Here is a 57,671-nt window from a genome sequence, read left to right on the forward strand (position 1 = left end):
ACCGATTAGTTCGGTTACTTATTTCACCACTGCCTCAAAAATAGGTATGGTTATTGTTTTATTAAATATTAGCAAATTAATTATAGGTAATTACTATCCTATTAATTATAATTTAATAAAAATAATTGCTATATTATCTATGCTGTTTGGAGCTTTTGGAGCCATTCGTCAAACTTCTCTAAAAAGATTAATGGCTTATAGTACTATTTTAAATATCGGTTATGTATTAATCGGCGTTCTTCTGCATAATCAAGAAGGGTATAAAGCAACTTTACTATATATTCTAATATATGCGGTAGGAAGTATAGGATTTTTTACTTGCTTAATCATGCTGCTCGGTAAAGACGCCGATAAAGCTAGTTTTAAAACTATACAAGGAATTGCAGAGAACCATAAAACTATAGCTGCCGTAATTAGCATAGTTATGTTCTCGATGATTGGAATTCCTCCTCTCACAGGATTTTTCGGTAAATATTACCTTTTTTACCAAGCAATTAATCGAGAAGAATTCGTATTAGCTTATTGTGGTATTTTTACCAGCGTAGTTGCGGCTTTTTATTACCTTAAAGTAGTAAAAGCCATGTATTTTTCTAAAAAGATTGAGATAATTAAGCTTCCTATGCAATATGGGCTTTTACTGATTAATTACTTAGTTGTAGGCTTCTTGTTGCTTGGTTCATTTATTATCTCGTTTTAGTCGGTGTAGACTTTTTATTAACAACACTAGCCGAAGTAATTTTTGTAGGCTTCATAACCTTTTCTTTTAGATTCTTTATATGTTTTAGATCTTCTTCATCTAATTTTAATAAATCTTGGTCTTTCTGTTTAGCTTTTCTACCTAAACCTAATTGACTTGGAGTAACACTAACAATATCATCCGTTCCGACTTCTTTCTTAAATTTTTCTAGAGCGTCTACATATTCTCTATTTGCATCTATATTTGTCTTTGCGGATTTTTGTTTTGGTTCTTTCTTTATTTTATCAGAAGAATCAGCTAAATTTCTTTCATCTTTAATATCTTCATTTAAACTTTTTATTGTCTTTATTAAATGTTTTTTCGCACTATCTCTAATACCAAGTATTTCTAAAATTCTTGCAAAACTAGTAGTAATTTTATTTCTTAATTTAAGTTTTTGTCCTCCTTTTTTTCTTTCTTCATAATTAAGAATTTTCTCAAAATAATCAGGATATTCTTTCATTAATGTTTTTAATCCTTGCTCTTTCACTTCGTAATAAGGAAAACTATATTTTTTAGAAATTAAACTATTTACTTTAATTTCTAAGCCGTATTCCTTTAAGGATTCTTGCCTTTTTTTCATCGTATCTATTAAACTAGCCTTAATTTCTTCAGGCGTTATTTCTTTAGATTTTTTATTATTAAATTTCTTTGGCATTGCTTGTTTTGCAAATTCTGCAATTGCTTCATTACTATAATATTTAGTTAATTCATCAAAACTTTTATCAATGGTTTTGCTTAAATCAATTTTAGAAACTGCAAGTAAGCTATCGGCAAAATTAGGATTTTTTGTTCTTAAATTAGAAGGAAATTCTCTAAAATGATTAGTAGGACCGAATCCAGGCAAATGTTTAGCTCTTGAATGCGGATATATATTATTTGTTAAATTATCAAAACTACCGGCAAAATCAATTCTTACTAATTTAGGTAAAGTTTTTGGATTTTTTTGATCTCTGATAACACCTATATTTCCAACATGTATATCAAAATCGCCGATCAATAAACTTGCCGGCATAATGTTTTCAAAGTTCTGATACTTAATTTCCTTAAAAGCATTTTCTAAGGTTCTAAATAATTTATTTCTAGCCCCCATAAAAAGCGGTCTACCGCCGTCCTTTCTAAACCAAGAACTCGGTTTAGTTTTAGCAGACATATGTTTATCCATGTCCACATACATATCACTACTATAATTCTCAAAAAATTCAGATTTGACATATATTTGTGAATCAACGGCTTTAGATTTATTAAAATCATCAGGAGCAATTAAATTAACCTTTACTCCATTTCCGGGACTTATAGCTTCAAAAATTTGAGATCCTAAAAACTCGGCTATATTTTTTGAGCTTGAAGCCTCTTTTTTTATCATCGCCGTAATTTTACCGTCTGAGCTTTGATATACGCCACTATGCTCTCCTGCTTCATTAGCTCCGCCTCCTTTAGGCTTTAAAAAATTCCAACCTTTAAATACTGATTTCTTATTTTGAGTCATCCTCGCCTCTTTATAATGATTTACATAAAATTGATAATTTTGATATAATTATAAAACATATTATTTATTTTATATCAAGGATTGAAGCCGTTTTCTACTTAATTTTATTGTTCTTTAATATTTCAGCTACTTCAAGAGCAGCATAGGTAAATATACCTGTTGCACCGGCACGTTTAAAACTAATTAATGACTCCATCAAAGCTTTCTCCCAATCAATTGCCCCTGCTTCTGCTGCAAATTTTAACATTGCATATTCTCCGCTAACCTGATATGCAAAAATTTTAGCATTAAAATTATTTGCCGCTTCACGGATAACATCTAAAAACATCATACCGGGCTTAACCATTACCATATCGGCTCCCTCTGCTATATCATGCTCAATCTCAAGCATTGCTTCCTTAACATTACGTACATCCATTTGATAGCTTGATTTATCTAAATAATTCTTTTTATTACTCTTAACAGCATCACGAAACGGACCGTAAAAGCTTGAAGCATATTTAGCGGCATAAGCAAGAATTCCAACATTTATAAATCCCTCTTTGTCAAGATATTCCCTTATAGCCCCGATTCTTCCATCCATCATATCGGAAGGTGCAACAATATCTACTCCGGCTTTTGCTAGCACTAATGCTTGATTACATAAAGCTCTTACCGATCTATCATTATCAACTTCCCCATGATGCACAATACCGTCATGACCGCTTGTAGTGTAAGGATCAAGTGCTACATCACATATTATACCGATATCAATATTAGCGTTTTTGATGCTTCTAATAGTTCTACATATTAAATTATCTAAATTATAAGCCTCATCGGCATTTTCACTTTTTAGACTTTGATCAATACCAGGAAATAATGCAATAGCATTAATACCAAGCTCTGCTGCTTCTTTTGCCGTTTCTACTATTTGATCGATCGATAAACGATATATACCGGACATAGTCTTAATTTCTTGTCTTTCATTATGTCCTTCAACAACAAATAAAGGCAACACTAAATCACTAATCGATAAATTACTTTCGGCTATTAACTCTCTAAGCCAAAAAGCTTTTCTATTTCTTCTAAGTCTAATATGGGAGTACATAAAATTCATATCTCATTTTAGTTAATAACTTGGATTCTAATATATAAAATATATAACTTAACTATCTTATAGTAAAAATATTGCATTACAAAAAGAAATTTTTCTTGCAATTTTTAAGCAAACTAACGAAAATAAAAATATGGTTTAATTATGTAAATAAATATAGGAGTTTAATATGGCACAAGATAATATTCCAAAATCAGTAAAAGATAGAATAAAAGAGTGGGAAAACAAAACAAATATGTCAGACACCCCATCAAAAAATACAAAACCGGCTGTTCCTCCAAAACCTACTCCTGAGAAAATAAAGGCATGGAACGAGGAACATAAAAAACAGACTGACTTAACTACACATTCCCAAGCACTTGATATATTTGTCGATACCCCATCTCCGCAAGTTGAAACCCAAAAGCCTATTATTTTTTCAAAACCGGATCAGGAACAAACAAAAGTACCGGAAGAAACACCTAAAAAACAATCCAATTTAACCGTACAAGAAAAAATAGAGAAATTTTTTAAAAATCATAATATTGATACCAAAGATGCTTTTATTCCAGAATTTAGCCGCTATATAGAATTAAGCAATTCTATGGCAGGAAAACGTCTTGACGTTACTGCTAAAGCTTATGAACAATCATTAGGACGACTAATAAATCAAGTAGGAGTACCTCAAAAAGAGTTTATTTCTTTTATAGAAGAGGATCTAATAAAGAATCATCCACACAAAGATAAATTTGAGAAAATCAATCAACATTATAAATTACCTGAGCCACCTAAATTACCTGATATAATTGATAATCTTAGAGAATTAGTAAACAATGATGATATAATAGCTCATTTGAAACAAAGTAGAAAACACATTGAATTTAAAGAAAAAGTAAACAACCTTATTCAAATTTATGATGATAATAAACATAATCCAGCTGCTATAACTAAAGTTGAAGCAAAACTGAAAGAGGTAGGTAAATGGTGTGAAGAAACTACAAAAATGGATAATAATCCTATTTGGAAAAATATTGGTAATTTTATAAAATATTCTTTTACCGGAGATAAAGCTAAAGCTGCTTTTTATAAAGATGCTATAAAAAATTCTACTCAAAATACTAAAAAAGCTATAGCAGAAATACAAAAATCTCTTACTAATCCTTCTCCTCATTCATCTAATGTTCCACTGTCAAAGAATAAAGGAGAAAGATATAGAAGCTAATAAAAACTTTTAGGATCGATATCTATTTTTAGATGGCAAAAAGAAGGAATTTTTATAAGGCTTAGCCAAAATTTTAAATATTTCTGCAAATTAAATTTCTTATCGGCTATAATGAGTATCCGGTAACGATATTTACCGGCGAGCTTTGACATTAATGAGCTTGCCGGTCCTAAAATTTTCACGTTTGCTTTTGGTGCAATTCGGACCATAGCTCTAGCAATCTCTAAAATTTTAGACTCATTGGAACCTGATAAAATTATCGATGCTGTTTTAGAAAAGGGCGGCATATCTGCTGATTTTCTTATTTTAAGTTCATTCGCAAAAAAACTATCTTCATCACCGGCTTTAACATAACTAAAAATTATATTATCAGGATAATAGCTTTGTAAATATACTACACCTTTACTATCTCCCCTACCCGCTCTACCGCCTACTTGATGTAGTAGCTGAAAAGTTCGCTCAGATGCTCTAAGATCGGCGTTATTGCTTCCAAGATCGGCATCTATTACTCCAACTAAAGTAAGATTTGGAAAATGATAGCCTTTTGTTATTATTTGTGTGCCTATTAAAATATCAATTTCTAAATTTTCCATTTGATGTAGAAGTTGTGCTATTTTTTCAGGGTTTTTAGCATGATCTTTACTTATCACCGCAATTTTACTCTCAGGAAAGAGTGCCTTTGCTTCTTCCTCTATTCTTTCTATTCCTGGACCACAGATAGTTAATGTTTCATCCTCTAGACATTCAGGACAAGAACTAAAAATTTTACTTTGATAACCGCAATGGTGACATTCAAGTTTTTTAGTTGCTTTATGTACTACCATCCAAGAAGAGCAGAATTTACAGGTAAATCTGTAACCGCAAGCTTTGCATAGCATGAGCGGAGCATAACCACGCCTATTAAGAAATAATAATACTTGCTTTTTATTATCTAAATTATCTTTGATAGCTTCTATAAGAAGCTTGGAGAAATAGGAATTCTTAGATAGCTTTTCTTTAGTCATATCGATTATTTCTATATTCGGCAAATCGACATTTTTGTATCTATTAACCAATGTAACCAATTGATATTTACCTATTTCTATATTATACATCGTTTCAATAGACGGTGTTGCCGAACACAAAATAATTTGTGCTTTATCAAATGTACCTCTTACGATAGCCGTATCCCGAGCATTATATAATATACCGTCATCTTGTTTATAGGAATCGTCATGCTCTTCATCTATAACCACCAAACCGAGATTTTTAAAAGGTAAAAACAAACTACTTCTAGCCCCAATTACTACTTTAACTTTATCGCTTAATATACCTCTTAAAATCATTTTCTTTTGAGCTTTCGTAACGCTAGAATTCCATATTATAGGCTCAAAACCAAATCGTTCTATAAATCGATTAATGATTTGTGTACTTAAAGCAATTTCAGGCAACATCACAAGCACTTGCTTCCCCTTTGCTAAGTAAGCTGCTATCAGATGGAAATATATTTCCGTTTTACCTGATCCTGTAACACCTTTAATAAGTGTTGGCTTATTACTTTCATTCAAAATTGTTACTGCTTGTTTCTGCTCTTCTGACAAATCAGGTAGCACAAAGTTATTATTTACTTTCTGCTCTTTAACTTTAATCGGTTTTTCAGCAATATCTATAGGTAATATTAACTTGGCTATGCTCCCAAGCTCTGACATATAGTAGCTACTCATCCATTTAATTAATTCTAAAACTTCTGAAGTAATATTTAAATTTAATGGTACTTTCGCTCTAACAGTTTTTATTTTTTTTGCCTCGGAATTTGAAGTAAGTTCCCATACTATGCCGGTTAATTCCTTATTTCTAAAAGGCACTACAACAAGATCGCCGATATTTAGCTCTAAATCTTCAGCTATTAAATAATCTAGCGGAAATAATTTTGCTACCGGTAATAATATTTTTGCTATTTTCATAATATAAATGAAGAATTTATATACGAAGATCAACTTCAAAAAGAGCAAGGAATCCACAAGACGAGGAACGGAGCGTATAATTAATACGTGAGTACCCTCGTCCTTGTAGGATGACGTAGCCAATTTTTGAAGTTCATCGAGTATATATTTGTTTTATAATTTTTTTTTTATTATATACTAAACTGATAAATTATAGAAACCTAGATGAATAAAGAAAAAAAAATTGTTATAGCAATTTCCGGAGCATCAGGAGCAATATACGGTATTCGTTTGCTTGAAGTACTAAAAGAACAAAATATCGAAACTCATTTAGTTATTTCAGAGGGAGCAGCTCTTACTATAAAGCTTGAAACTAAATATTCTATAGATGAAGTTAAGTTTCTCGCTAATTATTGTTATGACGATAAAGATTTAGGTGCTACTATTTCAAGCGGCTCTTTTAAAACTTTAGGGATGATAATAGCTCCTTGTAGTATGAAGACCTTAGCAAGTATCGCTCACTCGATGGAAGATAGTTTAATTAGTAGAGCGGCAGGTGTTGTACTTAAAGACAGACGAAAACTTATTTTAATGACCCGTGAAACACCTTTGCATATTGGACATTTAGAAAATATGTTAAAAGTAGCGAATTACGGCGGTATCATAGCACCGCCCGTGCCGGCTTTTTATAATAATCCTAAAGCAATAGATGATATAGTGAATCATTCTATTACTAGAGTTTTAGATTTTTTCGATATTGAAACTAATTTAATTAAACGCTGGGGGAGTGTTTAGACAGGAATATTATATCGTCATTGCGAGGAAAATTACGAAGTAATTGACGAAGCAATCCAGTAAAAAATTCTGATTTACAGAATTTTTTTATTATTTTTTCTGGATTGCCACGTCGCTTCGCTCCTCGCAATGACGATTAGATATCTACGCAACAACACCCCCTCACAATGACGCTCCAACAACAATAAACTTTAACAAACAAAATGGCACGTAATAAAATAAATAACGACACAAATATACTAACTGATGATGAAGATAATTTACCCGTACCAAGGGTTTTACCTTCAAATGTTCAAGCAGAGCAAATGCTACTTGGGGCGATTTTAACCAATAATGAATTACTAAATTACGTATCGGAATTTTTACGTGAGGAACATTTTTTTGAACCTATTCATCAAAAAATATATAACGCAATTGAAAAAATTACCGAAAAAGGTTTGATAGCTACACCTATTACTTTACGTAGTATGTTAACTCAAGATGAACTATTTCAAGAAATAGAAGGAGCGGAGTATTTAGCAAAATTGATAACTATGTCAATGATGGTAATAAATCCGGTTGATTACGGTAAAATAATATATGATTTAGCAATAAAGCGTAATTTAATAAATATCGGTGAAGAAGTAGTAAATAATGCCTATAATTCTTCATTAGAAGTTGAAGCAAAGGAACAGATTGAACATGCCGAAGCTAAACTTTACGATTTAGCTAGCGAAGGCTTGAATGAAAAAAGTTTTACCAAAATCGGTATATCTATTTCAGAATCCCTTGCTAGCATCAATAGAGCTATGAAAAATAACGATCACGTAATCGGTATATCTACCGGTTTGCTTGATTTAGATAATAAATTATTCGGCTTTCATAATTCCGATCTTTTAATTCTCGCAGGACGTCCATCGATGGGTAAAACAGCATTTGCTATAAATCTTGCACTTAACGCTTGTAATAATATGCGTCTTAAAAATATTAGGGATAATCAAGAAATTCAGTCGGTAGGTTTTTTCTCTTTAGAAATGTCCTCAGAACAGCTAACCACACGTCTACTTTCAATGTGTGCAGAAATTGATTCTACCTCTCTTCGTACGGGGATTCTAGGTGAAGAAAAATATAACCGTCTTCGCAAAGAAGCAAATACTTTATCGGAATTACAATTTTTTATCGATGATACCCCCGCTCTATCTATTTCCGCTATAAGAACAAGAGCTAGAAGAATGAAACGCAAGCATAATCTCGGTATATTATTTATCGATTATTTACAATTAATTAGAGGAGTAAGTAAATCTGAAAATAGAGTTAGCGAGATTTCAGAAATAACCCAAGGTTTAAAGGCAATAGCAAAAGAGTTAAATATTCCGGTTATTGCGTTATCTCAGCTTTCAAGAGCGGTAGAACTACGTGAGGATAAAAAACCTATGCTATCCGACCTTAGAGAATCAGGAACTATAGAACAGGATGCGGATATAGTAATGTTTATTTACCGTGAAGAATATTATTTAACTAGAAAAGAACCGGCAGCAGGCGACGCTAAACATGCTGAATGGTTAGATAAGCTCAATAAAGTATATAATATTGCCGATATAATTGTTGCAAAACATCGTAACGGACCGGTTGGAAATGTTCCACTTTATTATGATAGTCAATTTTCTAAATTTGGTAATTTGGAGAAAAGAACTTTTAATTCTGTTTAAATCAGAATTGCCTTAACGTCAGTGTGGATACCGAGTCGTCATTGCCTGCGTGGGCCGATTTTCCGTCATTGCGAGGAGCGAAGCGACGTGGCAATCTAGAAAAAGATTAAAAAAATTCTGTAAATCAGAATTTTTTAACTGGATTGCTTCGTCGAAACTTACAGTTTCTTCTCGCAATGACGATATTTATCTTTTATTTTTTTCTACCCATTCTATTGCTTTATCAAGCACCTCATTAATTATTGTTCTTATAAAGCCACATCTCATTATCAGGAATGAACTTACCGGGCTTTATTATTATTTAGTTACTATATTAACAAGTTCATAGCCCATTACAAGCATTCCGACAATTATGCATATAATAATTAGATATTGTTTTTGCAATTCAGGATAATAAAAATTCTTTATCTTTGCTTTATATAACAGATAAACCGGTAATAAAATTGCAATTATTACAAGAATCATACCGGCAAATCCTAAAATTGTAATAAAAGCATTAGGTACTACTACTGCTACAATATAAGCCGGTAATATAGTAACAATAGAAGCGGTCATATTACGAATTACTACATTCGGTATCGAATTCATAAACATAGTTTTAAGGGAATCACATAGCCCTACTCCTACTCCGAGTATTGACGTAGCGATAGCAAGAGTTAAAATTATCCAAACTAATAATTGTACGGACTGCCATTCTGCTATATTACTTAATTCCTTAATTAAATCTCCAACTTCTACATTACTTGTAATCATTTGTTGATAAAATGTTGGATTATTATGATGTACTACAATAAGAATACTACAAGTCCAAATTATATATACTATTGCAGGAATTAAGCTGCCAAATAAAAACGCCGTCTTTAGCATTTTAGCATTTTTGTTACAATAATTAGTTAAGGTATGGAAGATTACCTGGAAACCAAATGAAGTAAAAACTACCGGAGTTACTACCCCCATATATATATTTCTTTATAATTTGGTGAGAATAAAGGTAAATTATCCCACTGAATCATGGAAACAAGTCCAATAACTAAAATTGCAATTATTATAAGTAACCCGATAAATAGCACTCGATTTATATAATCTACTAACTTTAGAGGTAATAATATTAGAATGCTAATAATAACATACCATGCTCCTATATAAGTTATACTTGTATCTAAAGCTAATAACTTCTGTAATATTGAAGAACCTCCATATATAAATACTGCAAGTAAAGCATATGAAAGGAGCTTAAGGCTTACCGTACCGATGATTTGAGCAGTATGTCCTGAAAAATACTTTCCAAGCATCCCCAGTGTTAAGCCTTTACCCGCTTGAAGATTAAGCTCCAGGTTAATTAAAGAAGTATAATACATTATAAACCAAATTATAAACATCAATGTTATACTAGGTATTATACCTAATTTTGCTAATACCATAGGCAGTGCTATCATACCGCTTACCTATACAAGTACCTGAAATTAACAGGATCGAACCAATAAGTTTTTGCATAATTTAATGAAGTTTAGATTAAAGAAAAAAGTATGTAATTTTTGCTAAAAAGAAAATCAGCTAAAAAAAGAAGATAAGATTTTAAAGGAAAAAGTTTTGATAAGTAAAATTAACATTCGTGTAATTTTGTTAAAGCATATGTAACGATATAGTATAATTATATTAATTATTTATGTCAAATTATTAATATTGCTTTTTAAGGGTATTTTTGTATGTTTTTATTAGACATCTTTCTAAATCACCTCTAGAAGCCGGTTTAGAAAGATGTCTATGAAATTTACTATATTTAAAAATGCAGAGATTAGCCAAAGTAATTAGTAATGCAGGAGTTTGTTCTAGGCGTGATGCTGAAAAGCTGATAGTTGAAGGACAGGTAAAAGTAGACGGCATTACAATTTTATCACCGGCTACAAATGTTGATATTAGTAATCAAATTGAAGTATCAGGCATATTAATCAATCAATCGCAAAAACCAAGGCTTTGGATTTATTACAAGCCTGTCGGTTTAATTACCACTCATAAAGACCCTTTATCTCGTAAAACGGTATTTGAGCAGCTAACCGGTTTACCTCGTGTTATTTCAATAGGTAGGCTGGATTTAAATAGCGAAGGTTTGTTATTACTAACTAATAGCGGTGACTTAGCTCGTCAGTTTGAGCTACCTTCAAATAGGTTAAAGCGAGTATATCATGTTAGGGCATATGGGAAGTCTGATATTCTACTAAAAAGCGATTATAAAAATTTAGAAATTGACGGGATATTTTATAATCCTCATTCGATAAAGTTACTTAAGCAAAATAAGAGTAATTCTTGGTTTGAAGTAGTTTTATTTGAAGGAAAAAATCGTGAAATTAGAAGAATATTCGAGTATTTTGGACTAAAAGTTAACAAATTAATTAGGATTCAATATGGTAGTTTTACAATAGATAATCTAAAACCCAGAGCTTATAAAGAAATAAATAATAAAATACTGGAAAAATAATTAGTAATGTGTTATTTATTAACGCATTTTAACTAATCATATAGAAAACATATGACAAATCTTAATATATATAAATGTGAAGAAAAAGACTTAAACGATTATCTTGGTTATATAAAAGATAACCCTAATGTCTCATTAAATGATTTTATCAAAAATAAATATTTCGCTGAAGATAATGATAAAATTATCATTACTAGCTTAGAAAATATGGAAATTAACGCAGATTTAGTCAATGCTAATTTCCAAGGTACAATATTAACAGATGCCGTATTTAATAATTGTGACTTAACAAATACCATATTATGTGATTCAGATTTAACAAATGTAAAATTTAATGATTGTACATTTATCGGTACCGACTTTAGAGGAGCAAATCTTCATTACACAGACTTTAATTATAAAGATTATGATTATGATAACTATAAAATCCCCAATCTAAAAGATAAAATACGAGATATAAAACTATCTTTTTCAAATCTTGAAAGATTAAATAAATATATAGATAAGGATTTAGAAAAAGAACGTGTTAAAGAAATAGTTATAGATGAAGTTACGAATAAAAAGAAATATATTCTAGCTACGGAAGACGAAGAAACTTTACATACAGTTAAATCAAAAGAACTAAAGACTAAGCAAGAAGAGTTAGAAACTCTAAAGCAAAACCTAGATAATCCTGGGATTGCTACCAATCTTTTAAATACTTTTTGGAATAGTGCAGAAACTATTGCTCAAAACCGACAAAATGAACTAGGAAAAATCAATAAGTTACAGCATGAAGTAAATAAATTAGAAACTGAAGTATATGCTTTAGATAACCTTAGAATGTTCTGTGGTAACGGTCTTGCAGATATTTTTGAGCAGCTAAAAAATGAAGAAATACAAATAAAACTAGACCCATCATATATTATAGGTTCAACTGCCAAAGAGCGTGATATACCGAAAGAATATATAAAATTAACTTCTGCCGAATTTGATCTATATTTAGCTGAAGCAGCAAAACAATCTGACACAAAATTATCTCTTACCGATTTTGTTAGAAAACAAAAAAATCTTTCAAAAGATACACATATAATCCCTGATCTTTCAGAAATTAATTTATCAGGTAAAACCCTTACTAATCTTAACTTGAAGAATACATTATTTGCTTCAGCTAATTTAGAAAATATTAAAATTTCGGATTGTAATTTAGATTTTACTAATTTTGAAGGAGCTAATTTACAAAATGCCGTTTTTCAAAATGTTACGGCTCGTAACACAGGATTTCTTTTTGCTGATCTTAAAAATAGCAAAATTGAAAATAGTGATATGTCGAGAGCTTACATGCCTAAAGTAGATTTATCTGAAGCAGAGGTAACAAATAGCAAATTTAATGCTGTTATGATGGTTAATGCCGATGCTGAAAAGTTAATTATTAAAGATTCAGAATGGAAAAATTCTAATCTTACAGGTATATCACTTGCTTATGCAGATATGCAAAGAGTTCAAATGCAGGGAGTAGTTTTAAATAATGCACTTCTAGATCAAGCAAATATCGTTTCTACTGATCTTGAAAATGCTTTTATGAATAAAACACATGCATTAGAAACAAAATTTAAAGAGCAATGTAACATGCAAGGCATAACTGCAAGGAATGCCTATTTTAGCGATGCTGAATTTGAAAATATACTATCTTTAAAAGAAGCTGACTTAAGAGAAGCTATAATGCAGCGTGTTAAACTTAAGAATGCTGATTTAACAAAAGCAAAGCTTGATAAAGCAAATCTTGAATATGCCGATCTTATAAACGCTACGCTTACTAATGCAACTGCACAATTTGCTAAGTTAAGTAATGCTACTTTAGAAAAAGCAAAAGCTGAAGGATTAAATATTTCTGATGCTATTGCTAAAAATATTAATGCTAAGGAAGCTAACTTTAAAAATGCAATTATGCAGCGTGCCGATCTTACTAAAGCCGATTTCACTAAAGCGGTGCTTGAAAATGCCGATATGCAAGCAGTAGAAGCAGCCGAGGCTATATTTAAAGAAGCAAATCTAAAACAAGCAAATCTAAAAGCAGCAAATCTAGCTGGAATTAATAAAGAAGGAGCAGATTTTGATAAAGCAAAAATCAACGATGCTACAAAGATGCATGATACTAAAGGTGAGGCTAAAGGGAATTTAGATTATCAAGATAAAGACGGTAAAAAAACATCTATCAATGTTAACGAACATGCTAAATTACAAGATAAAATTCATGCAAGAGAAAAAAGCGGTTGGTTTCTGAAAACCAGAGTAGGACAGCTTTGTACAAAAATTGCTAAAACTACTACATCAGGAATTAGCAGCGTAACAAATTTTTTAGCAAGTAAGAAATTTTTAGTAGGGCTTGCCGTAGTAGCGGGTCTTGCAGTAGCAGCTGCACCTTTTGTAGCGATGCCTGTATTATTGGTCACCGGCACGGCCCTTACTACTAAAGCTGTTATTCTAGGAGCAGGTATTTTAGCCGGAGGTCTAGTCGCTACCGGAACTTATAAACTTACTCAAAAACCTTTACGCAATCTTCAGAAATCATTTGAAAATTTGACTAGCAGTATAGATAAATATATCTCACCGCTTCCTGAAAATATTGATGAATTAGCAACAGAAAAACAACAAGCAAGACAAAAAGCTGAGACAGAAAAATCTAAAGAAAGGGAAGAAAATTTAAATAATGTAAATAATAATATTGATAAAGCTAAAGAACAAGATATTTTAAAACAAGCACAAAATAATTTAAACCAAGAAACACCAAAAGTAGAAATAAAAGAAAAGAAAGATAAAACTGTAGAAAAACAACAAACAGAGCCTGGTAAATTTGCAGCAAAATTTAAGCCTAACACTAAAGGCAAAGGATTTGTCGAAAAAATAAAAGACGAAAAAAAAACAACAAATTCAACAAAAGAAGCATATAACTAAATAAGTGTTAAAAATAATATCCGGTAAATATAGAAACCAAATTATACCTACCGCTAAAAATATCAAATATCGACCTTCCACCGGTAAGCTCAAAGAGGCAATATTTAGTATATTAACCTCCGGTGAGTTTACCGGTAATAAATTATTTAACGAAAATACCCACATTCTCGATTTATTTGCCGGTAGCGGTAGCCTTGCTTTTGAAAGCCTATCAAGAGGAGCAGGTTTTGCTACCTTAATTGATATTGATACATCCTCATTAAAAATAGCAGAAGGATTTGCTAAATCTCTAAACATTGAAAATAATGTTAATTTCGTTAATATTAATGCTTTAAATCTACCGAAAGCAAATGAATCATTTGATCTTGTATTTATCGACCCTCCTTATCATAAGGATATAGTGCCTAAAGTAATGAAATTGCTGATAAAAAATAACTGGCTTAAAGACGGTACTATCATAGTTATTGAGATGGCTAAACTGGATGATTATGTTTTAGATGAAAATATTGAAATTTTACGTAAAAAACTATATGGTAAGAGTAAGCTATTGGTTTTGAGATATGGTTGTCATCCCGCGACTTGATCGACCTTGTTGCATGGTTCGAAAAACCTACTCGATGTCATTCCCGCGTAGGCGGGAATCCAGTAAAAAACAAACATGACCAAAGACAAGAAGCATTACATCTGTTCTAACTGTGGAAATATTAGTCCTAAATGGTCGGGGCAGTGCTTTGATTGCGGTGTATGGGGTACTATTGTTGAAGAGATAGTAAGTACGAATAAAGCAATTGCTAAAACAGGTAGTAGACAAGATTTCGAGAAACTTTCAGGGCACGTAACTGAGCAGTTACGCATTCCTACCCCTATAGGTGAATTAAATAGAGTACTAGGCGGCGGTTTGGTGCTTGGTTCTGCTATATTAATAGGAGGAGACCCTGGCATAGGCAAATCTACTTTGTTACTACAACTAGCAGCAAGTAACTTTGCATCAAAGATGAATTGCTTATATATAACGGACGAAGAATCATTAGACCAAATAAAATTAAGGGCCATAAGGTTAAATCTAACTAACTATAATACCGATATTTTAGCAGCCACTAATTTGGAAGATATTATTGCGAGTATAGAAGCTAATAAAAATAATATTGATTTAGTAGTGATTGATTCTATTCAAACAATTACCATAAAAGAATTATCATCGCCTCCAGGCACTGTTTCACAAATTCGTACATGTGCAAATGAACTTGTTAATTATGCTAAGCAAAACAATATAATTATTTTATTAAGCTGTCACGTAACTAAAGACGGTTAGCTAGCAGGTCCTAAGATACTTGAGCATTTAGTTGATACCGTGCTATATTTCGAGGGAGATCATAATAATCATTTCCGTATTTTACGTTCATATAAAAATCGTTTTGGCGGTGTTGGTGAAATAGGAGTATTTGAGATGAGCGGCAGCGGGCTTATTGAAGTAACAAATCCGTCTGAACTATTTTTGATGAAGCGAGAGCAGAACGTTATAGGTACGTCTATTTTTGCAGGAATTGAAGGTTCAAGACCATTACTTATGGAAGTACAAGCCCTCATAGTACCTTCAAATATGGTAACTCCTAGACGCTCGGCGGTTGGTTGGGATGCTAATAGGTTATCAAATGATACTTGCCGTACTTAGTAGTAGGATAGGACTTAATCTTGCTAATTATGAAGTATATTTAAGTATCGCTGGAGGGCTTAAAATTGCCGATCCTGCTTCTGATTTAGCAGTAGCAGCGAGCTTAATATCCGCTGCAACTGGCAAACCTGTACCCGAACATAGCGTATTTTTCGGCGAAATAAGCTTATCGGGTGAAATAAGAAAAACCGCAAAAGCAGAAACAAGAATAAAAGAAGCCGTAAAGCTTGGATTTAATAAGATTATCTGCTCTAAACTTGAAAATTTAACGTATGATTTTATATCTTCCGTCTCACATTTAAAGGATTTAAAAGAGCTAATTAGATGAAAACTTATGTTGTAGTAAATTTGGAAGAAGCACGTAATTTTTTACCTAGTATAGAAGAACAGCTGATATTAACAAATCATGCCTCTAGCGTAAAATATTATGGTATGCTAGTAATTGATTATATGTTTAAAACTTTAAGTAAAGAATTTCCGGAAAAAATTTTAGATTTTACCGTAAATGTAGGAGAGGATCACACTGCTTTATTTACTGCAATCAAACTAGGATACAAGAATATATTATATACAGGGGATTCTAAGGAAGCTAGGGGGATGTTGGGTAGATATCAAACCGTCATTGCGAGCGAACGCCAGTGAGCGTGGCAATCTCGGGAATTCTCACAAGATTGCTTCGGCAATTACTACGTAATTTTCCTCGCAATGACGAAAATTTAATATTAAAAAACTATGAATATCAAAGATGTAGGAGTAATAATTGCTAAAAAACCTTTGAAAGAAAATACATTTATTATTACGGTTTTTACTAAAAATCATGGTTTATATTCGGGAGTTGTAAAAGAATCTTCTAAAAAAAGCAAATTTATATATCAAGAAGGGAATATTGTAGATTTTCTTTGGCAGGCAAGACTACACGAACATATCGGCATGGCTAAATGTGAACTCATCAAATCTTACACCGGTTATTTTATCATAAATAAAGCTAAATTATATGCCTTTAATTCCGTTATATCTTTAATCAAAGAGTTATTTCATGAAAGAGAAGAACATTCTAATTTTTTTTCATTTCTAATTAACTATTTAGATAATTTATCAAAGAATTTTTGTTTTCGTGATTATATTAATTTTGAGCTGGCTTTACTTGCCAAGACGGGTTATAAGCTTGATCTTACCAAGTGCGGCGTGACTCATGTTACAACTGATTTAACCTATATATCACCTAAATCAGCTAGAGCATTATCATATGAAGTAGGGAAGCCTTACAAAGATAAATTATTAATTTTACCAAAATTTTTACTTTCAGATGATAGTGAGATTACATTAGAAGAAAAAAGACAAGCTTTAACCTTAACAAACTATTTTTTTAATAGATATTTATTTCATAATAATAGACAAGTTGAAGCACGCCAAGCTTTTATGGAGTATATACTTAATCTATATCATACCTAGCTAAAAGCGGTCTTGTTGTATGGTTCGGACCTTGTTGCGTGGACTGGTTTTTCGTCATTGCGAGGAAATTACGAAGTAATTGACGAAGTAATCCAGTTAAAAATGCTATTTTATAGCATTTTTTTATTATTTTTTCTGGATTGCCACGCAGCCTACGGCTGCTCGCAATGACAGGGTGGTATCCACGCAACAATACCTCACAGGAATGACACCTTGTAGCCACAAATAATATAATAATCTATGAAAATACTAGCATTTGACACGGCCAATAATACTGCATCGGTAGCAATATCTGAAAATGAAAATATTCTTGCGTATATAGAAGAATTACGCCCTTCTATGCAAGCAGAGAATCTCATACCGATGATAGAAGACGTGATGAAATCATCTAAATGTTCATATGATGATCTAGATTATTTAGCGGTAACTAACGGACCCGGTAGCTTTACCGGCATTAGAATAGGACTTGCTAGTGCTAAAGGTATATTATTTGCCAAGGAAAATATTAAAGCAGTAGCGGTTAGTAATTTTGAATATGCCTACTTTAGAGCCATAACTCAAGTTAAAGACTATGATAAAATATATGTCTTTTTAAACGCTTATCGCTCACAGCTTTATATGCAAATTTTTCATAAATCAGAGAAAATAGAAGAGCCGTTATTGATAGATTTCGAGTATGCTATAAAGCTGCTTGCAAATGAGAAAGGTAATATAGTGTGCTGCGGTAGCGGACTTGAATTTATATATCACCAAATTATGCATTTACCGAATATAATAACCTTGCCACGTTTTGCACGAGTTAAAGCACGGGTTATTTGTAGATATATTGCTAGTAGACTATCGAGCGGTATGAAGTTAAATAGCTCTATCGAACCGTTATATATACGCCCACCTGATGCTAAAATAGCAATAAATTACGTCATTCCTAGTTAAAAGCAACCTTGTTGCATGGTTTGTTTTATGTCATTCCCGCGTAGGCGGGAAGGTATTGTTGCGTGGATACCACCCCGTCATTGCGAGCAGTCGTAGTACTTGCGTGGCAATCCAGAAAAATAATAAAAAAATTCTGTAAATCAGAATTTTTTTTCTTCCTTGCTTCGTCAAAACTTACAGTTTTTCCTCGCAATGACGACCTTCAGTATCCACGCAACAATGCCATGCAGGAATAACATCAAGTAGGTTTTTTGATCCATGCAACAAAACTGCTAAAAGCAGGAACCTATTTTTTTGTCTATCATATGTGTGGAATAAGATAGGTTGACATAAGAGCTTTACTATAAGTATATTACATCATCACTTTCATAATCAAAGAATCCAAAATCATTACCTGATAACTTCGTAGTAAAATCACTATTAGAGAACCCTACTTGATTGTCTGATACTTCTATTTCATCTTCACAATCAGAGAACCCGGAATCACTATCAGATACTTCACCTGATTCCTGCTTTGCACACTTCTTGTTATATATAAGGGTTATTATTTGTTGAACTAATGATTTCGATAAATCATGATTATCCGAATCAATAATATCAATGATTCTTTCTAGACTTTCATCTGAGGCGTAAGAAATTATTGTTGCTAGCTTATCATTTGAAATATTACTTATGATTCTTACTAAATTTTTATTTGGAATAATATCAAAATTTTCTGCAAGCTTTTCTTCTCCAGCTAAAATAATTATATTTTTAAACCATTCATCAGAAATATCCTCATTTGATAATTTTTTTAGTTCCTGCTCGGTAAGTTCTTCTAAAGAAAGATTATTAGGATTTTCATTAAATAATTTATCCAACTTATCTTGTGTAATTAAATCTATTACTTTTTCAAAATGCCAAGGCAAAATATAATTAACTAATTTTTGTGCTTGCTCATCGGAAATATTATTAATTAATTCTGCCAATTTTTCATATGTCATCTTTTCAAAAACTTCATCTAATTCATTTTCAGGCATATTTAAAATCTCTTCTACTAACTCATTATCAGAAAGAGTTTCAAGTTGATCTAAGAGATTAAATGTTTCTTCAGCGTCATTATTTAAATAATAAAAAACTTTATTACTCACAAAATTAAAAGTTTCAGCAACTTTAGAAGAAAGAATACTAGATGTATTTTTTATAATATAAAAATTCTTTACTCCAAAATCATAAACTGTTTTTAATGATGAACTAAATGTACTGAAAAAGCCTTTACTTTCAGGTGTGTTAGTTACTTTTTCGCTACCATCAAGCTCATTCATAATATCAGTATATTTGAAGATGCCTAGAGTATCTGGCTGACCTTTTACTGCTTCTTGTGAGGTTGTTTTAGAATTTAAAAAAGTATTATATGGGATTAAATTTTGTAACTTATTAAAAATTGATGTTATTGCCATAATTCTTCCTCTTTTCTTATTATAATAATCAGCGTTGCATTATAATAGAAATTATGAGGAGGTCAAGATAAAGGCTAATAATTATTAACTTTTTATTATATTTTGCTTAAAATTGATTATTTACCAAAGAGGGATATTCTACTAAATGTTATTCCCGCGGAAACAGGGCGTTGCCTGCATGGCTTGTTTATGTCATTCCCGCAAAAGCGGGAATCCAAAAAAAATATAAATACAGCAAATTTTTTAAATTAAAAGCTCGATTTATGCTGGATTCCTGCTTTCGCAGGAATGACATTGAACACTTTTCTTGAACCGTGCAACAACGCTCGGAAGCAGGAATGACATAAACGAGCCATGGCGGGCGACGTCGCAACTGAAAAGAACGCAGCAATCTTAAAATTTTGGCACGAGATTGCTTCGTCAAAATTTTCAATTTTTCCTCGCAATGACGGAAAAACCAAGTCATGGTATTAACAATTCTACTATAATTGTCTCTGTTCTTGAACTAGCTCAAAAACTTCAACTGTGTCTCCTTCTCTAATATCTTCGTAATTTTCAAATGCTATACCACACTCATATCCTTCTCTAACTTCTTTAACTTCATCTTTAAAGCGTTTTAAAGTTTTGAGCTTTCCTTCATGAATGACTACATTATCACGTAATAAGCGTACGCCCGCTCCTTTCTTAATAATCCCTTTAGTTACATAGCTACCGGCAATTTTACCGACTTTGGTAATATTAAATATTTGTCTAATTTCTACGCTTCCGATATATTGCTCTCTAACGATCGGATCAAGCATACCGCTCATAATGGCTTTTACGTCATCAATTAAATTATATATTATACTATAATATCTAATATCGACTTTTTCTTTTTCTGCGGCAGTTAAAGCATTTGCCCCTGCTCTAACGTTAAAGCCGACAATAATAGCTGAAGAAGCATGTGCAAGAGATACATCGGATTCCGTTATCGGACCTACGCCGCTATGAAGTATACGAAGCTTTATTTCATCACTCGGTAATTTTAATAAGCTACCTGAAATAGCTTCAACCGACCCTTGGACATCACCTTTAATAATTAAAGGTAATTCCTTAATTTTACTATTACCGGAAGCTTTTAAAAACAAATCTTCTAAACTTGAACGCGGTGCAATAGATATTTTCTTTTCTTTAGCAAGACGCATTCTATATTCAGCTATATCTTTTGCTTGTTTCTCATTTTGTACTACGTTAAATTTATCACCGGCAAAAGGTACTTCGTTTAAGCCTTGAATTTCTACAGGAACAGACGGTGTTGCTTCCACTATTTCTAGTCCCTTATCATTAGTCATCTTTTTAACTTTACCGTAAGAAGTACCGGTTATTATAATATCACCGTTTCTTAAAGTACCTCGCTGAACTAATATAGTGGTTAGCGTTCCTCTTCCTTTTTCGATTTTTGACTCGATTACAACACCGGCAGCCGAACCGAAAGGACTCGCTTTTAAATCCTGCATTTCTGCAATTAATAAAATCGCTTCTTCAAGTTTATCTAAGTTAATTTTCTTTAATGCCGAGATAGGAATAACCATAACGTCACCACCTGCCTCTTCGCCTATAATTTCGTGGACATATAATTCGTTCTTTACACGCTCAATATCAATATCAGGCTTATCAATCTTATTAATAGCTACAATTATAGGAACGCCCGCTGCTTTCGCATGATTAATTGCCTCAACCGTTTGCGTTTTGATTCCATCATCTGCTGCGACCACTATAATAACTATATCCGTTACTTTAGCACCTCTTGACCGCATTTCCGAAAAAGCCTCGTGCCCCGGAGTATCAATAAAAGTAATCGCTCTACCGTCTGCAAGAGTTACTCTATAAGCCCCGATATGCTGGGTAATTCCTCCAGTTTCACTTGCAGCAATATCCGTAGATTTAAGAGCGTCAAGTAATGATGTTTTACCGTGATCTACATGCCCCATTACTGTAACAACCGGAGCACGCGTTCTCAAATTTTCAACCTTATCATCACTAATTAAAACATTTTCAACATCCGATTCTTGAACTCTTTTTACCGTATGCCCTAAATTTGTTGCAACTAGTTCCGCCGTATCGGCATCTATTGTTTGGCTGGCATTTGCAAGAATACCGAGCTTCATTAATTCTTTAATTACATCAGCCACTCTTTCAGACATAGCATTTGCAAGATCGCCGACTCCGATAACTTCCGGTATCGTCACTTCTCTATATACTTTCTCAGGTGCTTGTGATACTAATTTACGCTTTTCTTTTTCTCTAGCTCTTTTTATAGAAGCAAGACTTCTAGTTCTGCCGCTGCCGCTTTCGTCGTCGCCAAGCATATTGAAAAGATCGGCTTTTTTGAATTTTTTCGGTTCTTCTAGCTTAATTTTTGGTGCGACTACTTTATTATCTGCTGTTTTATCTAATTCTTTCTCTGATTCTATCCCGTAACGTGTTCGCATTCCTACTAAAGGAGATTTTACAAAAGATTCTTCTTTCTTTTTAGATATTTGTGACGGTATATCTTCATTATCTTGAACGATTTTAGCACTAACTTCTACTTTATTTTCTTCGGTATTTTGCTGTTTTTGTTCAACTTCTTTATCAGTTTCTAGCGGTTCTATTTTTGAGTTAGCAGACTGGTTAATACTTGCAAGTTTACTTAAAGTGCTTATTTGTGAAGGGTCATTTAATTTAGATTGCTCAGCAGCTTTTTTAAGAATAGATAAACGTCTGTTAAATTCTTCCTTATTAGCATCAATAACAGTTTGATCTAAGCTATTTCTTTCTTTATTTAATGAAAGGGTAGTAGTACTACCGGTAGAGCTTTTTCTAACTTCTACTAGCGTTTTAGATTTAGCATTAACAAAGCTTTGAGCTCCTGTAAGAGAGTCAAAAGACTTATTAAGCGATAATTTTGAATTGCCAAGTGTCAACTTTTTGGGTTTGATTTCCTGGTTATCCGTCATATTTAAAACCTTTGTGTTTCTGTTTTTTCCGTCTACTACTTATTATATTATGTCATTCCCGCAGAAATGTTGCCCGCATGGATCAGTTTTTTCTTGTCATTACGAGTAGCCGTAGGCTGCGTGGATATCGCCCCGTCATTGCGAGGAAATTGCATAGCAATTGACGAAGCAATCTCAGGAGTTTGTTATTATTTCATGAGATTGCCACGCAGTCTACGACTGCTCGCAATGACGGGGCGATATCCACGCAACAATGCTACGCAAGAACAATACCCCCATCCTCTAACTATCCTTTAATTCACCATGCTGTCTAGCAGTTTTAATCAGCAATTTAATATTTTCGTCCGTTATATTAGAATTTGGAGCTAAATTTTTAAATTCATTTACGCTCATCTCTCCTAAATCTTCTATGGTCTTTATACCATATTCGGCAAATTTTAATATTAATTCAAGCGGTAATTCTAATATATCTATTAATTCTTGCTCAACTCCCAGATCCTCTAGCTTTTTGATAATCTTTTCATTCTTAAGGTCGACGTAATTAATAGCTCGATTTTTGATCTCTACGGCAAGTTCTTCCTCAAAGCCTTCGATTCTTGTTAAAGTACTAACTTCACTAGTTGCGATTTGCTCTACCGAATTAAATCCCGTTACCGATAAAAGCTGACCTATAACTTCTTCAACATCTAAAGCTTCCATAAATAATTCCGTAGAAGTTAAGAATTCTTCGTTTCTTCTTTTTGATTCTTGCTCTTCGGTCATTATATCGATATTCCAACCTGTAAGCTTAGAAGCTAAACGAACATTCTGCCCTCTTCTACCTATTGCAATACTTTGATTTTCTTGCGAAACTACTACTTCTACCTTATGCCTATCCTCATCAATCAAAATTTTTGTAATTTCCCCGGGTGCAAGCGGTGCAAGAGCATTAACTATAAACTGTGCAAGGTCATTACTCCATAATACTATATCAATTTTCTCTCCGTTTAACTCATTTGTTATGACTTTTACTCTATTACCTCTAATACCTACGCATGAGCCTACGGGATCTATACTACTATCCGAAGCAAATACCGCTATTTTTGCTTTTGAACCGGGATCACGTGCTACTGATTTTATTTGAATAATATCTTCAAGAATTTCAGGTACTTCTAGCTTAAATAGTTTAACTAGCATCTGGTTATCTACTCTAGACAAGAAAATCTGCGGTCCTTTTGTTTCTTGCCTTACATCCTGTACATATGCTTTTATACGATCATTAGGTTTAAAATTCTCACCCTTAATTAATTGATCTTTTTTTATTATTGCTTCAGCATGACTCAATTCAACTATTATATCACCGTATTCTATTCTCTTAACTATACCGTTTATAATTTCGCCTTTTCTATCTTTAAAGTCATGATATTGTTTTTCACGTTCAGCTTCTATAACACGTTGAGTTATAACTTGTTTTGCAGCTTGAGCCGATACTCTAGCATGATCAATCGGCGGTAAATATTCATATATCTCATCACCGATTTTAGCTTCTGGATTCTTTATTAAAGCTTCTTCAAGTGAGATTTGCGTTAAGTAATCTTCTACATCTTCTACTATTTTTAAGATCCTTAAAAGATTTATCTCACCGGTTTTCCTATTTATCTGAGCTTTAATATTATATTCATTACCGTATTTTTTTTGTCCTGCTACTTGTACCGCTTGTTCAACCGTTGAAATCAAAATTTCTTTTGATATTCCCTTCTCACGAGCTACAGAATCTATAATTTGTAAAATTTCTACATTACCTATATTAGACATACATTATCTCTTATTGCTTTAGGTTCTTGCGTACAATTTCTAAAAAGATTTAATTTTGGTTATTTTTTAAAAATACCTCAAAATAGCCAATCAATTAGAAACCTTCACAGAACCTAGTAATTTTTTAAATACTTCTTCAGTTAAAACTAGATTAGCATTTTTAATTAAATCATAATCAATTAGTACTTCTTGTTCTTCACATTTTAAATATATTTTATTATTTTCGGCTTTAATTATTTTACCCTGATAACGAGTTTTGCCGTTCAATAATTCTTTAAGTTTGATTTTAACTTCTCTTCCTAAAAATCTATTATAATTTTCAAACTTTACTAACGGACGTTCAAGACCGCTTGATGCTACCTCTAAAGAATATGCATCTTCTATTAAATCTTCAACATCTAGAATAGCGGAGATAGTCCTACTTGCTTTAGTACAATCTTCCACAGATATTTTTTCACCGTTTAAGCTATCAATTAATATCTCGACTACTTTAGGGTTAACACCTTTAAACTTAACAAGAACTAACTCAAATCCCATATCAGTCAAGGATTCTTCTATTACGTTTGTTATTTGTTGTTCAATAATTTGCATATTTGATGTTTATAACAAAAAAGGTGGGATAAACCCACCTATCTATAATTTTTATAATGCTTATCCGTAACGAAAATACACTAATTAGAATATATAAGCAATATTTAACTTTATATTTTTGTAAAACTACATATTTATAAATGGGCAAATACTTGATAACCCATCTTGTCCGCTTAGAGATGGATCATAGTCTCCTCCTGATGAACAAAATTCTTCTATATGAATCTGAGTATACATAACCCCCATTTTCTCTTCTAATATATGTTGCACATGATTGTTAAAAGAATGAAGACCGCAAATTTCATAGGTTTTGCCTTTTAACATACCTAATAAAAATTCTTCAGCTATTCCACCGGTATGATAATGTATATTATCGTTCTCATTAATATTATTATAACTATCTTGAGTATAAAATTTATCATAGTGAATTTCAGTATCGCATATTGCTGCAATATCAGTTAATTTTTTTACAGCTGCATCTAATTGAAATGTGTCACTGTTTTTATTTTTAGTAGAGTGAATAACGGCAGGAAGCTTAACATTTTCTTCATTTGTTATACTATTAATTCTAGAAATAGAATGACTTTCTCCCGACCCGCCGCTGATCAGAACAAGATCTTTATATTTTTATGCAGTTAACAAGTTTTACTGACTACGGATTACGTAGCCTTATATATCTTGCTTCAAAACCGGAAAGAGTTTGTAGTGTAAAAGAGATATCAGAGTACTATAATATTTCCCTTAATCATTTGGTAAAAGTGATCCACAGATTAGCACAATTAGGATATATTAATAGTAGTAAAGGAAAAGGAGGAGGAATTAAGCTAGCATTTAGCCCTTCTTCCATGAAGTTGGGAGATATAATAGAAAAATTAGAACCTAATATGGATATAGTAGAATGTTTCAATAAAAATACTAATAGCTGTAGAATTACAAATTCATGCCAATTTAAACATTTTATTAAAAAGGCAAGTGAAGCATTTATAAAAACATTGAATAATTATACATTAGAAGATGCAATGATTACTAAAACAATTCAAATTGAGGATAAAAAATAACCATTTTTTCTTTTTCCGCATATTAAAAACTCCTTATTTCCCTTAGCTCCTAGTATTGGACTTTCTATAATACCAAATATTTTAAAATTATGCTCTTTTTCAAGCCAATCTTTGATTTTATCGCATACTTTTTGATGTAAGAGAGGATTTTTAATAATTCCTCCCTGCTCTACTTCATGCTTTTCGACCTCAAACTGCGGTTTTATTAAAGCAATAAGCATGCAATCTTCTTTAGCTAAATTTAGTGGAGTCGGTAATATAGTAGTTAAACTAATAAAGCTTGCATCGCAAACAATTAAATCAGGCTTCGTTGTTATTTGCTTATCGGTTAAATATCGTGCATTAGTCTTCTCAAGCACTTTAATTTGTGGATTGTCACGTAATTTAAGATGAAGTTCGCCATAACCGACATCTACGGCAAAAATTAATTTTGCTTTACGTTCAAGTAATACTTCGGTAAAACCGCCGGTGCTACTACCGATATCAATACAAACTAAATTTTCAGGATCAATTTTAAAATAATCCAAAGCAGCAATTAACTTTAATGCTCCTCTTGAAACATAATTATGCTGAGGTAGCTTTACCTTAATGTCGGTATCATTTATATTAACCTGTATTCCGGGCTTAATTAACTGCTCATGCTTATTATGTACTTTACCTTGGATAATCAAGCTTCGTGCTATAGTAATATCTGTTACAAAACCTTTTTGCAGCAAATATTCATCAAGCCTTATTTTAGTCATTACTTTTTAAATTTGAATTTAACTTATGTTATAGGGGTTCATTAGATAGAAAATATACAATTTGTCTAATTGAAAGTTGCAGTTTCAATTAGACGTAATATATTTGAGCCATACAATAATGTTGCAACTGAAGGGAGCATGGCAATCTAGAAAAATATTCAAACCTTAACTAATATATGTCTTTTTTTACCGGCAGAGAGCTTTATAACATTTTTATCGAGTAGGAAAGTAGTATTAATTATCATATTCTCATCTGCAACCACCTCATCATTTATTTTAGCACCTTTCCCTCTTATAAGTTTGCGTGCTTCTGACTTAGAACTAGCAAGACCTGCTTCATGAAATAACTCATACGCACTAATACCTGCTTGTAATACTTCCTGCTCTAAAACAACGGTAGGTAAATTCTCATCGATTTGCCCTTCTTCAAATATCTTTACCGCAGTTTCTAAAGCTGATTTTGCTGCCTGCTCCGAATGACAAAGCTTAGTTAGCTCATAAGCAAGCTGTTTTTTAGCTGCATTAATATCTTCAGCCGCTAAACTTTCAAACTTATTAAGCTCTTCTTGAGTTAACTCGCTATATAATTTGGCAAATCTAACTATGTCGGCATCCTCGCAGTTACGCCAATATTGGTAATAATCATATGGGCTTAGCAAATCTTCATTGAGCCACACTGCTCCCGCCGCAGTTTTACCCATTTTAGCACCGGAAGCGGTCGTAAGTAGCGGCGTCGTCATACCAAATACTTCTTTGCCGCTTATTTTACGGATTAAATCCGCTCCCATTACAATGTTACCCCACTGATCGCTACCGCCAAGCTGCAGGCTGCAATTATAATGCTTGCTTAAATAGTAAAAATCATATGCTTGCAACAACATATAGTTAAACTCTAAAAAGCTTAAATGCTGCTCACGCTCAAGCCTTAGCCTTACTGAATCCATAGTTAGCATACGGTTTACCGAGAAATAACTACCGAAATCCCGTAGGAAATCTAAATAATTAAGGGAATCTAACCACTCTGTGTTATCCAGCATTATAGCATCACTTTCACCTTCGCCGAACTTGATAAATTTCGATAAAGATTTTTTAATCCCTTCAGCATTCTTAGCGATGTCTTCTTTACTTAAGATTTTGCGAGCTTCGTCTTTCCAAGTAGGATCACCGATTTTACTCGTACCGCCGCCGATAATTACAATAGGCTTATGTCCATGCTGCTGAAGTAACCGTAATATCATTATCTGCATTAAACTACCAATATGTAGCGAGGTAGCAGTACAGTCAAAGCCTATATAAGCCGCTATTTTTGTTTCTTTCGTTATAGTAGTTAACCGATCCAAATCGGTACATTGATGGAAATATCCTTTATTTATAAATTCTTCTATAAAACTCATATATTATTTCTTATTTTTTAAAAAATTCCTTTTTTGCTTTTCCTATAGACATTTTACTTACATGTATTTTTGCAGCCTTTTGCAATAAAGCTATTTCATCTTTATCATCAATTGTTTGCTGTTTTTCAAAATTATCTTCAATATCTTGTTCATAAGAATCTAACTTATCACTCATATGCATCTTCTATTTCTACATTTGGTTTATTATAAAGTATGTAAAGACTTTGTCTACAATATAGAGTATCTTCAAAGTAACAGTTTAATATTTCTAACTAATATTTTAACTTAACTTAATTTTAATTAACTTGTTTGACTGAATAAATAATGGTGTAATAAAATAACAGACATTAAATATAGGGGATTTATGTCAATAGAAGATAAGACAAAATTTAATAAAGTTGGTAAACAAATAAGCGACAGCGAACATCAGGCAACACACAATGTTTTGAATACACCAAAAAGACAACAAGGTGAAGTAAATAAACCATACCAAGATTTTACACCTTTTTCAGAATCTAACCCAAAACAAGAGCTAAAAAGGACTCATCAAGGTTATGCAAGCTCTATTGAAACACCGGCTCCCCAAACAAAGCCTATTTCAAAATCCTCTACTCCTAACACTACTCTTACAAAAACAATCGTAACAAAAAACTTAAATGTTGCTAGCAAAAACCCCATTAACGCTATAGCAGAAAAATTAATAAACCAATTTAAAGGCAATAAACCGATTCATAAAACTAAACAACCTCCTACTCCATCGTCTAGCCCTACTAATAAATCAACTGGCAAAGGTCAGGGTAATAGTAGATAAAATTTTTATTTTCTTATTCAATGTCATACCGTGGCTTACTATCCCACGAGGCATTACCTGCGTGGATACCTAAATCGTCATTGTAAGCGAGCGTTGTTGCGTCGATTGGTTTTCCGTCATTGCGAGAAGAATTACGTAGTAATTCGACGAAGCAATCTAGTAAAAAATTCTGTAAATCAGAATTTTTTTAATTATTTTTGCTGGATTGCCATGTCGCTTCGCTCCTCGCAATGACGATTAGATATCCACTCAACAACACCTTCCCGCTTTTAGCTAGGAATGACATAGATCCGTGTAACACCAGGTCCCTCACAGAAAAATCATCAATGTATTTTTAACTAAATAATTATTAATTTTTTAATATTTCCTCTTGACATGTGTCAGGCTATTAGTGTATAATGCACCTAAGACAAAAAAGAAACTATCAATAACGCATTATAATATTTAGTCGGAATATATTATTACTTTCTTAACTAAGTATTAAATTTAATCAAAATTTTTAAAGGAGATAAATTATGTTTAAATTTTTTTCAAAAAATACAGATTCTAATAATATACCATCAGAAGTAGTAAACAAAGTAGTAAATAATTCGACTACATATGCAGGAATAAAAGTTTCTGACGCAACATTTAACTACTTTGCAAGTGCTACAAAACATTTTGCAGACGCAACAACGGCTGCTGCAAGCTGTGGAGCTTATGCTACTTTAACTGCTACTTATGCTGCTAAAACAGCTATTCAAGGTGTTCTTGGACTTTGTGCTTACAAAGAATTTGCCGCTGAAGCAATGACCGGACATGCCTTTGGTATAGTTATGCCTGAAGTTGTAAAAGCTGCAGTAGGTACAGCTGCAAGTGCTATTTATCACTATCCTACAGCAGTTATGGCAACCTTTGTCACAGCAGCAGTTGTAGCTTCACCGGAAAATGCAGCAGAAGCTGTGAAGAATGCAACTTGCACAGTGATTAAAGCAGCAGAGTGTGCATATCACGATGTAGCTGGTATAGTAAATGTAGCAGCAGGTGTTGGACATTTTGTTTATGATAACTTACTAAGCTACAGCGAAATGGATCTAGCCGGTAGCGATAGCATGGAAGCAGTAATTCCATGGATAGGAGCTGTCGCATAAATCTCTAAAATAGCTAATAACTAAAAAAGCTACTCGCGTCATACCGTGGCTTGTCCACGGTATCCAGTAAAATAACTAAAAATACCAACAACATTAGTATTTTTAACTAAACCCCGTGGTCAAGCCCATAGTACCAGACAATTTCTATTCTATGTCATTCCCGCGAAAGCGGGGATCCAAAAAAAAGCGACGTGGCAATCTTTCTTAAATTTCATGAGATTACTTCGTCGGCATAAATGCCTCCTCGCAATGACGGGGATAGGCAGTACTGGATCCCCGCTTTCGCGGGGATGACATCGAGGTCTTTTCAAAAACTGTCCGGTATTATAGGTCAAGTGAACTAGGTAACACAGTGGATTTTACCGATCCACACAACAGTACCTCCCTGCGAGGCGTTGTTGCATGGAACAGTTTTTCCGTTATTGCGAGGAAATTACGAAGTATTTGACGAAGCAATCTCAGGATATTTGATGAGATTGCCACGCTCCTTTCAGTCGCTCGCAATGACGATTCGGTATCAATGCAACAACGCCCAAAAACAGGAATGACATAGAATAAAAACGGTCCAGTTACCTTACTAATATCTGTTATATTTTATAATAATAAAATTTTATTTTGTTGTTTTTAAAGGCATCTTTTTTATTCCTAAAACCCTTTTTCAAAGAGCTACAGGAAAAATTAATATTACCGGCTTGAGCCGTGTCCGGTCCTTCATTCTTTATTTTCTCTATATCCTTACTACTTGGTACCACAACGGCAATATGCCCTGCTCTTTTTGGGTTAGCATTTTTATATACGGATACAACAAAATATCCTTGATTAGCAAATTTTTGTGCTTGAATAAAATTATCATCACGATTTCCTGCTTTAACAAAATTCCATCCGTTTTTTATTCCGTCTGTTTCAAGCCACTCAGCTTGCTTATTTGATAAAGTAGGTATAAATTCTTTATCGCTTTCAGGATGAGGAAGTAGAGACTTATTTGGAAGCCCCAAGGCTGCACTAGCAGCATAAGCAAAACAACTACAATGAGTCAAACGCTTTAACTTAGGAGAGTTATATTTTTCCGTTTCTTCTAATAAATTTTCTCCCGACTTACAATTTATTACATTACCTTTCTGCCATTTTTCCTCAACATTTAAAGAATTAATTACCTCTAAATTTTTTTTAGCAGTTTCTGATATATTATCTGCTCGTGCAGTTATATTAATACAAAGTAAGCAAATTATAATTAATTTTATTTTATTCATTTTTTTCTCATATTAATTTATGAACCTCTATATACAATATATAATATGATAATTCAACTATTAATTGTAATTTTTTATATTTTATTATTCAGAGAAACATAAGAACACTCTATGTTTCTTGACAAATGCTATGCTTTTATATATGCTTCTTCGTATGTTAGCAACAAGAAATAAGGCTTAGAAATAAGTACTTCAAGCTTAGCACCCGTAGCTCAATTGGATAGAGTATATGACTACGGATCATAAGGTTAGGGGTTCGACTCCTCTCGGGTGCGCCATTCTTCATTTTTCAGTATTACTACAAACTTATCAAACGACAGACTCAGCATAAAATCAAGCTTTTGACCGTTTAACTAAAATATTAATAATTTAATTAAGCAACAAGCCGCCTTAATTTCTTTTATCTTCAACTTTGGTAGCGGGAAGTTTCAAGCATCAACATTACGGCAAAAGTTAAACCGAGGCGAATACTTAAACGCTGCCAATGAATTACCACATTGGATTCACGTTAAAGGCGGTGTTAAGCTGCAAGGCTTGGTAAAACGTCGGCAAATAGAGCGGTCATTGTTCTTAAGCGAAGCAGATACAGCCTCAATAGTTAATGAGATTGCCGTTGCTTCAAATGCAGAAACTAATTATTTAAAATAATTAACTAATATATTAAATTAGTAATTGTAATTATTGCCATTTATTAAAATCTCTTATTATTTCCTCTAATTCTTTATACATTCATATATATCTTAAATCATCATCAATTTATTTATTCATACTTTTAGTTAAATTTCTATTGCTTTCTTAAAGTTCTCTATTATGATTCTGTCTATAAGCTCATTTTTAACAAAATATTAAAATTTATAGAATTTAATAAAGATATAATTATGTTCAAATGGAAAGTACCACAAGAAGTAGCAGCAATAAAAACGCCGCATGAGAGATTAATAGAATTTCTAGAAAAAAGAGGGTTACAGAAGCAAGCAGATAGTTTAAGAAAGGGTGGTACAACTCTTGATCTTAGATTTAACCAAATAGGAGCTGAAGGGGCAAAATTAATTGCTGACTCTCTTAAATCTAACTCTACTCTTACAAATATTTATCTTTCTAGTAAAAAAATAGGGGCTGAAGGCTTAGAAACAATAAAGAAATATTTACAAAGAAATAAAACTATAGCCAAAAAAGCAGAAAGCTTAAATGCAGAGGGTAATAATTTATGCAGTCAAGAAAAGTATAATGAAGCTATAGAAAAATATAAAGCAGCAATAAAAATTATGCAATCTTTATATAAGGAAAATAAATTATATGAAACAAATAAAACAAATGCAGAAAAGAAATATGAAGCACAGCAACAGCAAGAACTGGAAAAACGACGAGTAGAAGAAGAAAAAAGAAAACTATTGGAAGAACAAGAAAAAAAGAAACAAGAAGAACAACAGCAAAGCCTGAAATTGAAACAAGAAGCTTCCATAATAAATGAGAACAAACCAGCAGATATAAAAGATTTACCTGAAGAAAATATTAAAGAGAAATTGGCGACATTTCAAAACATAGTAGTGGAAGCGGTTTCTAAATTAGAGAATAGCACAACAATTAATGAACAAGACAAAGCGGTATTACAAGATAGAATAAATGAAATATCAAGAACGGTAAAGACTTTTATAAACAACGCTGATATAAATACCATGATTAAAGCCGTAGAAGAGCTTGCAAGAGGCAAAATTACTAAAGCAAGAATTGCGGTCGTAGAAGAGGATTTAAGCGAAATAATAGAACAACAAATTAAATTAGCTGAACAAATACGAACAGAAAAACTTACCATATTTCAGAATGTAGTAGAAAACATGACAACTAAAATAGAGAGTAGTACAACTATTAATGCAAGGGATAAAGATATAATGCAAAACAGTATAAAGGGGATAGTAATTAAGGTGCAGAGATTAGCCAATAAAACTGACATAGAAACAATAACGAAAAGTATAGAAGAGCTTATAAGCGGGAAGCTTACCAAAGCAAAGCTTGGAGTTGTAGAGGAGGATGTTGATCTGTTAATAGAACAACAAAACAAACCAAATCACGACGTTACTGTGAATAAAGTAGAAGAAATAATCTATGACAAACCGCTTTTGAATCATCCGAAATTGCTACAAACTACCTTAGATAGTAAAGTAAACTAAGCCCTGATTTAATCTATGATGCAATTAATAATAATGATGAGGAGCTTATTTTAGCCGGATTACTAAGCATGGGATATGATGCAACACAAATTAATTAAGTAAGGATAGAGGCAAGCAACTTGCCTCCACCCTTTAAATTTCTATGCTGCTTGTAAATTTTGTTGCATAAAAAAAGTATCACTTATGTACTGTCGTTTAGTAGAAATGGTTAGCAAATCGTACACTAGCCCGTGCCATTCTTCATTTTTCAGTATTACTACAAACTTATCAAACGACAGACTCAGCATAAAATCAAGCTTTTCAGGTCTTAATGTTAGGTTCACAAAAACTAAAAGTGGTATAGCATAATTCATAAAGCTTCAGACAAGATGAATTTAAATGCGAGCCTGCGAAAGCCGTTAAAAACACGTGAACACAGGCGAATCATGCAAAATTTGCTTATATCAAGCTTTATGAATTATGCTGTAGAAAAACGATGCGGGCAGTTATATATGGCAGCTGTTACGTCTGTAAGATATAATTCTGCAGTTAAACTTGTTCCCAGGAAATAAAGATTTTCTCCTATATAGAGTTATCTTCCAGTTGAGATATTTCTTTTTGACTGATTGTTTAAAGCTTTCCGTTGTACCATACTATTACCTTTAGTGCTTGCTTTTATGTTAACCATTCCTGTTGGAACGGAATTTCCAATATTTAAAGCTTTCTGTAGTATTTTTCTAGGTATGTGACTAAATCCTATGTCATGTTTTTTACTGTTTTCTAAGTTTTTCTCTAAATTAATCACATGACTAGAGCCGACACTTGCAATCACATTATATCCTTTACCACGAATCTTATTAATTACGTCCGTCATATATTGTTCACGATTCTCATTATAAAGCGGTGTATCTTTTAAGTGTTCTAGGTTTTTACCTTCTAAACTGATAATTTTAATTTTATTTTCTTTAGCTATCTTATATAAAAGAGCGTCTTGTAATATAGGTGTATTTGCTAGTTCTGCAGGTAGTTTTATAGGAGTATTAGGATTTTTTTCATTATACTCTAATATAGTTGCTATTCTAATTATGTCTTTCATACCGAGATTTTCGCCATATTGCTTACGTTCAATAGCTATTATCGTATTTTTATCAATAGTACCCGCTTGAATTTCAGAGATTAATGCTTTAGTGTTATTAGTATGATCAGTTAAATGATTATGTTCTGCTCTAATTTCTACTGAGCCTATTTTTGCAGCTTCTTTTGTATCAATTGCTTTAAAATCTATATTTGTCGTAATTACCGCTTCCCTATCAAACTTATTCAATAGCTCTTTATTATCATTTACGGTAACCAAACGTTCATTTAAATTGTATTTTCCATTTACATTTAGCTCTTCTTGTAATAATAAATTAGTAAGGTTTTCTTTTTCGACGCGAGTAAGATTACTAAATTTCAAGTTTTTGACTAGATCAAAAAGTAGGGGCATCACCTCACCAAAATTGCTTACTTTAGGTTTTTTATTTAACTGCTTCTTAACACTGCTACTAGATAACTCATCTTCGCTATCACTTAGTGTTAACTCTTCATTCTCACTGGAACTATGTTTTCGTTTATTTGTATTTATACTAGAACTTTTACGTGGTGACTCATTATCGGTAGGTAATACGGGCCTACTAAAATACTAGTTCTTCCTCAATACTGCTACTAAGTAGTTCATTTTTGCTGTTCTTCACATCATCATTATCACGTTTTATTTTATCTGTATTGGTATTACTACTAGATAGATCAAATATGATATTATTCCTATTAAATACTAGTTCTTTCTCACTACTGCTGCTGTCCTGAGAAGAGCTAGAGCTTCTACTTTGTAACTCTTCAATACTATTAGGTTTAGAGCTCATTTCATTACTCTCTATATCATTAATAGCAGCAGGGCTTGGAGTATCTTGAGGTGAGCTGCCAAATGGTTGAAAACTAGAAGTATTTAACCAATTATGTGATGAAGTTGAAAGTTTTTGTGGTGAAATTTGTGTATCCTGTGTATCCTTATTAAATATATTATCACTAGGAGTTGCTATATCTTGGCTAAGCTTTATATCGGCTTTTAATTGCTCTTTTTTCTTCCTTTCTTCGGCATTGATTATTTCTTTTATTTCTACTAAGGAATTGAGATCAACATCGAGTGCTGTCGGTAGCATCTCATTAATTATCTTATTTTTTAAGTCATCACTTTCATGAGCTTTCTTAACCTCCTTAAAATCTTCTTCAGACCAATTAGGTATTTTCTCGATTTCATTAGAAGTAACTGTATAACGTACTCCTCCGGTAATATCTTCTTTTTTTCTATATTAAAATTAGAATTCTGCAGAAATTTTTCTGCAGTTGTTGCATAATTCGTAGGAGTAGATATGTGATATTCATATTTATATTTCTCTGCTTCTTGTTGTATATTACTGAGTTCTAAATATAATTTAGGCTCATTATGGTTAGTAATTGAAAATGCAGAGTTATAATCCAATATTTCACATCCTGCAATTTCCGGAGTTGAAATAGGTTGCAGTGTCGTATTCAATAAATTATTAATTGATTTAAGTTCTGATTCGTGTCTATGATGAATAGATGATTTTATAATATCTTTTAACTCCTGATTAAGTAATTTGTTATATATACCTATGACATATTTTTTAGCAAATTCATTTTTTCTAGCTTCATCTGCTTCTTCACGAGATGAAAATGTGTATTCTTTAAAGTTACGGATAAAGCTTATTGCTTTGTAGGGTCAATAATATTTTTATATATTATTTCTGCATTTTTTAAAGCATATATACCACAATTAACATCAACACCCTTACTAGTTAAATGTCCTCCTTGTTCTTTTGAGTTTATTTACAATGGGTTTTACAGTTTGACCATTAGAATACATTTCTGCCGCTTTCTGAATATCTTTTGGACAATCACCTCCCATAGAATCTTTATAAAGTAGTACCACTTGATCCTTTCCGTCTTTTAAAATAGCAAAACTTGTCCAATGTCCTATCCCTCCAGGTATATTATAAATTCCTATTATAGGCTTATCTAATACCGGAAATTCGTTTGCGATATTTTTTATATTTGTGTCATTATCTTTATCCTTGTCACTATTTTGATCTTCAACGAAAATTTTAAAATTTACTTTTGTTTTATCTATCAATTGAGGGCTAATTGCATCAAAATCACTATATTGATAAAGATAAGGAAGAATGTTTGGTTTACTAATTCTTTGATTATAAGCGTTTTTCTTATCTTCTAGGTTGGGGGCATTTTGTGGACCGGGCTTGTCATTTTTTTTCTTATTTAGTTGTTGTTTTTCCAAAATAAGACGTTGAAGAAATTCTACCGATATATCAGGATGCCTTAATAGCTCCTGGTATAACCCATCTCCTGAAAGATTTTTTATGGTATTTTCTTGTGCATAAACAAGGTCTGCTTTTGTTTTTTCAAAAGCTAAGTTTTGATTTTCAAGTTGTTTCACTGCATCGTTTTTTTCAGCTTGCAATTTTTTTATTTCCTCTAATGCCGCATCAAGTGTAGTAGGTACATTTAGTTGTATTGTAGAAATGATAGGCTGTATTTGTGCTGCAGGAAAGGTGGAGCCATAAATTGCAGCAGCAATTATCTTGTTCCTAGGTTCATTTTTTTCCTCACCTTCACTAGAAGAAGTGTCAGCTGTCAATTTCTTTTGTCTCTGTTTTTTTAAAGGTTCATTTTCTTTATCTTTTCTCTGTTCTTTCTTCGGATTTATTTTAAGCGGGGTATCCTTAATCTTTAATTCCCCTTTTCCAATATATCTTACTATACCGTTGATTGCTATTTTCTTCTCCTGTTCTGATAAAGCGTTATATTTTTCATATGCTGTTTTACCTAGAAAATCTTCTAACCAGTCAGGATTTTTTCTTATAGCATCTATTAAAGCCCATTCATATCCTACTCCATTTCCTCCTCTAGTAGTAATATTAAGCGGTATTAAGTGTTTTTGTTTATTCTTATCGGTAAAATGAAAATCTACATTTTTCGTTTCTTTATTTATAACTAAATCACAACTAATACAACAAAGTTTAGATAATCCTATGTATATTTCTTCACTTAATTGATTATTACGGTCTTGAAGTTGTCCTTTTATATACTGTATTATTCTCATTTCAGCATGAGCTTTATCACTAAGTGGACCATCTAATACAATTTTATATGGTTGTTTTATAGCTTCAATAATTGAAGGGGCAAATTTTTTACTTGCATCAATAGTATCAGGGTTTAATGCATCTTCTAATTTCATCAAATCTCTTCTAGCTCTAGCTACTGCCTTAACTACTTTTGGACTTGCACTGGTTACTTTACAGACTTTTTGTTGAACCTCTTGATTATTATTCGGATATTTTTCTAGTTCTTGCAAAATGCGTGGTAATATATCCTTATGTTCACTATTATTTTTATAATAATATTGTGCAGCATCTAGAAGTAGCTCTTTTCGTTGAGTAGATAGATTTTGTTGTTGTAGAAAATTTTTTTGCTCTTCTTTAGGTAAAGCTGTGTAAGTAGTATAATCTTGTAAATATTTAAAAACTTTTGCGGTATGTGTCTCAATTTGTTCAACTTTCCTTATGTTAACACTAGAATTATGTAATTCGTTGAACGCTACTAAAATTTGTTTGCCGTCAAAACATACGGCACTACATTGGCTATTATATTGAATTAATCTACCTAAGGCATCAAAGCGTCTATTTTGTAAAGGAGTATCATTTTCTTTTATAATCTTTGAGTTAAGTCGAATACGGAAAGCATGTGCAAAATTCTGCAGATTTGAGTTGTTGTTGTCATTTAATAGTCCCTGGGTAGGATTCTCTTCAGCAAATCCAACATGAAATGCCATATAAGGAACAAGTTCTTTTGGAATAATCTTTTCTGTTTTACCTGCTAAAACCGCTAGAACTGCTAATTTTTCAAAACTTTCATCAAGGGCTTCATTATTATTTTTGTGCATTTCGTTATAACATTTAGTAAGGAATTTTAAGGCATCTATAGATATAGATTCGCTTAATATAATATCTTTTAATAAAGTCTCTCTCGGTTTTTTATTTCTTATGAGTTCCTCTACTGTTTGGCTATCTACATATTTAACAAACTCTGCTTTTAATCTTTCTTTCCGTGTATTTGTTAGATTTGCCATATATTTGCCATATAAATATTATTTTATAATTTTAATTATTTTCTCCTAAAGCCTCAACGCTTTCCTCAAATATTGAATTATCAATATCATTACCGTCTATTAAAATCGTCATGTTACCTGGAATGCTTTTTAAGCTTTCCGCACCCAAATTGGTTATGTTATTATCTCTTAGGTCTAATTCCTTTATATGTTGTAGGTGATCTTTGTGATAAAGAAATACTGTAGCAAGATAGGCGGCTCCTAGATCTCCTAATTTAATGTTCATAAGAGCTAATTTTTTTAGAGAATTGTTTTTTTGTAGCATGTTTGCTATTGCTCCAAAACCTAGATCTCCTATTTCAATATTATTGCTTATTAGTAAAGTTTCTAACGCTTTATTTTCGGTTAATGCAGTAGTAAGTTCTTTTATATTATTATGGGTTAAATTATTGTCATTAAGATTTAGAGTTTTTAACCATGGATTTAATCTTAAAGCAGATGCTATATATTTTATTCCATCCCCTAAGTTATTTTTGTTTAAATCTAAAGTGTCAATGGGGGTTGAGGTTAAAAATCTTCCAATTACTTTTGCACTTTTTTCGGAGATTCTTGTTTCATTTAATATTAATTCTTTAATATATTGATCAGCCATTAAAGCATGAAGTAATTTTATGACTCCCTCGTTTCTAAGGTTATTATACCCTAAATTTAACGACATTAATTTTGCACTGCTAATATTATTTGCGATAATTTCTATCCCTTCGGCAGTAATATTAATTTGTCCTATATCTAAGGATTTTAACGGTAGTTTTGAATGAACCAACTCACTAATAATTGCTGCTCCTTTATTTCCTACTTCACTAACTACCTAATGCTAAAGAACTTAAATTAGGGTGATTTTTAATAGCATCTATATAGAATTTAAAGATAAATATTCAAGGGAGGTATTATCTGCTAAAGCATCGATAAGAATTTTTATTTTTTCACTATCTAAAGAAGTAGAATTCAGGTTTAAATGTGATATTTTATTTAACTTTACAATTTTGCTTAGATTTTTTATATCATCGTTACTAAGTTTGCTGCCATATAAATCAATTTCTTTTACTACAGTATTTTTTTCTAAAGTTTTAATTACAATTGACAAAAAACTACTATCTTCTTCATAAGGTAGCTCTATACAAACAATTTCAGGATCATTATTCTTAATTTTCTGCAACAATAAATCATTTCGGCTGAGGTCAGTTTTTTGTCTTTTGGGAGACTCATCTTTTTTAAAATCATCTATGCTAGGTAAAACTGTTTGTTCTAAAGGACGTTTTAAATCTTCTCTCTTCTTTAACTCTTGTGCCACTTCTTTCATATTAAACTCTTGTTTTAAATTAATAATATTTTTCTAATTCTGTATTTCTATTTTAGAATTATTAATAAATAACTAAATTTTTTAATATTTTTTAACTTATATTTTACCCTTATGAGATTATACTGATAATATCTTCTAATATATTTAAGTAATTAAGTTAGATATGGTTTGAGAATTGTACGAAATTTTTAATTTTGCAGTGAATGGAAAATATGTTCTGATTAGCAACGTAAATTGATCTTTCATGATAAGACTCCATATTAAGCACTAATAAGCCAAACATAACTATAAATATTATTGCCATTACAATAATCTGACAACAAAAATAATAATTTATCCTGACTTTACACTTTACTAGGAAGCTAAGCTAGACGAGTATTTATTTTTAAAATAAATCATAAGATATTTATATAAGTTAACACATAAATTAACTATTCTCAAATGTAATCTAAATAAAAAGTAATATAATTTAATAAACTGTAACTTTTTTAGTTGCAGCTGGCTATTCCACTTCCAATGATGAAATGCCTTTAATTGGGTAGCGGCACCACTATGTACAGTACCGGACAATTTTTAAAAAGCCCTCTATGTCATCTCTGCAAGGCATTGCCCGCGTGGATACTGAAGGTCGTCATTGCGAGGAGGTGTTGTTGCGTGGATCAATTTCGCCTCTGTCATCCCGTGGTCTGACCACGGGATCCAGTTAAAAATACTAAAATTATTAGTATTTTTTATTGTTTTTATGGACCCCGTGGTCAAGCGAACTAGGTGACACAGTAGGTTTTACCGGTCTACGCAACAATGCCTTGCGAGGAGCAAAGCGACGTGGCAATCTAGAAAATAATCAAAAAAATTCTGGATATCAGAATTTTTAACTGGATTGCTTCGTCAAAACTTACAGTTTTTCCTCGCAATGACAACCTTCAGTATCCACGCAGGCAATGCCTCGTGGGAATGACATAAAATAAAAATTGTCCGGTACTATGACTACATAGTTACTAATATATTTAAAATTAAAAAATTATTTTGTTATTGCAATTTTTTAATTTTTACTGTAATTGTAATCAACTAACTATTAACAATAAATTAAGAAACAACTTTTTATGGAAGATATAAGCTCTTGGAAAGAAAAGTTTGAAGTTTGCGTTTATGCTAAAAAACTACTTGATAAACTTGAATATTTAAACACTAAAGTAAAAAATCCTGTTGATATATAGAGGAAGTTAAAAAAGGTATCTACTATGCTCGTAAATATCACGGTTCTCAAATGCGTCAATCCGGCGATCCTTATTATTCGCACCCGATTGAGGTGGCAATTATGCTTGCGGTATTTGTAGCTGAAGAAGCTCCTAAACTTTATACTTCTAACATGATAAATGCTGCTCTACTTCATGATACTATTGAAGATACAGAACTTACCGAAGAAGTCATAACTACAAATTTTGGGCTAGAAGTTGCAAACCACGTAGAGGGTTTAACTAGAATCAAGTGCAGAAGAAAGCCTCAATTTATTAATTCAGCAAAAAAGATATGATACAGCTCTCATAAAATTATTTGATAGAATCCATAATATACAAACATTAGGAGCTAAATCACCTGAGAAAATAGAAAAGATACTGAATGAAACTCTTAAGGCTTTTCTAATTATTGCTGCTTATCTTGAGATATATAGCATAGAAAAAGAGCTGATTAGGCTTACTAAAGTGTACTGCTTAAAGCCTAAAAACGCTATACCTTTTGGGGATAATTCCCAGCTACTATCTCTAATCCTCTAAAATGATTTATACCAAATATATACCCTAATGAGACTGGAAGCATAACAATTAATAATCCCCAATGATTAAATAATTTTATTAAATAAATCATTCCAAAAGAAGTAATTGCGTATATTAAGGCACGAGCTGCTGCATACATAAAAGTACTATATGTAAATCTTTTAAAAATTGGTAAATGCTTAAAAAATATAGCAGCAGCCGGTTCTACTCCCGGAGCGAATGCTACTAAAATGACTGAATACACAGTAAAGTAAAAGGAGTTTTAACGCAAAATATCAATAGGTATGGACATATTAATACAAAAACCAAAAACATTATTGATACAAATTTTAGAATTTTTAAAGGATGTATTTTATAGCTTAAGTAAAGTAATACAAAAAAACTGGCTAATTCTGATAATGAGACAATAAAATTATGATTAATAATTTGCTCTGGATTATATAATTAAACGAATGTTTTAAAATATCGCTACAATGTACGTAAACAAAGTAGAAACATATAGGCCATACACAATTTTATTAAAAATATAGCAAAAGCCGTTTTCTTATTAACTTTTTCATTCCAAACTACACTAGTTTTTAAAATTTCAGGATCCTTGTTAATCTCAATCATAGCTTTTGTTAGTCTAAGCTTTGCGTTAACAAACTCAGGTGTTTCTCGAAGTTGTTTTCTTGCTACTGTTCCAACTAAAGCAACTACAGCTCCAATAACAAAAATAATACGCCAATTAATACCTAGAGAGAGTATTAACGATGCTACCCCTAATGCACAGCTTGTGCCAAAAGTAGAAAAACCAGCTATTAATGAGACGATAGGATATTGTATTGGAGGAGCAGTAATTTCCGTTAAATATAATTCTGCCCCAACTTTTTCACCCGTCGATGACATACCCTGCACTATACGACATAATGTAAATATTAAGGCTGCTGTAAATCCTATTTCTGCATATGTTGGAACAACCGCTATAAGTAAACACGAAAGTGCCATTAAGAAAGTTGTAATTATTATTGTAGTTTTTCTTCCTATATTATCTACCTATCCAACCGAATATTAAAGCTCCTACCGGTCTAAAAACAAAAGTAGCACAGAAAGAAAAAAGCAGCAAGAAGAGAATGAGTATACGGGTCTGATTTAGGGAAGAAAAGCTCGTTAAGAAGTACTGCCATATGCACATACAGCATAAGATCAAAATATTTGTTAAATTTCTTTGCTCTTTCTCATAGCCACGCATAAATTCTTTACAAAAAATTAAATTGTAAAGAAAATTATACTGTTTTATATAAAAGTCAATAGGAATTTTCGCTTTATACGATAAATAAAGAAATGAAGTGCAACTTAACCTACTTCATATACTAATGCGTTGATCTTATGTGAATATGACATAACCTCACCGATAGTGGAAAACTAAGACCTACTAAAAACCAAGTTAAATAAAATTTATAGCCCAAATATTGTTTGAATAAATAATTAATATATTCAATCAAAGCTACTGAAGCGACAATTATAGTTAAATTAATAAAACGATTTAATTTTGATTGAGGAAGATCAAAATATTTATAAAACAGCCCCCAAGAAATAGTAAAACCGAGTAATCCCCAAAATACCGTCCATATCCAAGCAAGACAATTCACCTCAATAATTTTAAGATAAGCTACCATAGGCACGGTTAATAGCCATAAAAATGCTCCAAACATATAAGGATATTTTTGAATAATCTCTTCTTTGGTTAAACTATATATAACAGCAATAACCATTATTCCGATTGTTATAGATGCAATAATATCAACCGGGTAATGATAGCCCTTATAAATCAGCGAAAATCCCATGCCGGTTAAAATCACCACTATTATTATTCTTAATAAGGAATATCTCTAATATTCGCAAAAAACCAACCGTAAAATACTACGCCACTGCTCATATGACCGCTAGGGAAAGCAAAACCTTTAATATTTAGAGCAGGATTTAAAGGTATTTCAAATGTATATTTTAATAATATATTTAAAATTGTAGTGAAAAGTAATACACAAATAGCTTGTGCAAATAGTTGCCTCCTAAATATAGTAAATCCGAGGAGTATTATAATAATCTCATAACAATATTCTTATCCAAATAACAAGAAAAATTTTGTTAAATATTGAAAAAAAATATCCTTATTCATTGCTTTACTTAATTTTATTTATATATAATCGAAGTTATCATAAATAATAAGCTATAGATATGAAAAATATTTTCTGCAAATTTGTATTTGCTATTTTCTTATGTTTAATAAATTTACAACTAATTGCTGCAAGCTTTAACGAAAAAATACCTTTATATTTTAAATTAACTAACGAAAATCTGTTAGCAGGGCAAAATTCGTTAAATATTGACCTTTGCGACTCTAGAATTAAAGAATGGTGTACAAAACCGCAAAGAGAGCTAGGGCTTAACGGAAAAAGAATGAATGATTACATATCTATTTCGCCTGATATTAAAGGAGAATGGCGATTTGGCTGGTGGTATAACATAAATTTTACTCCAGAAAGCAATTTTGCAGCTCATCAAACTTATAAGATTACTATCGAAGATTATATATTTCCTCATTTTATCAGTCTAAAAAGTAATAATATAAGTTTTACAACTTTACCTCTACTTCCTGTTATTAAAGAAATGAATTATCTACAGGATAATATCGATATTTCCAAAAAATTCGTTCAAACTAAAATAGCCTTTAACTACCCTATAGAGCCTAAAACTTTAGAGGAAAAAATAGAATTTATAAAATCTTCAACCAAGAAAAAATTACCGTTTTCTATCAAATTCAACACGGATAATACGGAAGCTACGATTATTACTAATATACCACCGCTTACAGATAAAGAAGATACTGTTTCTGTAATTATAAAAGACGGTGTTAAACCTCTATATGGCGGAGAAATTTTCACATATAAAAATGTAGAAGATCAAAATAATAAGACGCCGAATAATATAAGATATTCTTATAAAGAAAATGTATTAATTCCAAGTCTATCCTCATATTTAAAAATCACTAATAGTACTGCTACAATTGTTAAAGATGATAAGCTAAAACCGGAACAGATAATTATAATTACTACAAATACACCGGTTTCGGGTGAGGAGATAAAAAAACATTTAGAGTTATTTTTATTACCGCAAGATAAGCCGGCTTTCTTAGGAGTTGCAGGCAAAAAAAACTATAAATGGCAAAGTCCGAAAGAAATAACGGATGATATTCTAAAATCGAGTGAAAAAATAAATTTTGAACTTTTACCTTCCGTCCCAAGCATTACTACTATGCATAGCCTTAAAGTAGATACCCTTACCTCAAGAACTTTGCTTATTAAAGTCAATAAAGGTGTTAAAACATCAGATAATTTAACACTTGGCTCAGATTACTCTCAAATAGTACAAATACCCGATAATCCTAAAGAAGTTAAGCTAATGTCTGACGGTTCTATTCTTTCATTAGCTGGCGAAAGAAAGCTTCCCGTATATTCACTTGGCATAGATAAATTATATGTAGAAATCGATAAGATTAATCAGCAAGAAATTAATCACTTAATCAGCCAAACAAATAGATATAATATTTTCCAAAACCCAACTTTCATAAATGAATATAATTTTAATGAGTATAATATTTCTGAAGTATTTCAAGAGGAAGTAATAGTTAATTCCCCAAATTTAAATTTACCTAATTATACTGATTTAGATTTCAGCAAATATTTTAATTTAGAAGAAGCAAGTAGCTATTCTAAGGGATTATTTCTAGCAAAAGTTTATGCTAAAGACAACAATAATAACATTATATCTCAAGATAAAAGATTAATTTTAGTTACCGATCTTGGTTTTATAGTAAAAACCGATAAAAGCGGAACACATCATATCTTTGTTTCTTATATCAGTAACGGTAAACCGGCCGGTGGCGTTAAAGCAGATATTATAGGACTTAACGGTGAGGTGTTAGTAAGCGGCAAAACCGATAGTAAAGGACATGCCGTTTTATCAAATATAAATGATTTTACAAAAGAAAAAACTCCAGTGGCTTATATATTAACTACTAAGGATGATTTTTCGTTTATGCCGTATAGTAGAATTGATAGGCAAGTTAATTATTCTCGGTTTGATGTAGCAGGAGCCGTTAGTTCCGATCAAGGGTTAAAAGCTTATTTATTTTCCGATCGTGGCATCTATAGACCAAGCGAGCAAGGCCATATAGGTATTATGCTCAAACAAACCAATTGGCAAGGAAAATTTGACGGCTTACCTTTAGAAATACAAGTAACTAACCCTAGAGGAAAAGTAATAGATAAAAGTAAAATAGCTCTAGATACAGAAGGATTCGGCGAATATTTATTCTCAACGCTTGATGATTCCTTAACCGGCTTATATAATATAAGCTTATATTTAGTAGGAGATAAAGGCACAAATAACTATCTTAATAGCGTATCTGTCAGGGTTGGTGATTTTCAGCCTGACCGCATGAAAATAAACATAAACTTCAATAACTCACAAGATGAGCTATGGACGAATCCAAAAGATCTTAAAGCAAATGTTAATCTTATAAATCTTTACGGCACTCCTGCAGCAAATAGAAAAGTCAGCGGCTTTATTGATATTAGACCTACCGAGTTTTTCGTACCTAGCTTTAAAGAATATAAATTTTATAGTAACAAAGGAAATAAAGAGTTTTTTAACGAACGTTTAGGAGATATTACTACAGACTCTACAGGTACGGCAAATTTTGACCTTAACCTTGAAAAATATTATAACGCTACTTTTAATCTAACATTTTCGGCGGAAGGATTTGAGCCTGACTCAGGAAGAAGCGTAAACGCAAGCAAATCGCTTATAGTTTCACCTCTGCCTTATATTATAGGATTTAGAAGCGATAGCGATCTAAAATATATTAAGAAAAAAACTACTTCAGCAATAGAATTCATAGCCATATCAAATAAAGCAGAAAAAGTAACTGCACCTAATTTAACTCTTAACTTAAAAAAGATTAATTATGTAAATAACTTAGTAGCAGATAGTAACGGTAATTATTCTTACAGTTCAGTACCTATTGAGACTAATATATCTTCTGACAAAGTTAATATCACAGCAAATGAAAGTTATATTTATAAAGTGCCTACTAAAGAAGCAGGCGATTACGTTATTTACTTAACTGATAAAGAAGATACAATCTTTGCTCAAGCTGAATTTTCGGTAATAGGTGAAGGAAATGTTACAGCTAATTTAACAGACAAAGCAAATTTAAAAGTTAAACTTGATAAAGATGATTATAAAGCCGGCGATAACATTCTTTTAAATGTTATAACTCCTTATACAGGTTATGGATTAATTACTATCGAAACAGATAAAGTACATAATTTTGAATGGTTTAAAGCTGACGAAAATAATAGTATTCAAGAAATAAAAATCCCTGACGGTTTTGAGGGTAAAGGATATGTAAATGTACAATTCATAAGAGACATAGAAGCTACGGAAATCTTTATGTCACCGTTTAGCTATGCAGTAGTACCGTTTACTGCGGGCATTTATAAACATAAACAAGATATTGAATTAACGCTTCCTGCAAAAATTAAATCAGGCGAAAAATTAACAATTAATTATCGCACTGCAACCCCAGGTAAAATCATAATATTTGCCGTTGATGAAGGGATATTATCATTTGCTGGTTATCAGACTCCCGACCCGCTTAATTACTTTATTAACGATAAAGCCTTGGAAGTCCGAACATCACAAATCATGGATTTAATATTACCTGAGCGTCCTTTATTAATGAAAGCTTATATGGCGGCTCCTGCCGGAGACGGTTTTATAAATGTCGCTCGAAACCTTAATCCATTTAAAAGAAAAAGCCAACCTCCGGTAGCATTTTGGTCAGGAATTTTAGAAGCAGATCTTGATGAGAGAGAAGTCACATTTGACATACCGAGCTATTTTAACGGCACTTTAAGAGTTATAGGGATAGCCTCAAGCCTTGACTCTATAGGAACTTCCAAAGCTGATTTATTAGTCCAATCCGATCTTATTATCAATCCAAATTTACCTTTATTTGTAGCTCCGAATGATGAATTTACAGTACCGGTAACAATATTTAATAACCTAAAAGATTCAGGAAATGCTCAGGTTTTTCTAAATATTGAAACAAGTGAAGGACTTAAAATATTAGATTATCCTAAAGAGATACCGATAGACGAAAATAAGGAAGCTACTATTAATGTTAAATTAAAAGCGACTGATAAACTCGGTTCAGCAGATTTAAAGGTTGTGGCTTCTATAAATCACCTAAAGCCGGGTATAATATCTATGGCAGTAGTGCATAGCTCCGAATTAACTAGTACTACGAGCGTTCGCCCTGCTAGTCCGAGCGTTACAACAGTTGATACAGGCTTTATTACAGACAACAAAGCTAATTTAAAAATCTTGCGGGATTTATATCCTGAATTTGCTAAGCTGCAAATTTCCGCTTCTAAATCACCGCTAGCTATTATTTCCGGCTTTAAAGATCTCCTAGATAATTATCCTTATGGTTGCACTGAGCAATTAATAAGCCAAAATTTTGCTAATGTTTTATTATATGATGAACAAGAGCTAGTTCAGATTCTTAAAACTGATCGTAAAAAAATGGATGAATCATTATCGAAAATATTCCAAACTTTATCGGAACGTCAAAATTATGACGGTGGATTTAGATATTGGAACAATTTTAATGACGATTCCGATCCATTTATTTCCGTTTATGCTATGCATTTCTTAAGCGAGGGAGCAACTAGATATTTAGCCGTTCCAAGTGATATTTTTAATCAAGGTATTTACTACTTAGAGAATATGGCGAATAGATCAATCAGCTCTTTAAATGAAGCAAGAGAAAAAGCATATGCGGTTTATATCCTGACAAAAAATAGCGTTATTACTACAAGCTATATTGCAAATATTTTAAAATATTTAGACGAGTACCATAAAAATACATGGCAGGATGATTTAACTAGCGTTTATTTAGCCTCTAGCTATAAAATGCTGCAAATGAATGAAGAAGCGGATAAATTATTAGATAGATTTACTCTAAATAAACCTATATCAAAAACAGACTATCAGTATTATAATCCTCTAATAAAATATAGTCAGTATTTATACTTAATTTCTATGCATTTTCCGGAAAAGTTGAAAAACTTTGACCCAAAAATTGTACAGGATATCGCTCTTTTTGCTAAGGGTAACTATAATAGTCTATCAGCAAGCTACGCCATTATGGCAAGCCTTGCATATGCTGATAAGATAAATAATGTAGATGAGGCTACTATTAAAGTAACCTCTAACGATAAAGAAGTTACTTTAAAAGGCGATAAAGTGATGATTGCTGAGCTGTCGGTAGAAAATAAGGATATCGACTTAACATCCTCAAGTAACGGCTTCTTCTATCAGCTTCTAACTTCAGGCTATGATAAGCAATTAACAGAAAATAAAGAGATAGTTAAAGGCATAGAAATAACCAAAAAATATCTCGATGAAAATAATAAAGAGATTAGCAAAGTAAAATTAGGTGATAATATTACGGTGGAAATCACCATGCGTTCAGGTAGTAATAAAACCTTGAGCAATATGGTGATACTTGATTTATTACCTGCAGGCTTCGAGCTTTTACCGGATAACAACAACGTAAATATATTAGAACGCACGCAAGAAGTAATGATATGGAAACCGATATATATAAATAATCGTGATGATAGAGTTATGATTTTCGGTACTATTTCTGATCAAAAAATGACGTATCAGTATAAAATCAAAGCGGTTAATAAAGGCATATTCGCAACTCCCGCTATTTACAGCGAAGCTATGTATGACCCTCATACCTATTATCGCGGCACTATAGGAAGCATCATTGTGGAGTAGTGTTCCGCATGGTTTGTTTTATGTTATTCCCGTGAAGCATTGTTGCGTAGACCGGTAAATGCTCTCTATGTCATTCCTAGCTAAAAGCACAAGAATCTTATTATACAGCTTTAGACCTTAGTGAAGATTCTAAGTTTAAACTCGGTATATATTACAAAGTGACGAATTTATCGGAGCAGAACCATAATGAATTTGCTCTCAACTATATATAGTATTATTTATCAGCTATATAAAATGCATTATTCTTATGAGTTAGGTTACTTTTAGCAATCTCAAGCAGAATCTAAATTCGCCTTTAAAAATTCCGGAGCAAAATCTGCCCCGTTAGACCAACTAATAGTTTGCAATTCTTCATCTATCGTCACTTTATTAAATAAATTTTTATCTTGAAGCGGTTCAAAAATTGAGCCTTTAAGATGTGGATATAGGTTTATAATACCTTTTGTTCCATCATCAAAAACTAATTCTAAATAATAATCATCTATATAACTTACAGATATTACATGCAACATCTTTACTCCAATGGGGCTATAGAATTTAATGGTTCACCATTTTGTGTTTTATTCCAGTTATCTATTAGTTCTTCTTTATGGATATTTAACCATTCTATAACTAATTGCAAAGCTCTTTTAGGAAATTTACCTTCTAATATTTTACCGTTTAGTGAAATTATTACTTCATAATCACCATATTTAGCATGAAAATGAGGAGTATTATGGTCTCTATAGTACATCATAATTATTATCCCAAAAAAACGACTAATTACCGGCATAATAATTTTTTATTTATATTAATATTTCAAATTTTAATCCATTTTTTATATTATTTCAAGATCTCATAACCACAATAAAGAATTCAGAATATCTTAATAATCTTTCACTTCACAATCACTCTCAGCTTCTCTATAGTTTTTGGATCTTTTGCAAGTTCTAAAAATATTTCCCGCTCATAGGTAAGCAGCTCCTCTTCATTGGTCTCATTATGTTTATCAATAATATCTTGAAATTTGCTAATTACCTTATTTTGTAGATCGTTATATTTTGATGTATCTATTTCTGTTGCTAAATTTATTTTAGGCAAAGTAATTTTATGCGGAATCGGTACTATCTTTTTAGATAGGTTTAATTTTAAAGCTTCATCTAAAATATAATGCTTGTTCATATTTACGTGCATATTCTCTACATCATAATCTGATTTAAAGTAATCGGCTGAACTTGTTTTATTCTGCTCTATAATATTTCTGATATTTCTAATTAATTTAGTCTTATCTCCCCTGCTTCGTACAAACATTTCAGTAACACCGCCCCATCCCGGTATTAAACCGACTCCAAGTTCTACAAGTCCGGCGTTAAGTTCCTGATTTGCCACAATATAGCTTGAGTGCAATAGCAGCTCACATCCTCCGCCAAGTGCTACTCCTTTAGCACAACTAACAATATGAATCCCAGAATATTTTAAGTGCAGCATAGTTTGCTGTCCCAGCTTTAGTAAATTCTCTAGATCATGAAAATTACCGTCTTCAATATAAGAAAGAAGAAGCTTTAAATCCGCACCGGCAGAAAAATTATTTCCTTGCGGATAAATATAAAGATTTTTGCCGTCATTTTCGGCTTTACTTGCTGCTTCTTGCAGTAAATAAAACACATTATGATTTAAACAATTCATTTTTGTAGTAATAACAAAAATGAAATTCTCACGATAATTTATTAGCTTTGCAGAATCGTTTTCTAATACTATCTGACTTTCTTGTAAAATATCTTTGTGAGAATTAAATTTTTGTTTATCGATTTTTTGATATTCTTTATTGTCTAAATATTGCGGAAGTGGGATATGCATTAAATCGACATTTTTAATTACCGAATTCCAGCCGTCTTTAGCTGCTATGGTCAATAATTCAAATGGACCGTATTTCCAACTATAACCAAGCTTCATAGCAGCATCGATATCATAGATATTATCGGTTACAGATGGTACTAAACTTGCTAAATAAACATAAAATTCCGTGATAATTTCAGTAAAAAATTTACCGTAAACCGGATCGCTAGCTAGTAACTCATCAAGATTATTAAATGAAATATCTACTTTTTGAACAGGACTATATGATAAATCGTTTATATTGATAACTTCTTTAATCTTTTTGCCATTTGATACCGATAAACGATAAAACCCACCTTCACCCTTACGTCCAATTAACTTCTTCTCTATCATCTTATCGAGAACAGGAGTATTTACATATATTTTATGATAAGCATCATTTGCAGGAAGGGCGGCAAGTAATGAGCTTGATATTAACTTCATTACGTCATGCCCGATTAGATCATATAAACCAAAAATTCCGGTACTCGGCAACCCCAAACATGTAGTAAATATTTTATCCAAAGCTATAAAATCAAGCTTTTGACTTATCGCTTTGCGAGCTACTAATTCAAGTAAAAAACACCCTACTCTATTAGCAATAAAGCCAGGCGTATCATTACATTTTACTATAGTCTTACCAAGAGTTTTCGTTAAGAACTCCGATACTCTTTCTATGACTTCAGACTTTACCGTATGGTCTATAATTAACTCAAGCAGTTCCATATATCTTGGCGGATTGAAGAAATGCGTAATAACAAATCTAGATTTAATATTATCCGGTAAATTCTCTTTGAGTCTTTTAAGAGGTAATGTAGAGGTATTAGAAGCAATAATTGCATCTTCTTTAAGATAAGGAATAATTTTATTATATAATTGGTGTTTGATTTCTAACTTCTCAACAATAACTTCAATAACTAAATCACATTCTTTAATTAAATCTAAATCTTGTTCTAAATTACCTATGGTAATGAAATTTACTTTATCCGGAAAAGACAAAGGAGGAGGTTTTTGTTTATGCAAGTTTTCTATGGCAGTTCTGACTATTTTATTCGGATCATCGGAATCTTTAGCGATAATATCAAGCAGCACTACTTTATGAGAGGAATTAGCAATTAACGCTGCAATCCCTGAACCCATTACTCCCGAACCGATAATACAAACTTTTTTTATTTCATTTTGCATAAGTTACTTCACTCCTGATGGTTTTGTAATCGTCATTGCGAGGAGCGAAGCGACGCGGCAATCTCGTGTAACAGCACAAAATTCCTGAGATTGCCACGCAGCCTATGGCTGCTCGCAATGACGACGCTAATATCCACGCTGCTCCTCGCAATGACGTTCTAAGTCATCGCAACACTCATCACATATACCGATACCACCCCCGCTTGTCGTAAAATTTTAGTACATTCATTTATAGTAACATTTATAGTAACACCGGTGGTAACGACATCATCGACTAATAAGATTTTTTTACTTACAATATTATATTTTGTGTTAAATTTGATACTACCCTTTATATTATTTTTGCGTTGTTTTCGTGAAAGAAAAGTCTGAGACTTGGTCCATTTTGATTTAGTTAAAATATCGGCTTTTAACATTTTATCGGTAACTTTTGCAATTTCCATAGCTAAAATATGAGCAGGATTATACATTCGTAGTAACCTCTTAAATCTATTCATAGGTACAGGTATGATTAAATCAATATCTTTTATATCCTCGCTATATCTATTATATAAAAGCTTAGCAAAGGTCTTAGCAAATATCGTCTTATCCTGATATTTAAACTGATGAACTATTTTTTTGCTATGCTCATTAAACTTAAATAGGCTGCGAGCTAGATCATAATTAGGTTTGTTGCTATAACAATTTCCACAAATGCAGTTATATAAGATTTTTATACTAAATCTTTGTCCGCATATAATGCAATAGGGTCTTGCTAAAAACTCTTCTAAGGCTTTGGTATCTATTTTTGCTTGCCTTTCTTTTTCAAGCAAGTCTTTCTTATCTTCATAATTTCCTATTGATGTTTTTAAACTATTTATTTGGTTTATTTTATCTTTTTTTCGTTCCATACGTACTAATTTTGTGTCTGCTTCACCTATAACATTACTTCCTCCTCCAATAAGACCAGCTGCTAAACCGGTTATAATACCGCCTGCTGAACTTGCTTGTGCCACTAAGGCTGCTACTTCTAAAACATTATCCCGAACTGCTTTTAAAATTTCTTTAGTTCTCGTAGTATTTAACTTTTTAGGTTCAAGAGTTTCTTGATAAATTTTAGGTAATTTAGTATCCAAAAAATTTTTAAGTGCAGGACTATCTTTTCCTTTATCTATTTGAGTAGCAACTACTAACTCTGCTTGCTTTACATAATTAGCTTTAATATTTTCTAAAGTTTTTTTCTCTCTATCTAAATGCTTATCTTCTCTTACTTCTAAAGTTTCTTTTCCGACATTATAAGCAACGGCTGATAAAGAAAGTGCAGCAAGACCAAGTCCAACTGGCGTCGGGTTAAGGGCTAACGATACCATGACACCACCAATTTTTGCCGTACGTTTTACTGCCTTACTACCCAATGTTTTATATGTTGTCTCTAATACATTTGCTGCCCTTTCAGCACCCGGTAAAGTTTTTATTTTATCAAGCACCTTATCGGCAATACCAGGGCTTGGGGGACCTTTTTCTTTAATTTTTGCACCTTGCTGAAGTTTATCAACCGGATCATAAGCTTTTGCTACTTTTTCTCCAACGTTAATTACTCCTTCTACTATATGAGCAGGACTAGCGATAACTTTACTACCCTCCTTTACCACTTCGATTGCTACTCCACTTGCTGCGATTCCGGCACGAGCGACTCTAGCACCGTAAAGTGCCGTATCCTCTTTCAGCGTTCTTTTTCCTGCCGGCTTATTTTGCGATTGCCGTTCCTGTGGAGGCTAAGAAGCTTTTGTTTGTACTGCTTCTAAAGGCTCTACTCTTTCAGGGGTATTTATTGAAGATTTAAGCTTATTATCTTCTGCTGCACTTTTTACTCCTTCTTCAGGAACATTAATAGATGAAGTGTTTAGCTTTTCTTTACTCATGCATATCTCATAAAAATTATGTTCTATGTTATTCCTGCGTGGATACCAAATCGTCATTGCGAGGAAAAACTGTAAGTTTTGACGAAGCAATCCAGTTAAAAATGCTAATTTTTAGCATTTTTTAATTATTTTTACTGGATTGCCACGTCGCTTCGCTCCTCGCAATGACGATTCTTAAGACATAAGACAACACTCACCTCTTCCCCATCGCATAGCTAGTAATGAAGTTTTTTATAGGCTTAAAGTTATTTATCGCCTTAAATCCTATTTGTCTTAAACATCTTAAATTTTTGGAATAATTTGAAAAAATATTATTTAACTCATCAGTCAGCTTATACATAATAAAATTATCCTCTTGCCTTAGCTTTTGATATTCTTGTAATGTACCATTATTACTAACAATCATACTCAAAATACTCAAAGTCTCTATATCCTTTATGCCCTGATTAAGCCCCTGTCCTGCTAAAGGATGTACTGTGTGAGCAGTGTCGGCAATAAGCACTATCTTATTATGAAAATATCTATTTGCTATACGAGCTTTTAGCGGAAAACTACTAATCTCACTATCAATAGTAATTTTACCTAAAGAATTACCGGCATTTCTTTGAGTTAAAAATTTAACTTCTTCTACAGGCAAATTAACAATTAAAGCAGCCTGATCAGAAGAAGTTGACCATATTACGGATGAAGCATATTGATTTTTTAAAGGCAGCAAAGCAAAAGGACCAAGTGGCAGGAAATGCTCCATAGCACAATTTTCATGCGGATTTTCATGCTTAATATTAAATGTAAGAGCAGTTTGATAAGGTTTCTCAATTTCATTAGCAAAGTAATGAGACCTCACTTTTGAATTTGCTCCGTCACATATAATTAATAAATTACACTTAATTTGTTTATCATCAAATTTTATAATCGAGTAGTCATTATGGCTTATAACCTCTTGATATTGATTATTATCAATTAATGTTATCAACGGATTATTAGTTATTTTTGACAATAGTATTTTTTTAAAATCACTATTCTTAACCACATATCCAAGTACAGCGTCATCGTCATTTCGTAAGTCTAATATCTCTGAAGTCTTATTATCTACTACATATATTTCTTGCATTTTTGCCACAAACTTCTCAAGCTCTTCCCATATATCAATAGAAGATAAGAAATTTTTAGAATGCGGCGTTAAAGCAGTTGTTTTTATGTCTTTAAAAAACTCTGGACTTTTTACCGATTTACTCTCGAATATAGTAGTTTTTATACCCTTTTGTGCAAAAGAAAGTGCCGTTAGCATGCCGCTAAGACCGCATCCTAAGATTATAGTATCAATCTGTTTTGTTTTCATTTGACTCATGTATAAAATATTTTAAATAACCGTTTGTTGCTATAAAGCTTAGAAGAAAATAAATAATTGCTATATCCAAATATGAGCTATTTCCTGAATATAAGCCTAAACAGCAAATAAATAAACTCACTAAAGTCGTGAAGCTATTTAAAATCAATAAATTTGTAAAAATATCTGTTTTTTTGATAAATAGGTAGGTTATTAAGCAAATAAATAATGAAATAATAATTAAAAAGATGTTAAGCATAATTTTTAAAATTTAGTTTAAAATCGTCATTGCGAGAAGAATTACGAAGTAACTCGACGAAGCAATCTCAGGATTTTTGCACGAGATTGCCACGTCGCTTCGCTCCTCGCAATGACGATTCTAGCCCTCTCATTATATATAATCCCTTACAATCTTACAAACTGCAAATAAAATTAATTAAACTTCCTTAAATAATTTTAATATTATGTAATCTTAGCCAACCTTTACATTATAAATAGCTATTGTGACAAAAATGTTATAAAAAAATGTTGCTTTCTTTTATATTCGGCATTAACGTATATATTTAGGCTTTGATTAATATTTTTAAGGTAAATTGTAATGTCACAACTAGATGTTTTAATAGTAGACGATGAAGAGAGTATACGAAATCTCATTGCTGCAAATTTGAAAGATGAAGGTTTTAATCCTAAGGTTGCCGCTAATAGTACTCAAGCTCTTAAAATACTTTCCGAAAAACCGGTCTCTGCAGTTATACTTGATATTTGGCTTCAAGGAAGTGAAATTGACGGGCTTGGGATTTTAGAGATAATTAAAAAACGCTATCCTTTAATGCCGGTAATAATTATTAGCGGTCACGGTACTATAGAAACAGCAGTAAATGCTATAAAAATGGGTGCTTACGATTATATAGAAAAACCTTTTAATAATGATAAATTAGTTATTTTACTTAAAAGAGCTTGCGAAGTAACAAAGTTAAAACGTGAAAATATAGATTTAAAATCAAAAGTTATAGATAAAACTGAATTAGTAGGTGGATGTTCGGTAACTTTAAAATATAAAATGGAAATAGAAAAGGCAGCTAGCTCTAGCAGTCGTATAATGATTCACGGTAAAGTCGGTAGCGGTAAAGAACTTGCAGCAAGGTTAATTCATAAACAATCTAAAAGGGTTAATAATCCGTTCATTATTTTCAGCCCTACCTGTATGACTACAGAAAAAATTAATCAAGAATTATTCGGCGAATCGGAAAAGCAGGAAAATAATACCAAACGCCCTACTATCTTAGAATTTGCCAATAACGGTACTTTATATATAGATGAGGTCAGTAATATTCCTATTCCTATCCAGGTAAAATTATTAAAATTTCTTAAAGATCAAACTATTACAAAGCCTTGTGGAAAAAATATTAAAGTTGATATAAAAATTATCACCGGTACTTCTAAAAATATCCAAGATGAAGTT

At 32.0% G+C, this 57,671-nt stretch carries 48 protein-coding genes, 1 tRNA gene and 9 pseudogenes (2 of these 58 running past the window's edge); 23 read left to right on the top strand and 35 right to left on the bottom strand.

What is annotated here, in order from left to right; translation table 11 throughout:
- On the top strand, positions 1 to 697 hold the 3' portion of the coding sequence (gene nuoN, locus BN1174_RS00945) for an NADH-quinone oxidoreductase subunit NuoN (protein ID WP_040255844.1). The gene continues 680 nt to the left of window position 1, outside the view; the window shows 697 of its 1,377 coding nt (coding positions 681-1,377); its start codon lies off the left edge, out of view; its stop codon occupies positions 695 to 697.
- Here nuoN and BN1174_RS00950 read toward each other — a convergent pair.
- Together BN1174_RS00950 and hemB are read right to left on the bottom strand one after the other, a co-directional pair.
- A complete protein-coding gene (locus BN1174_RS00950; RefSeq protein ID WP_040255846.1) occupies positions 684 to 2,225 on the bottom strand; it encodes a hypothetical protein in 1,542 nt (513 codons plus the stop codon). The genes nuoN and BN1174_RS00950 overlap by 14 nt on opposite strands.
- Positions 2,226 to 2,319: 94 nt before the next feature.
- Positions 2,320 to 3,312 (bottom strand): porphobilinogen synthase, encoded by a 993-nt coding sequence (gene hemB / locus BN1174_RS00955; protein ID WP_040257807.1) that lies wholly within the window; start codon positions 3,310 to 3,312, stop codon positions 2,320 to 2,322.
- A gap of 175 nt (positions 3,313 to 3,487) precedes the next feature.
- Between hemB and BN1174_RS00960 the strand changes: the two genes are divergently transcribed.
- Complete coding sequence (locus tag BN1174_RS00960; RefSeq protein ID WP_040255848.1) at positions 3,488 to 4,519, top strand: hypothetical protein; 1,032 nt, start codon at positions 3,488 to 3,490, stop codon at positions 4,517 to 4,519.
- Here the strand turns inward: BN1174_RS00960 and BN1174_RS00965 are convergent.
- Entirely contained in the window at positions 4,516 to 6,462 is a 1,947-nt protein-coding gene (locus BN1174_RS00965; protein ID WP_040255850.1) for a primosomal protein N', read from the bottom strand. The genes BN1174_RS00960 and BN1174_RS00965 overlap by 4 nt on opposite strands.
- A gap of 204 nt (positions 6,463 to 6,666) precedes the next feature.
- Here BN1174_RS00965 and BN1174_RS00970 point away from each other — a divergent pair, with 204 nt between their 5' ends.
- Positions 6,667 to 7,236 carry a UbiX family flavin prenyltransferase gene (locus tag BN1174_RS00970; protein WP_040255852.1) on the top strand — a complete coding sequence of 190 codons (570 nt, stop codon included), beginning with the start codon at positions 6,667 to 6,669 and terminating at the stop codon, positions 7,234 to 7,236.
- A 16-nt stretch (positions 7,237 to 7,252) separates the two neighbouring features.
- On the opposite strand, the pseudogene BN1174_RS12900 reads toward BN1174_RS00970, so the two are convergent.
- Positions 7,253 to 7,394, bottom strand: a pseudogene (locus tag BN1174_RS12900) (zinc ABC transporter substrate-binding protein); the annotation flags it as partial.
- A 45-nt stretch (positions 7,395 to 7,439) separates the two neighbouring features.
- On the opposite strand from BN1174_RS12900, the gene BN1174_RS00975 reads away from it, so the two are divergent.
- Positions 7,440 to 8,924, top strand: a complete 1,485-nt coding sequence (locus BN1174_RS00975; RefSeq protein ID WP_040255854.1) for a replicative DNA helicase — start codon at positions 7,440 to 7,442, stop codon at positions 8,922 to 8,924.
- An 18-nt stretch (positions 8,925 to 8,942) separates the two neighbouring features.
- On the opposite strand, the gene BN1174_RS09535 is transcribed toward BN1174_RS00975, so the two are convergent.
- From BN1174_RS09535 to BN1174_RS12165, 3 genes and pseudogenes are all read right to left on the bottom strand, one after another.
- Positions 8,943 to 9,101 (bottom strand): hypothetical protein, encoded by a 159-nt coding sequence (locus BN1174_RS09535; RefSeq protein ID WP_156138422.1) that lies wholly within the window; start codon positions 9,099 to 9,101, stop codon positions 8,943 to 8,945.
- 148 nt (positions 9,102 to 9,249) lie between these two features.
- Positions 9,250 to 9,881, bottom strand: a pseudogene (locus BN1174_RS12160) (aromatic amino acid transport family protein); the annotation flags it as partial.
- Positions 9,872 to 10,345: an aromatic amino acid transport family protein gene (locus tag BN1174_RS12165; protein WP_197062022.1), complete on the bottom strand. Its 474-nt coding sequence runs from the start codon at positions 10,343 to 10,345 to the stop codon at positions 9,872 to 9,874. The gene BN1174_RS12165 and the pseudogene BN1174_RS12160, both read right to left, overlap by 10 nt.
- 365 nt (positions 10,346 to 10,710) lie before the next feature.
- On the opposite strand from BN1174_RS12165, the gene BN1174_RS00990 reads away from it, so the two are divergent.
- The 6 genes and pseudogenes from BN1174_RS00990 to recO all read left to right on the top strand — a co-directional run bounded on the left by BN1174_RS00990 (position 10,711) and on the right by recO (position 17,458).
- Positions 10,711 to 11,400 carry a pseudouridine synthase gene (locus tag BN1174_RS00990; RefSeq protein ID WP_040255856.1) on the top strand — a complete coding sequence of 230 codons (690 nt, stop codon included), beginning with the start codon at positions 10,711 to 10,713 and terminating at the stop codon, positions 11,398 to 11,400.
- A gap of 51 nt (positions 11,401 to 11,451) precedes the next feature.
- Complete coding sequence (locus tag BN1174_RS00995; RefSeq protein ID WP_040255858.1) at positions 11,452 to 14,334, top strand: pentapeptide repeat-containing protein; 2,883 nt, start codon at positions 11,452 to 11,454, stop codon at positions 14,332 to 14,334.
- A 4-nt stretch (positions 14,335 to 14,338) separates the two neighbouring features.
- Complete coding sequence (gene rsmD, locus BN1174_RS01000; protein ID WP_040255860.1) at positions 14,339 to 14,917, top strand: 16S rRNA (guanine(966)-N(2))-methyltransferase RsmD; 579 nt, start codon at positions 14,339 to 14,341, stop codon at positions 14,915 to 14,917.
- 75 nt (positions 14,918 to 14,992) lie between these two features.
- Positions 14,993 to 16,334: pseudogene (radA, locus tag BN1174_RS01005) on the top strand (DNA repair protein RadA).
- Positions 16,331 to 16,648, top strand: coding sequence for a hypothetical protein (locus BN1174_RS01010; RefSeq protein ID WP_040255863.1), 318 nt, complete (start codon positions 16,331 to 16,333; stop codon positions 16,646 to 16,648). Before radA ends, BN1174_RS01010 begins: the two are co-directional and overlap by 4 nt.
- A 90-nt stretch (positions 16,649 to 16,738) precedes the next feature.
- Positions 16,739 to 17,458, top strand: coding sequence for a DNA repair protein RecO (recO, locus tag BN1174_RS01015; RefSeq protein WP_040255865.1), 720 nt, complete (start codon positions 16,739 to 16,741; stop codon positions 17,456 to 17,458).
- Here the strand turns inward: recO and BN1174_RS10530 are convergent.
- The gene (locus BN1174_RS10530; RefSeq protein ID WP_197062023.1) at positions 17,439 to 17,648 is read right to left on the bottom strand and encodes a hypothetical protein; all 210 of its coding nucleotides are present in this window, start codon (positions 17,646 to 17,648) and stop codon (positions 17,439 to 17,441) included. The two genes, recO and BN1174_RS10530, sit on opposite strands and share 20 nt — an antisense overlap.
- A gap of 50 nt (positions 17,649 to 17,698) precedes the next feature.
- On the opposite strand from BN1174_RS10530, the gene tsaB reads away from it, so the two are divergent.
- Positions 17,699 to 18,391 (top strand): tRNA (adenosine(37)-N6)-threonylcarbamoyltransferase complex dimerization subunit type 1 TsaB, encoded by a 693-nt coding sequence (gene tsaB / locus BN1174_RS01020; RefSeq protein ID WP_040255867.1) that lies wholly within the window; start codon positions 17,699 to 17,701, stop codon positions 18,389 to 18,391.
- A gap of 25 nt (positions 18,392 to 18,416) precedes the next feature.
- Here tsaB and BN1174_RS10535 read toward each other — a convergent pair whose 3' ends face one another.
- The 3 genes from BN1174_RS10535 to infB all read right to left on the bottom strand — a co-directional run bounded on the left by BN1174_RS10535 (position 18,417) and on the right by infB (position 22,808).
- Positions 18,417 to 18,584, bottom strand: a complete 168-nt coding sequence (locus BN1174_RS10535) for a hypothetical protein (RefSeq protein ID WP_197062024.1) — start codon at positions 18,582 to 18,584, stop codon at positions 18,417 to 18,419.
- A gap of 148 nt (positions 18,585 to 18,732) precedes the next feature.
- Positions 18,733 to 19,830, bottom strand: coding sequence for an SrfC family effector protein (locus BN1174_RS01025; RefSeq protein WP_040255869.1), 1,098 nt, complete (start codon positions 19,828 to 19,830; stop codon positions 18,733 to 18,735).
- Positions 19,831 to 20,312: 482 nt separating this feature from the next.
- On the bottom strand, positions 20,313 to 22,808 hold the full coding sequence (gene infB / locus BN1174_RS01030; RefSeq protein ID WP_040255872.1) for a translation initiation factor IF-2: 2,496 nt from the start codon (positions 22,806 to 22,808) through the stop codon (positions 20,313 to 20,315).
- A gap of 93 nt (positions 22,809 to 22,901) precedes the next feature.
- On the opposite strand from infB, the gene BN1174_RS08225 reads away from it, so the two are divergent.
- Positions 22,902 to 23,105: a hypothetical protein gene (locus BN1174_RS08225; protein ID WP_156138424.1), complete on the top strand. Its 204-nt coding sequence runs from the start codon at positions 22,902 to 22,904 to the stop codon at positions 23,103 to 23,105.
- On the opposite strand, the gene nusA is transcribed toward BN1174_RS08225, so the two are convergent.
- Both nusA and rimP read right to left on the bottom strand, forming a co-directional pair.
- Positions 23,091 to 24,602, bottom strand: coding sequence for a transcription termination factor NusA (nusA, locus tag BN1174_RS01035; protein ID WP_040255874.1), 1,512 nt, complete (start codon positions 24,600 to 24,602; stop codon positions 23,091 to 23,093). The genes BN1174_RS08225 and nusA overlap by 15 nt on opposite strands.
- A gap of 90 nt (positions 24,603 to 24,692) precedes the next feature.
- Complete coding sequence (gene rimP / locus BN1174_RS01040) at positions 24,693 to 25,193, bottom strand: ribosome maturation factor RimP (protein ID WP_040255876.1); 501 nt, start codon at positions 25,191 to 25,193, stop codon at positions 24,693 to 24,695.
- A 629-nt stretch (positions 25,194 to 25,822) separates the two neighbouring features.
- Between rimP and BN1174_RS01050 the strand changes: the two genes are divergently transcribed.
- Complete coding sequence (locus BN1174_RS01050) at positions 25,823 to 26,251, top strand: Rrf2 family transcriptional regulator (RefSeq protein WP_040255878.1); 429 nt, start codon at positions 25,823 to 25,825, stop codon at positions 26,249 to 26,251.
- Here BN1174_RS01050 and BN1174_RS01055 read toward each other — a convergent pair.
- The 3 genes and pseudogenes from BN1174_RS01055 to BN1174_RS10540 form a co-directional block, all read right to left on the bottom strand.
- On the bottom strand, positions 26,230 to 26,994 hold the full coding sequence (locus BN1174_RS01055; protein ID WP_040255880.1) for a TlyA family RNA methyltransferase: 765 nt from the start codon (positions 26,992 to 26,994) through the stop codon (positions 26,230 to 26,232). The two genes, BN1174_RS01050 and BN1174_RS01055, sit on opposite strands and share 22 nt — an antisense overlap.
- Positions 26,995 to 27,152: 158 nt before the next feature.
- Entirely contained in the window at positions 27,153 to 28,388 is a 1,236-nt protein-coding gene (tyrS, locus tag BN1174_RS01060; RefSeq protein WP_040255882.1) for a tyrosine--tRNA ligase, read from the bottom strand.
- Between the two features lie 52 nt (positions 28,389 to 28,440).
- Positions 28,441 to 28,563 (bottom strand): annotated as a pseudogene (locus tag BN1174_RS10540) (CopG family antitoxin); the annotation flags it as partial.
- Between the two features lie 189 nt (positions 28,564 to 28,752).
- Between BN1174_RS10540 and BN1174_RS01065 the strand changes: the two are divergent.
- The 3 genes from BN1174_RS01065 to BN1174_RS12170 all read left to right on the top strand — a co-directional run bounded on the left by BN1174_RS01065 (position 28,753) and on the right by BN1174_RS12170 (position 30,877).
- On the top strand, positions 28,753 to 29,199 hold the full coding sequence (locus tag BN1174_RS01065) for a hypothetical protein (RefSeq protein WP_231555712.1): 447 nt from the start codon (positions 28,753 to 28,755) through the stop codon (positions 29,197 to 29,199).
- Between the two features lie 515 nt (positions 29,200 to 29,714).
- Positions 29,715 to 30,329, top strand: coding sequence for a hypothetical protein (locus BN1174_RS11280; RefSeq protein ID WP_231555713.1), 615 nt, complete (start codon positions 29,715 to 29,717; stop codon positions 30,327 to 30,329).
- A gap of 422 nt (positions 30,330 to 30,751) precedes the next feature.
- Complete coding sequence (locus tag BN1174_RS12170) at positions 30,752 to 30,877, top strand: hypothetical protein (RefSeq protein WP_269378705.1); 126 nt, start codon at positions 30,752 to 30,754, stop codon at positions 30,875 to 30,877.
- A 39-nt stretch (positions 30,878 to 30,916) separates the two neighbouring features.
- On the opposite strand, the gene BN1174_RS01080 is transcribed toward BN1174_RS12170, so the two are convergent.
- The gene (locus BN1174_RS01080) at positions 30,917 to 31,579 is read right to left on the bottom strand and encodes a hypothetical protein (RefSeq protein ID WP_040255884.1); all 663 of its coding nucleotides are present in this window, start codon (positions 31,577 to 31,579) and stop codon (positions 30,917 to 30,919) included.
- Between the two features lie 201 nt (positions 31,580 to 31,780).
- Between BN1174_RS01080 and BN1174_RS01085 the strand changes: the two genes are divergently transcribed.
- From BN1174_RS01085 to BN1174_RS11285, 3 genes are all read left to right on the top strand, one after another.
- Positions 31,781 to 31,857, top strand: a tRNA-Arg gene (locus BN1174_RS01085).
- A 124-nt stretch (positions 31,858 to 31,981) separates the two neighbouring features.
- Positions 31,982 to 32,227 carry a lysozyme gene (locus BN1174_RS07695; RefSeq protein ID WP_052454709.1) on the top strand — a complete coding sequence of 82 codons (246 nt, stop codon included), beginning with the start codon at positions 31,982 to 31,984 and terminating at the stop codon, positions 32,225 to 32,227.
- A gap of 230 nt (positions 32,228 to 32,457) precedes the next feature.
- Positions 32,458 to 33,747, top strand: coding sequence for a hypothetical protein (locus BN1174_RS11285; protein WP_040255886.1), 1,290 nt, complete (start codon positions 32,458 to 32,460; stop codon positions 33,745 to 33,747).
- A gap of 571 nt (positions 33,748 to 34,318) precedes the next feature.
- Here the strand turns inward: BN1174_RS11285 and BN1174_RS11290 are convergent.
- From BN1174_RS11290 to BN1174_RS12910, 7 genes and pseudogenes are all read right to left on the bottom strand, one after another.
- Positions 34,319 to 35,212 carry a hypothetical protein gene (locus BN1174_RS11290; RefSeq protein ID WP_231555714.1) on the bottom strand — a complete coding sequence of 298 codons (894 nt, stop codon included), beginning with the start codon at positions 35,210 to 35,212 and terminating at the stop codon, positions 34,319 to 34,321.
- Between the two features lie 187 nt (positions 35,213 to 35,399).
- Entirely contained in the window at positions 35,400 to 35,924 is a 525-nt protein-coding gene (locus BN1174_RS11295) for a hypothetical protein (protein WP_231555715.1), read from the bottom strand.
- A 20-nt stretch (positions 35,925 to 35,944) separates the two neighbouring features.
- Positions 35,945 to 36,298 carry a hypothetical protein gene (locus BN1174_RS01120; protein WP_040255890.1) on the bottom strand — a complete coding sequence of 118 codons (354 nt, stop codon included), beginning with the start codon at positions 36,296 to 36,298 and terminating at the stop codon, positions 35,945 to 35,947.
- 1,059 nt (positions 36,299 to 37,357) lie between these two features.
- Positions 37,358 to 38,929, bottom strand: a pseudogene (locus BN1174_RS12525) (hypothetical protein); the annotation flags it as partial.
- Positions 38,930 to 38,960: 31 nt separating this feature from the next.
- Positions 38,961 to 39,233: a hypothetical protein gene (locus tag BN1174_RS12905; RefSeq protein WP_040257824.1), complete on the bottom strand. Its 273-nt coding sequence runs from the start codon at positions 39,231 to 39,233 to the stop codon at positions 38,961 to 38,963.
- A 237-nt stretch (positions 39,234 to 39,470) separates the two neighbouring features.
- A pseudogene (locus BN1174_RS01145) lies at positions 39,471 to 40,127 on the bottom strand (leucine-rich repeat domain-containing protein); the annotation flags it as partial.
- A gap of 783 nt (positions 40,128 to 40,910) precedes the next feature.
- Positions 40,911 to 41,076: pseudogene (locus tag BN1174_RS12910) on the bottom strand (tRNA lysidine(34) synthetase TilS); the annotation flags it as partial.
- A gap of 295 nt (positions 41,077 to 41,371) precedes the next feature.
- On the opposite strand from BN1174_RS12910, the pseudogene BN1174_RS11305 reads away from it, so the two are divergent.
- Positions 41,372 to 42,043: pseudogene (locus BN1174_RS11305) on the top strand (HD domain-containing protein).
- On the opposite strand, the gene BN1174_RS12535 reads toward BN1174_RS11305, so the two are convergent.
- The 3 genes from BN1174_RS12535 to BN1174_RS08255 all read right to left on the bottom strand — a co-directional run bounded on the left by BN1174_RS12535 (position 41,997) and on the right by BN1174_RS08255 (position 43,887).
- Complete coding sequence (locus BN1174_RS12535; protein WP_052454710.1) at positions 41,997 to 42,287, bottom strand: hypothetical protein; 291 nt, start codon at positions 42,285 to 42,287, stop codon at positions 41,997 to 41,999. The pseudogene BN1174_RS11305 and the gene BN1174_RS12535 overlap by 47 nt on opposite strands.
- A 224-nt stretch (positions 42,288 to 42,511) precedes the next feature.
- Positions 42,512 to 43,030 carry an MFS transporter gene (locus tag BN1174_RS12540; RefSeq protein ID WP_040255891.1) on the bottom strand — a complete coding sequence of 173 codons (519 nt, stop codon included), beginning with the start codon at positions 43,028 to 43,030 and terminating at the stop codon, positions 42,512 to 42,514.
- Positions 43,031 to 43,395: 365 nt separating this feature from the next.
- On the bottom strand, positions 43,396 to 43,887 hold the full coding sequence (locus tag BN1174_RS08255) for a phosphatase PAP2 family protein (RefSeq protein ID WP_231555716.1): 492 nt from the start codon (positions 43,885 to 43,887) through the stop codon (positions 43,396 to 43,398).
- Positions 43,888 to 44,260: 373 nt separating this feature from the next.
- On the opposite strand from BN1174_RS08255, the gene BN1174_RS01170 reads away from it, so the two are divergent.
- Complete coding sequence (locus tag BN1174_RS01170) at positions 44,261 to 49,942, top strand: alpha-2-macroglobulin family protein (RefSeq protein ID WP_040255892.1); 5,682 nt, start codon at positions 44,261 to 44,263, stop codon at positions 49,940 to 49,942.
- 272 nt (positions 49,943 to 50,214) lie between these two features.
- Here BN1174_RS01170 and BN1174_RS01175 read toward each other — a convergent pair whose 3' ends face one another.
- The 8 genes and pseudogenes from BN1174_RS01175 to BN1174_RS01205 form a co-directional block, all read right to left on the bottom strand.
- Positions 50,215 to 50,454, bottom strand: coding sequence for a DUF2442 domain-containing protein (locus BN1174_RS01175; RefSeq protein ID WP_040255893.1), 240 nt, complete (start codon positions 50,452 to 50,454; stop codon positions 50,215 to 50,217).
- Between the two features lie 2 nt (positions 50,455 to 50,456).
- On the bottom strand, positions 50,457 to 50,714 hold the full coding sequence (locus BN1174_RS01180) for a DUF4160 domain-containing protein (protein ID WP_040255894.1): 258 nt from the start codon (positions 50,712 to 50,714) through the stop codon (positions 50,457 to 50,459).
- A gap of 104 nt (positions 50,715 to 50,818) precedes the next feature.
- Entirely contained in the window at positions 50,819 to 52,981 is a 2,163-nt protein-coding gene (locus tag BN1174_RS01185; protein WP_040255895.1) for a 3-hydroxyacyl-CoA dehydrogenase/enoyl-CoA hydratase family protein, read from the bottom strand.
- Positions 52,971 to 53,132: a hypothetical protein gene (locus BN1174_RS09555; protein ID WP_156138427.1), complete on the bottom strand. Its 162-nt coding sequence runs from the start codon at positions 53,130 to 53,132 to the stop codon at positions 52,971 to 52,973. Before BN1174_RS09555 ends, BN1174_RS01185 begins: the two co-directional genes overlap by 11 nt.
- Positions 53,133 to 53,472: 340 nt before the next feature.
- Positions 53,473 to 53,745, bottom strand: a pseudogene (locus BN1174_RS12545) (ComF family protein); the annotation flags it as partial.
- A 990-nt stretch (positions 53,746 to 54,735) separates the two neighbouring features.
- Complete coding sequence (locus BN1174_RS09560; RefSeq protein WP_156138428.1) at positions 54,736 to 54,972, bottom strand: hypothetical protein; 237 nt, start codon at positions 54,970 to 54,972, stop codon at positions 54,736 to 54,738.
- 103 nt (positions 54,973 to 55,075) lie between these two features.
- Positions 55,076 to 56,230: a 2-octaprenyl-6-methoxyphenyl hydroxylase gene (ubiH, locus tag BN1174_RS01200; RefSeq protein ID WP_082022249.1), complete on the bottom strand. Its 1,155-nt coding sequence runs from the start codon at positions 56,228 to 56,230 to the stop codon at positions 55,076 to 55,078.
- The gene (locus BN1174_RS01205; protein ID WP_040255897.1) at positions 56,202 to 56,468 is read right to left on the bottom strand and encodes a monovalent cation/H+ antiporter complex subunit F; all 267 of its coding nucleotides are present in this window, start codon (positions 56,466 to 56,468) and stop codon (positions 56,202 to 56,204) included. The genes ubiH and BN1174_RS01205 overlap by 29 nt, the downstream gene beginning before the upstream one ends.
- Positions 56,469 to 56,497: 29 nt before the next feature.
- On the opposite strand from BN1174_RS01205, the gene BN1174_RS09565 reads away from it, so the two are divergent.
- Positions 56,498 to 56,659, top strand: a complete 162-nt coding sequence (locus BN1174_RS09565) for a hypothetical protein (RefSeq protein WP_156138429.1) — start codon at positions 56,498 to 56,500, stop codon at positions 56,657 to 56,659.
- A 148-nt stretch (positions 56,660 to 56,807) separates the two neighbouring features.
- On the top strand, positions 56,808 to 57,671 hold the 5' portion of the coding sequence (locus tag BN1174_RS01210; RefSeq protein ID WP_040255898.1) for a sigma-54-dependent transcriptional regulator. 564 nt of this gene lie beyond the right edge of the window; only the first 864 of its 1,428 coding nucleotides appear in the window; its start codon is at positions 56,808 to 56,810; its stop codon lies beyond the right edge, outside the window.

The organism is Rickettsia hoogstraalii (assembly GCF_000825685.1).
Lineage (GTDB): Bacteria > Pseudomonadota > Alphaproteobacteria > Rickettsiales > Rickettsiaceae > Rickettsia > Rickettsia hoogstraalii.

Excerpts from the sequence above, each read along its gene's own strand:
- nusA (WP_040255874.1), bottom strand. The coding sequence starts at position 24,602 with ATGTCTAATATAGGTAATGTAGAAATTTTACAAATTATAGATTCTGTA.
- BN1174_RS01170 (WP_040255892.1), top strand. The coding sequence starts at position 44,261 with ATGAAAAATATTTTCTGCAAATTTGTATTTGCTATTTTCTTATGTTTA.
- BN1174_RS01180 (WP_040255894.1), bottom strand. The coding sequence starts at position 50,714 with ATGCCGGTAATTAGTCGTTTTTTTGGGATAATAATTATGATGTACTAT.
- BN1174_RS00975 (WP_040255854.1), top strand. The coding sequence starts at position 7,440 with ATGGCACGTAATAAAATAAATAACGACACAAATATACTAACTGATGAT.
- BN1174_RS11280 (WP_231555713.1), top strand. The coding sequence starts at position 29,715 with ATGTTTAAATTTTTTTCAAAAAATACAGATTCTAATAATATACCATCA.
- tyrS (WP_040255882.1), bottom strand. The coding sequence starts at position 28,388 with ATGAGTTTTATAGAAGAATTTATAAATAAAGGATATTTCCATCAATGT.
- BN1174_RS01080 (WP_040255884.1), bottom strand. The coding sequence starts at position 31,579 with ATGAATAAAATAAAATTAATTATAATTTGCTTACTTTGTATTAATATA.
- BN1174_RS11290 (WP_231555714.1), bottom strand. The coding sequence starts at position 35,212 with ATGCCCCTACTTTTTGATCTAGTCAAAAACTTGAAATTTAGTAATCTT.
- rimP (WP_040255876.1), bottom strand. The coding sequence starts at position 25,193 with ATGCAAATTATTGAACAACAAATAACAAACGTAATAGAAGAATCCTTG.
- BN1174_RS01185 (WP_040255895.1), bottom strand. The coding sequence starts at position 52,981 with ATGCAAAATGAAATAAAAAAAGTTTGTATTATCGGTTCGGGAGTAATG.
- BN1174_RS12540 (WP_040255891.1), bottom strand. The coding sequence starts at position 43,030 with ATGGCACTTTCGTGTTTACTTATAGCGGTTGTTCCAACATATGCAGAA.
- BN1174_RS12905 (WP_040257824.1), bottom strand. The coding sequence starts at position 39,233 with ATGCTACAAAAAAACAATTCTCTAAAAAAATTAGCTCTTATGAACATT.
- BN1174_RS01055 (WP_040255880.1), bottom strand. The coding sequence starts at position 26,994 with ATGACTAAAATAAGGCTTGATGAATATTTGCTGCAAAAAGGTTTTGTA.
- BN1174_RS00990 (WP_040255856.1), top strand. The coding sequence starts at position 10,711 with ATGCAGAGATTAGCCAAAGTAATTAGTAATGCAGGAGTTTGTTCTAGG.
- BN1174_RS01205 (WP_040255897.1), bottom strand. The coding sequence starts at position 56,468 with ATGCTTAACATCTTTTTAATTATTATTTCATTATTTATTTGCTTAATA.
- BN1174_RS01010 (WP_040255863.1), top strand. The coding sequence starts at position 16,331 with ATGAAAACTTATGTTGTAGTAAATTTGGAAGAAGCACGTAATTTTTTA.
- tsaB (WP_040255867.1), top strand. The coding sequence starts at position 17,699 with ATGAAAATACTAGCATTTGACACGGCCAATAATACTGCATCGGTAGCA.
- BN1174_RS01175 (WP_040255893.1), bottom strand. The coding sequence starts at position 50,454 with ATGTTGCATGTAATATCTGTAAGTTATATAGATGATTATTATTTAGAA.
- BN1174_RS12165 (WP_197062022.1), bottom strand. The coding sequence starts at position 10,345 with ATGGTATTAGCAAAATTAGGTATAATACCTAGTATAACATTGATGTTT.
- ubiH (WP_082022249.1), bottom strand. The coding sequence starts at position 56,230 with ATGAGTCAAATGAAAACAAAACAGATTGATACTATAATCTTAGGATGC.
- BN1174_RS11295 (WP_231555715.1), bottom strand. The coding sequence starts at position 35,924 with ATGCTACCGACAGCACTCGATGTTGATCTCAATTCCTTAGTAGAAATA.
- BN1174_RS01025 (WP_040255869.1), bottom strand. The coding sequence starts at position 19,830 with ATGGCAATAACATCAATTTTTAATAAGTTACAAAATTTAATCCCATAT.
- BN1174_RS00960 (WP_040255848.1), top strand. The coding sequence starts at position 3,488 with ATGGCACAAGATAATATTCCAAAATCAGTAAAAGATAGAATAAAAGAG.
- recO (WP_040255865.1), top strand. The coding sequence starts at position 16,739 with ATGAATATCAAAGATGTAGGAGTAATAATTGCTAAAAAACCTTTGAAA.
- BN1174_RS01050 (WP_040255878.1), top strand. The coding sequence starts at position 25,823 with ATGCAGTTAACAAGTTTTACTGACTACGGATTACGTAGCCTTATATAT.
- hemB (WP_040257807.1), bottom strand. The coding sequence starts at position 3,312 with ATGTACTCCCATATTAGACTTAGAAGAAATAGAAAAGCTTTTTGGCTT.
- BN1174_RS00995 (WP_040255858.1), top strand. The coding sequence starts at position 11,452 with ATGACAAATCTTAATATATATAAATGTGAAGAAAAAGACTTAAACGAT.
- infB (WP_040255872.1), bottom strand. The coding sequence starts at position 22,808 with ATGACGGATAACCAGGAAATCAAACCCAAAAAGTTGACACTTGGCAAT.
- BN1174_RS01065 (WP_231555712.1), top strand. The coding sequence starts at position 28,753 with ATGTCAATAGAAGATAAGACAAAATTTAATAAAGTTGGTAAACAAATA.
- BN1174_RS00950 (WP_040255846.1), bottom strand. The coding sequence starts at position 2,225 with ATGACTCAAAATAAGAAATCAGTATTTAAAGGTTGGAATTTTTTAAAG.
- BN1174_RS00965 (WP_040255850.1), bottom strand. The coding sequence starts at position 6,462 with ATGAAAATAGCAAAAATATTATTACCGGTAGCAAAATTATTTCCGCTA.
- BN1174_RS11285 (WP_040255886.1), top strand. The coding sequence starts at position 32,458 with ATGTTCAAATGGAAAGTACCACAAGAAGTAGCAGCAATAAAAACGCCG.
- BN1174_RS00970 (WP_040255852.1), top strand. The coding sequence starts at position 6,667 with ATGAATAAAGAAAAAAAAATTGTTATAGCAATTTCCGGAGCATCAGGA.